This window comes from Paenibacillus silvestris (assembly GCF_009882985.1).
Lineage (GTDB): Bacteria > Bacillota > Bacilli > Paenibacillales > NBRC-103111 > Paenibacillus_E > Paenibacillus_E silvestris.
Window position 1 is genome coordinate 288,358 of sequence record NZ_WTUZ01000022.1, and the last position, 57,671, is coordinate 346,028.

Annotated in this window: 53 protein-coding genes (2 of these 53 only partly in view); 44 read left to right on the plus strand and 9 right to left on the minus strand. The window is 46.3% G+C overall.

Annotated features, from left to right (window positions below):
* From metA to mqnC, 4 genes are all read left to right on the plus strand, one after another.
* A protein-coding gene (gene metA, locus GQF01_RS21825) for a homoserine O-acetyltransferase MetA (RefSeq protein WP_161408796.1) crosses the window boundary here: on the plus strand, positions 1-245 show its final stretch. The gene continues 700 nt to the left of window position 1, outside the view; only the last 245 of its 945 coding nucleotides appear in the window; its start codon lies beyond the left edge, outside the window; the stop codon is at positions 243-245.
* A gap of 34 nt (positions 246-279) precedes the next feature.
* The gene (locus tag GQF01_RS21830) at positions 280-1,446 is read left to right on the plus strand and encodes an aminotransferase class I/II-fold pyridoxal phosphate-dependent enzyme (RefSeq protein WP_328803538.1); all 1,167 of its coding nucleotides are present in this window, start codon (positions 280-282) and stop codon (positions 1,444-1,446) included.
* A complete protein-coding gene (locus GQF01_RS21835) occupies positions 1,446-2,618 on the plus strand; it encodes a trans-sulfuration enzyme family protein (RefSeq protein WP_161408798.1) in 1,173 nt (390 codons plus the stop codon). Before GQF01_RS21830 ends, GQF01_RS21835 begins: the two co-directional genes overlap by 1 nt.
* 136 nt (positions 2,619-2,754) lie before the next feature.
* The gene (gene mqnC / locus GQF01_RS21840) at positions 2,755-3,891 is read left to right on the plus strand and encodes a cyclic dehypoxanthinyl futalosine synthase (protein WP_145659965.1); all 1,137 of its coding nucleotides are present in this window, start codon (positions 2,755-2,757) and stop codon (positions 3,889-3,891) included.
* Positions 3,892-3,959: 68 nt separating this feature from the next.
* Here mqnC and GQF01_RS21845 read toward each other — a convergent pair whose 3' ends face one another.
* The gene (locus GQF01_RS21845; protein ID WP_161408799.1) at positions 3,960-5,060 is read right to left on the minus strand and encodes a GGDEF domain-containing protein; all 1,101 of its coding nucleotides are present in this window, start codon (positions 5,058-5,060) and stop codon (positions 3,960-3,962) included.
* 194 nt (positions 5,061-5,254) lie between these two features.
* Here GQF01_RS21845 and ytxC point away from each other — a divergent pair, with 194 nt between their 5' ends.
* From ytxC to GQF01_RS21870, 5 genes are all read left to right on the plus strand, one after another.
* Positions 5,255-6,196: a putative sporulation protein YtxC gene (gene ytxC, locus GQF01_RS21850; protein ID WP_235960145.1), complete on the plus strand. Its 942-nt coding sequence runs from the start codon at positions 5,255-5,257 to the stop codon at positions 6,194-6,196.
* A 343-nt stretch (positions 6,197-6,539) separates the two neighbouring features.
* On the plus strand, positions 6,540-8,474 hold the full coding sequence (gene thrS, locus GQF01_RS21855) for a threonine--tRNA ligase (protein ID WP_161409888.1): 1,935 nt from the start codon (positions 6,540-6,542) through the stop codon (positions 8,472-8,474).
* 179 nt (positions 8,475-8,653) lie between these two features.
* Positions 8,654-9,289 carry a 3D domain-containing protein gene (locus GQF01_RS21860; protein ID WP_202556590.1) on the plus strand — a complete coding sequence of 212 codons (636 nt, stop codon included), beginning with the start codon at positions 8,654-8,656 and terminating at the stop codon, positions 9,287-9,289.
* 329 nt (positions 9,290-9,618) lie between these two features.
* Positions 9,619-11,139, plus strand: coding sequence for a methyl-accepting chemotaxis protein (locus GQF01_RS21865; RefSeq protein ID WP_235960361.1), 1,521 nt, complete (start codon positions 9,619-9,621; stop codon positions 11,137-11,139).
* 78 nt (positions 11,140-11,217) lie between these two features.
* Complete coding sequence (locus tag GQF01_RS21870) at positions 11,218-11,595, plus strand: hypothetical protein (RefSeq protein WP_235960147.1); 378 nt, start codon at positions 11,218-11,220, stop codon at positions 11,593-11,595.
* A 47-nt stretch (positions 11,596-11,642) separates the two neighbouring features.
* On the opposite strand, the gene GQF01_RS21875 is transcribed toward GQF01_RS21870, so the two are convergent.
* Positions 11,643-12,929 (minus strand): ammonium transporter, encoded by a 1,287-nt coding sequence (locus GQF01_RS21875; protein WP_161408801.1) that lies wholly within the window; start codon positions 12,927-12,929, stop codon positions 11,643-11,645.
* Positions 12,930-13,200: 271 nt separating this feature from the next.
* On the opposite strand from GQF01_RS21875, the gene liaF reads away from it, so the two are divergent.
* The 22 genes from liaF (at position 13,201) to GQF01_RS21985 (ending at position 35,777) form a co-directional block, all read left to right on the plus strand.
* Entirely contained in the window at positions 13,201-14,340 is a 1,140-nt protein-coding gene (liaF, locus tag GQF01_RS21880; protein ID WP_235960151.1) for a cell wall-active antibiotics response protein LiaF, read from the plus strand.
* A 9-nt stretch (positions 14,341-14,349) separates the two neighbouring features.
* Positions 14,350-15,414, plus strand: a complete 1,065-nt coding sequence (locus GQF01_RS21885; protein WP_161408802.1) for a sensor histidine kinase — start codon at positions 14,350-14,352, stop codon at positions 15,412-15,414.
* Complete coding sequence (locus GQF01_RS21890) at positions 15,407-16,054, plus strand: response regulator (RefSeq protein ID WP_161408803.1); 648 nt, start codon at positions 15,407-15,409, stop codon at positions 16,052-16,054. Before GQF01_RS21885 ends, GQF01_RS21890 begins: the two co-directional genes overlap by 8 nt.
* Before the next feature lie 88 nt (positions 16,055-16,142).
* Positions 16,143-16,556 carry a YugN family protein gene (locus GQF01_RS21895; RefSeq protein ID WP_161408804.1) on the plus strand — a complete coding sequence of 138 codons (414 nt, stop codon included), beginning with the start codon at positions 16,143-16,145 and terminating at the stop codon, positions 16,554-16,556.
* A 145-nt stretch (positions 16,557-16,701) separates the two neighbouring features.
* On the plus strand, positions 16,702-18,294 hold the full coding sequence (locus tag GQF01_RS21900) for a S1C family serine protease (RefSeq protein ID WP_161408805.1): 1,593 nt from the start codon (positions 16,702-16,704) through the stop codon (positions 18,292-18,294).
* A gap of 146 nt (positions 18,295-18,440) precedes the next feature.
* Positions 18,441-19,130 carry a response regulator transcription factor gene (locus GQF01_RS21905; RefSeq protein ID WP_161408806.1) on the plus strand — a complete coding sequence of 230 codons (690 nt, stop codon included), beginning with the start codon at positions 18,441-18,443 and terminating at the stop codon, positions 19,128-19,130.
* Position 19,131: 1 nt separating this feature from the next.
* Positions 19,132-20,601, plus strand: a complete 1,470-nt coding sequence (locus tag GQF01_RS21910; RefSeq protein ID WP_161408807.1) for a sensor histidine kinase — start codon at positions 19,132-19,134, stop codon at positions 20,599-20,601.
* A 46-nt stretch (positions 20,602-20,647) separates the two neighbouring features.
* Complete coding sequence (locus GQF01_RS21915) at positions 20,648-21,604, plus strand: 4-hydroxy-3-methylbut-2-enyl diphosphate reductase (protein WP_161408808.1); 957 nt, start codon at positions 20,648-20,650, stop codon at positions 21,602-21,604.
* A gap of 60 nt (positions 21,605-21,664) precedes the next feature.
* Positions 21,665-22,180 (plus strand): DUF2062 domain-containing protein, encoded by a 516-nt coding sequence (locus GQF01_RS21920; protein WP_235960364.1) that lies wholly within the window; start codon positions 21,665-21,667, stop codon positions 22,178-22,180.
* A 133-nt stretch (positions 22,181-22,313) separates the two neighbouring features.
* Positions 22,314-23,357, plus strand: a complete 1,044-nt coding sequence (gene aroF, locus GQF01_RS21925; RefSeq protein ID WP_145659934.1) for a 3-deoxy-7-phosphoheptulonate synthase — start codon at positions 22,314-22,316, stop codon at positions 23,355-23,357.
* A gap of 237 nt (positions 23,358-23,594) precedes the next feature.
* Positions 23,595-25,019 (plus strand): type I glutamate--ammonia ligase, encoded by a 1,425-nt coding sequence (gene glnA / locus GQF01_RS21930; RefSeq protein ID WP_161408810.1) that lies wholly within the window; start codon positions 23,595-23,597, stop codon positions 25,017-25,019.
* 194 nt (positions 25,020-25,213) lie between these two features.
* Positions 25,214-25,765, plus strand: coding sequence for an NADPH-dependent FMN reductase (locus tag GQF01_RS21935; RefSeq protein ID WP_161408811.1), 552 nt, complete (start codon positions 25,214-25,216; stop codon positions 25,763-25,765).
* Positions 25,766-25,976: 211 nt separating this feature from the next.
* Entirely contained in the window at positions 25,977-27,332 is a 1,356-nt protein-coding gene (gene bioA, locus GQF01_RS21940; RefSeq protein ID WP_328803539.1) for an adenosylmethionine--8-amino-7-oxononanoate transaminase, read from the plus strand.
* Between the two features lie 8 nt (positions 27,333-27,340).
* Positions 27,341-28,105 carry a dethiobiotin synthase gene (gene bioD / locus GQF01_RS21945; RefSeq protein ID WP_202556592.1) on the plus strand — a complete coding sequence of 255 codons (765 nt, stop codon included), beginning with the start codon at positions 27,341-27,343 and terminating at the stop codon, positions 28,103-28,105.
* The gene (gene bioB, locus GQF01_RS21950) at positions 28,098-29,096 is read left to right on the plus strand and encodes a biotin synthase BioB (protein WP_161408813.1); all 999 of its coding nucleotides are present in this window, start codon (positions 28,098-28,100) and stop codon (positions 29,094-29,096) included. The genes bioD and bioB overlap by 8 nt, the downstream gene beginning before the upstream one ends.
* Positions 29,097-29,105: 9 nt before the next feature.
* Complete coding sequence (gene bioF, locus GQF01_RS21955) at positions 29,106-30,323, plus strand: 8-amino-7-oxononanoate synthase (RefSeq protein WP_235960154.1); 1,218 nt, start codon at positions 29,106-29,108, stop codon at positions 30,321-30,323.
* The gene (locus GQF01_RS21960) at positions 30,320-31,066 is read left to right on the plus strand and encodes an alpha/beta hydrolase (protein WP_235960156.1); all 747 of its coding nucleotides are present in this window, start codon (positions 30,320-30,322) and stop codon (positions 31,064-31,066) included. Before bioF ends, GQF01_RS21960 begins: the two co-directional genes overlap by 4 nt.
* Positions 31,044-31,913 carry a malonyl-ACP O-methyltransferase BioC gene (bioC, locus tag GQF01_RS21965; RefSeq protein ID WP_161408815.1) on the plus strand — a complete coding sequence of 290 codons (870 nt, stop codon included), beginning with the start codon at positions 31,044-31,046 and terminating at the stop codon, positions 31,911-31,913. The genes GQF01_RS21960 and bioC overlap by 23 nt, the downstream gene beginning before the upstream one ends.
* An 81-nt stretch (positions 31,914-31,994) precedes the next feature.
* Positions 31,995-33,311 (plus strand): DUF1800 domain-containing protein, encoded by a 1,317-nt coding sequence (locus tag GQF01_RS21970; protein ID WP_161408816.1) that lies wholly within the window; start codon positions 31,995-31,997, stop codon positions 33,309-33,311.
* Positions 33,312-33,316: 5 nt separating this feature from the next.
* A complete protein-coding gene (locus GQF01_RS21975) occupies positions 33,317-34,558 on the plus strand; it encodes a DUF1501 domain-containing protein (protein ID WP_328803507.1) in 1,242 nt (413 codons plus the stop codon).
* 80 nt (positions 34,559-34,638) lie between these two features.
* Positions 34,639-35,160, plus strand: a complete 522-nt coding sequence (locus GQF01_RS21980) for a mismatch-specific DNA-glycosylase (RefSeq protein WP_161409893.1) — start codon at positions 34,639-34,641, stop codon at positions 35,158-35,160.
* On the plus strand, positions 35,157-35,777 hold the full coding sequence (locus tag GQF01_RS21985) for an NUDIX hydrolase (RefSeq protein ID WP_161408818.1): 621 nt from the start codon (positions 35,157-35,159) through the stop codon (positions 35,775-35,777). Before GQF01_RS21980 ends, GQF01_RS21985 begins: the two co-directional genes overlap by 4 nt.
* 49 nt (positions 35,778-35,826) lie before the next feature.
* Here GQF01_RS21985 and GQF01_RS21990 read toward each other — a convergent pair whose 3' ends face one another.
* The gene (locus GQF01_RS21990) at positions 35,827-36,687 is read right to left on the minus strand and encodes a DUF421 domain-containing protein (RefSeq protein WP_161408819.1); all 861 of its coding nucleotides are present in this window, start codon (positions 36,685-36,687) and stop codon (positions 35,827-35,829) included.
* Between the two features lie 340 nt (positions 36,688-37,027).
* On the opposite strand from GQF01_RS21990, the gene serC reads away from it, so the two are divergent.
* From serC to GQF01_RS22015, 5 genes are all read left to right on the plus strand, one after another.
* On the plus strand, positions 37,028-38,116 hold the full coding sequence (gene serC, locus GQF01_RS21995; RefSeq protein ID WP_161408820.1) for a 3-phosphoserine/phosphohydroxythreonine transaminase: 1,089 nt from the start codon (positions 37,028-37,030) through the stop codon (positions 38,114-38,116).
* Between the two features lie 628 nt (positions 38,117-38,744).
* Positions 38,745-39,104, plus strand: coding sequence for a class Ib ribonucleoside-diphosphate reductase assembly flavoprotein NrdI (gene nrdI, locus GQF01_RS22000; protein ID WP_161408821.1), 360 nt, complete (start codon positions 38,745-38,747; stop codon positions 39,102-39,104).
* The gene (nrdE, locus tag GQF01_RS22005; protein WP_161408822.1) at positions 39,091-41,175 is read left to right on the plus strand and encodes a class 1b ribonucleoside-diphosphate reductase subunit alpha; all 2,085 of its coding nucleotides are present in this window, start codon (positions 39,091-39,093) and stop codon (positions 41,173-41,175) included. Before nrdI ends, nrdE begins: the two co-directional genes overlap by 14 nt.
* Before the next feature lie 22 nt (positions 41,176-41,197).
* Positions 41,198-42,184 carry a class 1b ribonucleoside-diphosphate reductase subunit beta gene (gene nrdF / locus GQF01_RS22010; protein ID WP_235960158.1) on the plus strand — a complete coding sequence of 329 codons (987 nt, stop codon included), beginning with the start codon at positions 41,198-41,200 and terminating at the stop codon, positions 42,182-42,184.
* A gap of 226 nt (positions 42,185-42,410) precedes the next feature.
* Positions 42,411-43,490: a Gfo/Idh/MocA family oxidoreductase gene (locus GQF01_RS22015; protein WP_328803508.1), complete on the plus strand. Its 1,080-nt coding sequence runs from the start codon at positions 42,411-42,413 to the stop codon at positions 43,488-43,490.
* A gap of 69 nt (positions 43,491-43,559) precedes the next feature.
* On the opposite strand, the gene GQF01_RS22020 is transcribed toward GQF01_RS22015, so the two are convergent.
* Positions 43,560-44,276, minus strand: a complete 717-nt coding sequence (locus GQF01_RS22020) for a response regulator transcription factor (protein WP_127457576.1) — start codon at positions 44,274-44,276, stop codon at positions 43,560-43,562.
* A gap of 143 nt (positions 44,277-44,419) precedes the next feature.
* Between GQF01_RS22020 and trmL the strand changes: the two genes are divergently transcribed.
* Positions 44,420-44,884 (plus strand): tRNA (uridine(34)/cytosine(34)/5-carboxymethylaminomethyluridine(34)-2'-O)-methyltransferase TrmL, encoded by a 465-nt coding sequence (trmL, locus tag GQF01_RS22025; RefSeq protein WP_161408823.1) that lies wholly within the window; start codon positions 44,420-44,422, stop codon positions 44,882-44,884.
* Positions 44,885-45,067: 183 nt separating this feature from the next.
* The gene (locus tag GQF01_RS22030; RefSeq protein ID WP_145660039.1) at positions 45,068-45,322 is read left to right on the plus strand and encodes an AbrB/MazE/SpoVT family DNA-binding domain-containing protein; all 255 of its coding nucleotides are present in this window, start codon (positions 45,068-45,070) and stop codon (positions 45,320-45,322) included.
* A gap of 545 nt (positions 45,323-45,867) precedes the next feature.
* On the opposite strand, the gene GQF01_RS22035 is transcribed toward GQF01_RS22030, so the two are convergent.
* From GQF01_RS22035 to GQF01_RS22050, 4 genes are read right to left on the minus strand one after another with little or no spacing between them, the layout of a single operon-like run.
* On the minus strand, positions 45,868-46,935 hold the full coding sequence (locus GQF01_RS22035) for a phosphodiester glycosidase family protein (RefSeq protein WP_161408824.1): 1,068 nt from the start codon (positions 46,933-46,935) through the stop codon (positions 45,868-45,870).
* On the minus strand, positions 46,935-47,366 hold the full coding sequence (locus GQF01_RS22040; RefSeq protein ID WP_161408825.1) for a hypothetical protein: 432 nt from the start codon (positions 47,364-47,366) through the stop codon (positions 46,935-46,937). Before GQF01_RS22040 ends, GQF01_RS22035 begins: the two co-directional genes overlap by 1 nt.
* A 52-nt stretch (positions 47,367-47,418) precedes the next feature.
* The gene (locus GQF01_RS22045) at positions 47,419-49,047 is read right to left on the minus strand and encodes a response regulator (RefSeq protein ID WP_161408826.1); all 1,629 of its coding nucleotides are present in this window, start codon (positions 49,045-49,047) and stop codon (positions 47,419-47,421) included.
* Positions 49,047-50,870, minus strand: a complete 1,824-nt coding sequence (locus tag GQF01_RS22050) for a cache domain-containing sensor histidine kinase (RefSeq protein ID WP_161408827.1) — start codon at positions 50,868-50,870, stop codon at positions 49,047-49,049. Before GQF01_RS22050 ends, GQF01_RS22045 begins: the two co-directional genes overlap by 1 nt.
* Before the next feature lie 158 nt (positions 50,871-51,028).
* Here GQF01_RS22050 and GQF01_RS22055 point away from each other — a divergent pair, with 158 nt between their 5' ends.
* The 5 genes from GQF01_RS22055 (at position 51,029) to GQF01_RS22075 (ending at position 56,599) form a co-directional block, all read left to right on the plus strand.
* Positions 51,029-51,913 (plus strand): carbohydrate ABC transporter permease, encoded by an 885-nt coding sequence (locus GQF01_RS22055; RefSeq protein ID WP_161408828.1) that lies wholly within the window; start codon positions 51,029-51,031, stop codon positions 51,911-51,913.
* Entirely contained in the window at positions 51,913-52,749 is an 837-nt protein-coding gene (locus tag GQF01_RS22060; RefSeq protein ID WP_161408829.1) for a carbohydrate ABC transporter permease, read from the plus strand. The genes GQF01_RS22055 and GQF01_RS22060 overlap by 1 nt, the downstream gene beginning before the upstream one ends.
* Before the next feature lie 168 nt (positions 52,750-52,917).
* Positions 52,918-54,237: an ABC transporter substrate-binding protein gene (locus GQF01_RS22065; RefSeq protein WP_161408830.1), complete on the plus strand. Its 1,320-nt coding sequence runs from the start codon at positions 52,918-52,920 to the stop codon at positions 54,235-54,237.
* Between the two features lie 112 nt (positions 54,238-54,349).
* Positions 54,350-55,579: an MFS transporter gene (locus GQF01_RS22070; protein WP_161408831.1), complete on the plus strand. Its 1,230-nt coding sequence runs from the start codon at positions 54,350-54,352 to the stop codon at positions 55,577-55,579.
* A gap of 69 nt (positions 55,580-55,648) precedes the next feature.
* The gene (locus GQF01_RS22075) at positions 55,649-56,599 is read left to right on the plus strand and encodes an NAD(P)/FAD-dependent oxidoreductase (protein WP_161408832.1); all 951 of its coding nucleotides are present in this window, start codon (positions 55,649-55,651) and stop codon (positions 56,597-56,599) included.
* 7 nt (positions 56,600-56,606) lie between these two features.
* On the opposite strand, the gene GQF01_RS22080 is transcribed toward GQF01_RS22075, so the two are convergent.
* Positions 56,607-57,320, minus strand: a complete 714-nt coding sequence (locus GQF01_RS22080; protein WP_161408833.1) for a DUF2161 domain-containing phosphodiesterase — start codon at positions 57,318-57,320, stop codon at positions 56,607-56,609.
* A 264-nt stretch (positions 57,321-57,584) separates the two neighbouring features.
* On the opposite strand from GQF01_RS22080, the gene GQF01_RS22085 reads away from it, so the two are divergent.
* Positions 57,585-57,671: the beginning of a sn-glycerol-1-phosphate dehydrogenase gene (locus GQF01_RS22085; protein WP_235960160.1), read on the plus strand. Its footprint extends 1,230 nt past the window's final position; the window shows 87 of its 1,317 coding nt (coding positions 1-87); it begins with the start codon at positions 57,585-57,587; its stop codon lies beyond the right edge, outside the window.

Below are 57,671 nucleotides of genomic sequence, written 5' to 3' on the forward strand. Positions count from 1 at the left end.
GCCATTCCGAGTATGATGCGAATTCATTGAAATGGGAGTATGATCGGGATGTGAGCAAGGGACTTCCTATTGAAATCCCAAAAAATTATTACCCGAACAATGATCCTAGCAGACAACCTTATAACACTTGGAGAGCCCACGCTAACCTGCTGTTCTCTAATTGGTTGAACTATTATGTGTACCAAGCAACGCCTTTTGAGCTTAACGCCAATATCAATGAAAGCCTGGCAAGTGCGCAACTGTAATTCGAACCCAAATCATGAGGAGGAACTCCCTTTGTTGAAAATCGAAAGTCGTCTCGCCCAAATTGGCTCCATCGAAGAACCTGTAACAGGAGCTGTCAGTTTCCCTGTTTATCAGGCTACTGCTTTCCGTCACCCGAAGCTCGGTCAAAGCACTGGTTTTGACTATGCGCGTACCAAAAGCCCAACTCGTAAAGTGCTTGAGGATGCGATCGCTCAATTGGAGTCCGGAGATGCTGGTTTCGCGTGTTCATCCGGGATGGCCGCGCTGCAAACGGTGTTTGCCTACTTTAGTCAAGGAGATCACTTGATTGTTTCCTTGGACCTATATGGCGGTACGTACCGTCTGCTTGAGAAAATCATGTCTCGCTTCGGTGTAACGGCTACGTATGTAGATACGAACGATTTGGATGGTTTGGAATCTGCTTACCGTTCGAATACCAAAGGGCTGATCATTGAGACGCCGACGAATCCACTCATGATGATCACAGATATCGAGCTTGTATGTACATGGGCCCGTAGGAAAGGTATTGTATCCATCGTCGACAATACGCTCTTAACTCCCTATTTACAGCGCCCTCTAGAGCTGGGTGCAGACGTCGTTGTTCACAGCGCTACTAAATATTTGGGCGGACACAACGACGTGCTTGCCGGTCTGATTGTGACCAAAGGCAAAGAGCTTTCTGAGCAAATGGCGTTCCTGCACAATTCGATTGGCGCCGTGCTTGGTCCTCAAGACAGTTGGCTGTTGATGAGAGGCATGAAGACGCTGGCACTTCGTATGGAGCGTCACGAGCAGAATGCAACAGCTGTTGCGAACTTCCTGCTGGAGCACCCGCTGATCAGCGATGTGTATTATCCGGCACTGGAGTCTCATCCAGGTCATGCCATTCAAAACAAGCAATCCAGCGGAAACACAGGGATTTTCTCCTTTAAAGTGAAAGACGCCAGACTGATTGAGCCAATTCTGCGTCACATCCAGCTTATCGCCTTCGCAGAGAGCTTAGGCGGCGTTGAATCGCTGATGACATACCCGGCTGTACAAACGCATGCCGATATTCCGCTTGAAATTCGTCAACAAATCGGCGTGGATGATCGCCTTCTGCGCTTCTCAGTTGGGATTGAGCATCAAGATGATCTCATTGCAGATTTAGCGAATGCGCTTAGCCTGGCACAAGCTGAATTAGAAGGAGAATCCCTGTAATGAGCCATTCACCGAACGATAAACGCAAGCCTCACGGCAAATTCGCTACAAAACTCATACATTTCGGCGCGGCGATTGATGAAGCGACAGGCGCTTCCAGCGTGCCTTTATATCAGGCATCAACGTTCCATCAAGCCGACTTAGAGGTTTCCCCGGAGTATGATTACACGCGCTCCGGCAACCCTACCCGTCAAGCTCTGGAAGACTACATTACAGTGCTTGAAGGAGGAACGCGCGGCTTCGCCTTTGCTTCCGGGATGGCCGCGATTTCCTCGGCTTTCATGCTCCTTTCACAAGGAGATCATGTTATCGTGACGGAAGACGTGTATGGCGGTACATATCGCTTGCTTACAACGATCATGAATCGGATGGGGGTCGAGTCAACCTTCGTCGATATGACGGATATGGCCCAAGTTCGTGCAGCGCTGCGTTCTAACACAAGAGCAGTGTTCCTTGAAACACCTTCGAATCCGACTCTCAAAATCACCGACATCGCCGAAGTAGCTGCTTTTGCCAAAGAGCATGATCTGCTGACGATGCTGGATAATACATTCATGACGCCTTACCATCAACGTCCAATTGAGCTGGGGATTGATATTGTGCTGCACAGCGCAACCAAATTCCTGGGGGGACACAGCGATGTCCTGGCTGGACTTGCCGTAGTTGCCAATGATAGCCTGGGGCGCAGAATGAAGCAGATTCAGAACGGATTAGGTAATGTTCTTGGCATTCAGGATTCATGGCTGCTCATCCGCGGAATGAAAACTTTGAAAGCCCGTATGGAAGTTTCAGAGAAAAGCGCTCAAAGATTGGCACAATGGCTATCTGAGCAGCCTGACATTGAGGTCGTGTATTACCCGGGTCTTCCGAACCATCCTCGCAGGGAGATTCATGAGAAACAATCCCTTGGCTACGGGGCCGTAGTTTCGTTTGATGTAGGCTCCGGCGAGAAAGCCAAAAAGATGCTGAGCAAAGTGCGTATACCGCTTGTAGCCGTTTCCCTTGGCGCTGTTGAAAGTATTTTGTCCTATCCGGCTATGATGTCTCATGCCGCGATGCCGAAGGAAGTTCGCCTGCAGCGAGGCATTACTGACGGTCTTGTCCGTTATTCGGTTGGTCTTGAAGACATCGAAGACATAATTGAAGATTTAGAGCAAGCGCTTCGCGGATAGAGAATCCGGAATTCCCAAAATAGTCATATTTGAAAAAGGTTCCTACTGATGAAAAGCAGCAATTTGCTGCTTTTTTGGCATGAATATGGTACGATGAATGGATACGAGCCATCAGAAATTAAAGGAGTGAAGAGCTGTGAAACCGATCGATCGTATTTTAAATAAAGCACAATCAGGCGGCCGAATTGATGTAGAAGAATGCATTACACTGTTCGAATCCGATCAAATAGAGAAAATTGGCGATACTGCTAATCAAATTATGAAAAAATGGCATCCGGACCCGATTACCACGTTTGTTATTGGCCGGAATATCAACTATACAAATATTTGTGATGTATACTGCAGATTCTGTGCGTTCTATCGTGCACCAGGTTCAGCAGAAGGGTATGTACTACCGGACGAAACCATTTTCCAAAAGATTCAAGAGACACTGGATGTGAATGGTACGGAGATTCTGATGCAGGGCGGTACCAATCCGAACTTGCCATTCAGCTATTACACGAACATTCTGCGTGAGATCAAGAAGCGTTTTGACATTACGATGCACTCTTTCTCACCAGCTGAAATTATGAAAATGAAAGACGTTTCAGACGGTTTGTCTCTAGAAGAGGTTGTTCGCCAATTGCATGAAGCTGGACTAGATTCCCTGCCTGGCGGCGGCGCTGAAATTTTGGATGACCGGACTAGACGCAAAATCAGCAAGCTCAAAGGCTCATGGCGCGACTGGATGGACGTGATGCAAACCGCTCACAAAATTGGTATGCATACAACGGGCACCATGGTTATCGGTTTCGGCGAGTCGATGGAAGAGCGCGCGCTCCACATGCTGCGTATCCGTGATGCACAAGACGATGTATTGATGCAGAAGCTTAATACGCCTGGTTTCCTTGCGTTCATTCCGTGGACGTTCCAGCCGGATAATACGAACATGAAGGCGGAGAAAGTAACACCTGAAGAATATTTGAAAACACTGGCGATTAGTCGGATTATGCTCGACAATGTACCGAACTTCCAATCTTCATGGGTAACCATGGGACCTGAAGTGGGTAAACAGACTCTGAGCTACGGCTGCAACGACTTCGGTTCTACGATGATTGAAGAAAACGTGGTATCCGCGGCGGGTACGACGCACAAGGTCAACGTGACCTCAACGCTGGACATCATTCGCCAAGCAGGCAAAATTCCTGCGCAGCGGAACACGAAATACCAAATTTTGCGTGTTTTCGATGACGTGAATGTGAAAATTGACAAAGATTTTGTCATGCAGAATTAATCTTTCTAGCTTAAATTAAGCAGCCTCCATCCCACTTGTATTGTGGGTTGGAGGCTTTTCTGCATGATTTACCGTGCTTCCTGCACGGGAGCTGTGTGGATGATCGTTTTGTTTTTACCGGTTTTCTTGGCTGTGTACAAGGATTGATCAGCGCCAGCGAAAAGCAGCTCTTTGGAGGTCCCTGGTAGGTACTCACTGAGTCCGATGGAGATGGTGACAGCTTGTCCATTCAGCTCTTCTTGTTTCATTTGGGAAATTTGCCACCGGATTCTTTCGAGTAAATCAAACACCACATCCGTGTTCTTCTCCGTGAAAATAATAGCGAACTCCTCGCCGCCGTATCTGGCCACAAAATCATTGAGACCTACATGAATTTTCAAGGCACTGCTTACATTTTTCAAGACAGCATCCCCAGCTCTATGGCCGTAAGTGTCATTGACTTTCTTGAAATTGTCGATGTCGAGCACAGCGATATGAATGCAGAAGTGACCTTGCGCGTTTTGCATAATGAGCTCATCCAAGTATTCATGGAAGGTAATGTGGTTGTATAGATCGGTTAGCGCATCTGTTTTGGAGAGCTTGTCCATGATTATATTTTTGATCAATAGTTCCTGTTTCAATTCTGTTGTTATTTGCAAATTGTTCAGGATTTCGACGCCGCGCTTGATAATTCCGAATGTAATCATCGAAATAATGCTCAGCACCGGCAATATCGTTAGGAGATCTACAAATGTATAATCGGCGAGCAAACGTAATTTTAGAGTAAAAAGAAGAAAGAAGGAGACTAGTGACAAGGCTATGGAATAAATAATTTTGGAGAATTGCAGGTAGAAAATGGAAACGAAAATCGGGAGTAAAAGGTAAAGGATGACGATATTTATTTCGTAATTGAAGTAGATTATCGTGAATGACAAGACCGCGCCACCGCTAATGATTTGGTAATCGAGCAGCTTCCTGGAAAATTTATTGGTCGTTTCTAGCACGAGAAGGATAAGTACCATGGTGAAGACGGAGATAATGAGATGCCCTGACAGGTGGGCTGCATCCCTTTTTACGGTGAAAGAGTAGAGAAGTTCGAAAGGAAGTTGAAGCATGACAAGGAACCAGTAGATGTTCAGCAATTTGCGGTTCCAAGCGTGTCTGTGCAGTTGGTATGCGTCTATTTGCATGGATACTCACTCCAATATGAGACTAAAGCACTATAATGATTATCATAGCATGAAAATTTGCGTGATTGGAATACCTTTACTTAAAGATTTGATAAAGAATACTGAAAGGAAATGGCAATTTGTTCGTTGTATATCTCCTACCTATCGACCATATACTCTTAAGAGGAGGATGTATTGATGGAAGGAGTGAGGGTATGGAGCTGTTTACTATTGTGATCATGAAGGTTGATGAGTCCTATGTACGTTCGCTAAGCGCTCAAATAGAACGTGAGCTGCATCTTTTACATATTGTTGAAAGTGGATGGACAATTGCATACGAATGGACAGAAACACATGCATATATCCGCCTTGAATCGAAGCTAACGGATGAGGAAGTTTCAGCAGTACAAGGCCAAATGAGGCCGAATCTCGCTGGTGTTTTAGCAGATCACATCATCGCGGATAAGGAATCCAGCATTTTGCGTAACCTGCTTATAAAAGAATTTAAATATGAAGCTAAGGAAGACCTAGAAGCTATTGAAGGCTACTGTAAACCAGCGGTTTATGCAGACACAGGGATGGAGGATTCTCCTGTTCTCACCAACAGCTTTGGCATTCAGCGACGCAGACAAGTATTAGTCGACCAGCTTATGCTGGCCTTAGAAGAAACTTCGAGGCTCAGCTTGGACGGCTTCCTCCATTTCCGCTTGCAAGATTACACGGACGAGCTGCGGGAAATAGCAGAATATGCGATAGACGAGTACATGATGGATCGTCAGTACCAGGAATTTATTTCACTTTTGCAATATTTTGTGTACATTCAAGAGGCCAAAATCCCGATTGTTCATCTCATCCACAAAGGTGGCCATGAGTTTGTTATTCTGAATGATCGCATGGAGCTCATTGATGCCAATGAATTTGATGCCTCTTTCAAGATGGAAATGTTGGAAAAGGACATTAATTTCGAAGATATGATCGTAAGCACGCTGATCACAGTATCTCCTGCAAATATCTATATTCACACAAGAGATGCTGATATGACGATAATTAAAACGATTAGGCAAATCTTCGAGGATCGCACTACGGTGTGCTCATACTGCCGGACATGCGACATTTATTTAGGGGAAGCGAAAAAACAAGATCAACTATCCCCTTGACCTTGAACGAAGAGCCAATTATAATAGTGATCGAAGGCGTTAATCAAAGACAAGAACTTTCTGCAAGAACTGCACAGAGAGAGGAGACTAGGCTGCAATCTCCTTCAGTGAAACAGTTAGTTTACCCCTTTGTAGCCGTGTTGTGGAATTCGGTCTGATTAGCAGGCTGTTAGTATTCAACACCGGAATCATTCCCGTTACCGAATGCTGATGAGGATTCGCCATGCTCTGAGTAGACATGAAGCGAATCGAACTAGGGTGGAACCACGAGCTGAGCGCACTCGTCCCTTATGGGATGCAGTGTGCTTTTTTGCGTTCAATCACATATACAGGAGGAACGAAGATGGTTGTACAAGTGAAATTACCAGATGGCGCAGTGAGAGAGTACGCAGTTGGAACGACCATTGAGCAAGTGGCGGAATCCATTTCTTCCGGACTGAAGAAAAATGCGGTAGGCGGGAAAGTGAACGGAAAATCAGTTGATTTGTCGTTCGAATTGGAAAATGATGCAGACGTTGAGATTTTGACACTCGACAGTGAAGCAGGTTTGGAAATGTATCGTCACAGTACGGCTCATTTAATGGCTCAGGCTATTAAACGCATTTATGGCGAAAAAACTGTAAAATTAGGAATCGGACCTGTCATTGAAGACGGATTCTACTACGACATCGATTTGGATACTCCGCTGAATCCAGAGGATTTGGTGAAAATCGAGAAGGAAATGGAACGCATCTCCAATGAGAACCTGGCGATTACTCGCCGCGTGGTCTCTCGTGAGGAAGCGATTCGCATCTTCACTGAGATGGAAGATTCGTACAAACTTGAATTAATCCGTGATTTGCCGGAAGATTCCGTGCTTACGATTTATGATCAAGGTGAATTCTTTGATCTATGCCGCGGGCCACATTTGCCATCTACTGGAAAGATTAAAGCTTTTAAACTGTTGAGCGTAGCAGGCGCTTACTGGCGCGGAGACGCGAAAAACAAAATGCTGCAGCGTATTTACGGAACTGCGTTCCCTAAAAAAGCGCAGCTGGATGAGCATTTACATTTGCTCGAAGAAGCAAAAAAACGTGACCACCGCAAGCTTGGTAAAGAGCTGAAAATGTTCGCTTTCTCCCGTGAAGTGGGACAAGGTTTACCGCTTTGGCTGCCAAACGGTGCCAAATTGAGACGCACTATGGAGCGCTACATTGTAGACCTAGAAGAGCGTTTAGGCTACCAGCACGTTTACACACCGGTTCTTGCCAACGTTGAGTTGTACAAAACTTCCGGTCACTGGGATCACTATAGCGAGGATATGTTCCCCAAAATGGTCATGGACAATGAAGAACTTGTCCTTCGTCCGATGAACTGCCCGCATCATATGATGGTCTACAAAACGGATATGCGCAGCTATCGTGATCTGCCAATTCGTATCGCAGAGCTTGGAACTATGCACCGTTACGAAATGTCAGGCGCATTAACGGGTCTGCACCGTGTTCGCGCAATGACATTGAATGATGCTCATATCTTCTGTCGTTTGGATCAAATCAAAGAAGAGTTTTCACGTGTAGTTAACTTGATCCGTCAAGTTTATGCTGATTTCGGCATTACGGACTACCGTTTCCGCCTTTCTTACCGTGATCCTAAGGACACTGAGAAGTATTTCCAAGATGATCAAATGTGGGAAACTTCCCAACGCATGTTGCGTGAGGTTGTAGAAGAGTTAGGACTTCCGTTCTACGAAGCTGAAGGGGAAGCAGCATTCTACGGGCCTAAGCTTGATGTTCAAATCAAAACAGCGCTTAAGAAAGAGGAGACTCTTTCCACAGCTCAAATTGATTTCTTGCTGCCTGAGCGCTTCCAGCTTGAGTATACAGGTGAAGATGGTCAGAAGCATCGTCCGGTTGTTATTCATAGAGGGATCATCTCGACTATGGAACGGATGACAGCTTTCCTGCTTGAAAACTTCGCAGGTGCACTGCCAACTTGGTTAATGCCGGTGCAAGCCAAAGTTATCCCAGTATCTCCTGCATTTGAGGAATTCTCAAATAAAGTGACTGAGCGCCTATTAGCTGCAGGTATTCGTGTCGAAGCGGATAACCGCAATGAAAAGCTGGGTTACAAGATTCGTGAAGCGCAGCTGGAGAAAATTCCATTCATGCTCGTTGTCGGGGAAAATGAAGTAACGAACGAAAGTCTATCTGTCCGCAAACGCGGTCAAGGGGACTTGGGTACTCATCCGATTGAACAAGTTATCGGCATGATCAATGAGGAAATCAGCAAAAAACTATAATCGCATACAAAGGAAGCAGAGAAGAGTCATTCTTCTCTGCTTTTTTTGTTTTCAAAATTAGGCATTTTGGTATGTATAAGGGAACGCAAAGGGGGCATTTTAATCTGTGAGTCTGCATATGGAGGTTTAATTCTGGAATGAACTGGACAACCTGCAATAGTAGGGGAGGTATCAAAACGATGTTTACTGCGTTATTTACTAAGCCCAAGTGGCTTGGAACCTGGATGATCATGAATGTTTTGATTGCGCTTTTCGGACAAGAAACAAGAAATACGGCAGAAACCGTAAGCCATATACAAGCGCCGCATCAAATGGATAACCCGAGTAATTCGGAACCTGTTTCTGTACCTGTAACACAAGATAGTAAGCAACAAATCAATTATCGCTACGTGCCTAAACTGGACTCGGATCTGTCCAAGCTTAAGGCGGTTGAAGTGACGGCTACTGGGTATTATGCAGGTAAAGAATCCACGGGGAAAACGCCGGGTCATCCTGAGTACGGGATTACTTTCTCCGGGATCAAAGTAAAGCGAGACGACAAAGCCTTATCGACCATCGCTGCAGACACGAAGGTTTTTCCACTCGGCACGGTTTTGTTTATCCCGGGATATGGTTACGGGGTAGTTGCTGATACAGGAAGCGCGATTAAAGGGAAGAAAATCGACTTGTATTTTGACACGAAAGATCAGGTCTACAAAGAATGGGGCAAAAAAACCGTTAAAGTATTTATCGTCAAGCAGGGCAATGGCAAGGTGACTGAGCTCATATGGAATCAATTAAAGGATGAGATCATAGCTCCTACCAAATCGTTATAAAATTTGTTCTGGCTAAATTTTTCATCATAAAAAATCCTGTTTGGGAAATCATAAACATACAGGAGGTGATTGAACATGGCTAAGAACAAAAACAACAAGAAAGCAGCACAAGACGTAGAGTTCGCTACGGAAACTGCGGTACCTAACAAGCAGCAACAAACGAACACACAAAACCAAAACAAATAACGAATAACCATAACCATAGCAATGAATGAAAAGCAGGGGCCTGAAAGGGTCTCTGCTTTTTTATTTCTTTTCATAGTCGCCTATTTTCGATATAATGTAGCAAAATCTAACATTTGCCCTTCTGGGAGGAGTGCCAATTGCTTATGCAGGCAGAGACGAAACTGAAAGCTTGGATGTATGCTCTTATTCTCATCGGTATTGCCGTAAGTGTAGTTGCTTTATTCTCAACATCTATTTGGTACACGGCTGCAGGGTTGGCTGTTTTTTTGTTTCTAGGGATATTGACCATTGCAATGAGTAAAGGATCAAGCGATTCACACCATTCAGAAAAAGCGCAGCAGGAGCAGTTCCGGACGTTTATACAGGAATCGCAAGTAGTTGCGGACCGTTTGGCAGCAGCGGTGGAAGAAGTGAATCGTTCTATTAGCCAACTGCTGCATATTGCTGATGCTTCCATTCAAGAGGAAGAGCACTTGAAAGCTCGCAGCGATCAAGCGGTTGGACAACTGCAAGAAGCCTTCGCAGCGATTCAGCAGGTGGCGGCAGCAGCCGACCATATTTTAGATTCGTCCTTACATATGCACAAAGAGAGCGAACAGACCAAAGATACGGTTGTGGATGTGTGCCGCTCGCTGAATGCGACAGACGAAGTCATGAGTGATCTACATATTAATAATGATACGATGCAGCGCAAGATTCAGGATCTTACCAGCCATACTTCCAAAATCGAAGAAATCAATACGTTCATTGCTGAAGTGGTCTCTCAAACGTCATTGCTTGCCCTTAATGCTTCCATTGAGGCTGCTAGAGCGGGTGAGCAGGGGCGCGGGTTTTCGGTTGTCGCGCAGGAGATCAAGAAGCTGGCTGCACAAAGCCATGATGCGGTGACCAAATCCTCGGAAATTTTGACCTCGATTGAGAGTGGCGTTGCGCAAGTTGTAACAGCCGTTGCAGAAGAAAAGAAATCAGTTGCCCTAGGTATTAGCGAAATGAAAGTGATGAAAGAAAAGATCGATACGATTTTCTCTCTAATCCTGAATGTGAACAATCTCGTCGCAAGTACGACAAGCTCAACCAAGACGCAGTCCACCCTAGTAACAGGCACGAGGTCCTCGCTCGGACAAGTGGTAGATCTGATGAACGAAACCATGGACAGTGTGGAGAATACGCTTTTGCAAATGAAAAAGCAGCGCCAAGAAGTTTCGATGTTGCAGCACATCAACCATAATCTTGATCGCTCCTCAACAGAGCTTATCCAAGCCATTCAAGCGGTTGGTTTGCAAAATACAAAGGGGACTACAAACGTCAATATCCAAGAGATGAAGCAGTTGCTCAGCTCCCTTGTACTCAAACCTGACATCACATCCCTCGTGGATGCGAGTCATGCCGCTCAATTAAGCGCAGTTTTGAAGAAAACGGATGGTATTGAAGCTATCTGGTCGAACCGGGCAGACGGGACCTTCATCTTTTCACTGCCAGAAGCTGGTCTAGTAAGTGGGAAGGGGAGACAGTGGTGGAAGCGGGCGATGGCTGGTGAACTCTTCATTTCGGAGGAGTACGTGTCAGCTATTACGAAAAAACCGTGTATTACCTTATCAAAAGCAATAATAAGTGACACGGGAGTCCCTGTTGGTGTTGTAGGAATCGATCTAATATTGAAATAATGGTTCTCAAAACCATTGTTTTAGTGTAAAATAAGATTACTGTGATGAATGTTAACATGGAGAGATAGGTGAGTGACTATGCTGAATGCTATGCGATTCGACGGTAATTCTCAAAGGACATCTAGGAAAGCCGCGGAGGTATTTCCTTTCTTGGAAGCTTACATTGCCCGCAAGGAACAGCAGGCTTTAGAGATCGAGCAGGTAGTGGAGCGTTACGAAATGAAGAGAATGAAGGAAGAGCGGGCTTATCAAGCGATGTCTTCACTTCGTCGCATGTTTACGGGGAAGAAACCTGACCATCATCTGGCCGTTGAATATATCCATTATGTGAAGAAGCCGATGGAGCAAGTGAATAAGCTTCGATCGGAGATAGCACGTGCCAGACAGATTATGAACGAATCCAAGCCTGGCGAGGACATTACCATTCCCGATGATTTCGAAGAACTGCTTAACTAATATAAAGATTAAAACCCTTCTAGATAGAAGGGTTTTTTGCTGTCGTTTTATCCTTTTTTCAACTGTTCCAAATCCAGAAAACCGTCTTCTTGGCTATAAGCGGGAACCCCGTGAATCCCTACATCCAAGCCTACGAGTTCTTCATCACTGCTGACACGTATGGGTACGATAAGGTTAATGAGCTTCATGACGCCCCAGGTGATGGCGAAGCCCCAAATGCAAATCGTAACGAGACCTAGTGCTTGAACGCCTAGCAGGCCGAATCCGCCGCCATAAAATAAACCGGCTGTTCCTTCGCGGATCGTATCAGGCTGAGCGAATAAGCCTACAGCCAATGTTCCGATGCTGCCACTGATCCCATGCACAGGAAATGCTCCGACAGGGTCATCGATTTGTCTAGCTTCCAGCATTTCCGTTGCGTAGACCATTGCGATTCCGCAAATGGCTCCAATGAAGATGGCGGCCGCATCACTAACGAAAGCACAGCCAGCAGTGATGCCGACGAGTCCTGCGAGTGCGCCGTTGATGACCATTGGCGGGTCAGCCTTGCGATAGCGCATCATTGTGAACAGGATGCAGGTTGCACTGCCTGCTGCTGCAGCCAACATGGTTGTTACAGCGATATGGCCGATCGATGTATTGGTAGCGCTTAGAGTACTGCCGGAGTTGAAGCCGAACCAGCCGAACCATAGGATGAAGGCACCTACGGAAGCTAGAGGTAAATTGGAAGGCGGGACGATGTTGGCTGAGCCATCCGCAGAAAATTTGCCGATTCGGGGGCCGATAATCATAGCAGCTGCGAGTGCTGAGAAGCCGCCAAGCGCGTGGATAACAGCCGATCCAGCGAAATCAACCATCCCTAGCTTACCAAGCCAGCCGCCCACGGCCCATACCCAGTGACCGGCAATGGGATAAATTAAACCTGTCATGGCAATGGTGTAAAGGATGTAAGCTCGGAAGTTGATGCGTTCTGCGACAGCGCCCGACACGATGGAGATAACAGCAATTACGAAAGCACATTGGAATAGCCAGTAGGTCTCATGTGAGATGTTAAGCACGATGTGTGTTAAATCTCCTCCCATGAAGAAGCCGCTGGTTCCAATGATTCCGCTTGCATCTTTGCCATACATGAGTGCAAAACCGATGAAATAGAAAACAAGTGCTCCGAAAGCGATATCAACAAATACTTTCATAATGATGCTCACGGCATTTTTCTGCCTGACAAAGCCTGCTTCGAGTAACGCGAAGCCCCCTTCCATCAATAAAATCATGGCAGCAGTTAGTACCACCCATATGGTATCTAGACCGCTGGAAAGCTGTTGGATTTGATCCATTTGTAATCTCTCCCTTATATTCGAAGCGTTCTAATGGAACAATTATACGGTTCTCATGATAAGCATGTCAACGAAATACGTAAGAATACATAACATATGTGGCGCATTGTTCGTATCTTCCAAACTCATGTCAGTTATTTGTTGGTTGTGTTCGAAAAACTCAGTCTCTAGACCGAGGCGGCCTTCAATCCCTCGTCTCTTTTCAATCATGCTTGTATCTTATAGACTAGAAGTATCTTAACAACGATGTATACAAATGGAGGAAGAACGTATGAATCCGCATATGTTTCAACGCATGATTTGGGGGCTTGTCCTTGTGACGGCAGGTATCCTTTTTTTACTTAATCAACTGGGGTTCATTCATATTGACCTTGCTTATATGATTTCCACGTATTGGCCTGTCATTCTCATCTTGTATGGCCTCGTCGGATTCGTATGGCAGCGTAAGTATCATTGGGGTGGCTCAATTTGGAGCTTGCTCGTTTGCGGCGTAGGAACGATTTTCCTTCTTAAGAATCTGAATCTCACCGATCGCTCGCTTGGAGACATGTTCAAAACTTTGGCTCCTGTTGCTTTAATCTTATTCGGACTGAATGTCATCTTCCGCCCTGGTCGCAGAGAATCACCTGACTGGCTTTCAATGAAAGAAGCGAAAGAGCAAGCAAGAAGAGAGAGACGGGAGGCAAGGCGGAAGGAACACGCGAAGCATAGCAATCCGTGGGATTCCTCCAGTTGGAATCATCCTGCGGCGAAGGCGTCTAATAAGGATAAAGCAGAGCAAGACTCTTTCTTGGGAAATGAAACGAAGCATACACTAAGCGATGAGGAGAAAGAAGTTCTCAAGGATATTCATGGCGAATTTCATCAAAAGCATGCAGAAGAATGGCTTGGCTCTGGGGATCCAGCCGCGAAGAAGCCATCTATTCAACCTGAATCGCAGGCTCAGCCGAAAACACAAAATCTTCATGGCCACAGCCATAACCACCACCACCACCGCTACGATGACTTCGTACGCAACTTTGATTCTGGCGATGTTCTTCATCGTCATGGTTTCATCGGGGATGTGCATCTGGGGCAAGAGGCTTGGGAATTAAAGCCGATTCAAATCTCTCATTTCATTGGAGATTCTGTTATTGATTTGACTCGCGCCGCCATCCCACTTGGAGAAACAACGATTCATGTAACGGCTTTTATCGGCGATGTGAAAATATTTATTCCTAACGATCTGGATGTAGAAGTTCGGGTGATGGCAAGTTCTTTTATAGGGGATATGAAGGTTCTTGATCGTCGTGAGAGTGGATTCTTGCGCAGCGTGAGAACACAAACCTCCCACTATGAAGAAGCTGAGCGCAAGCTGATTGTCACGACAAGCATGTTTATTGGTGATATCACAATCAAAAAGATAGGTTAAGGATGGAGCATGTACAAATTGCGAATGTTCAATATGAAGTGGCAGCTGCTGAATTACTTTCTGATCTCGAGTCTTCTCACCGTCTCAAGTATTTTTATAGTGCTGGAATACTACAGCCGGGAGCTTGCGTCATGGGAGTTCCGGATGTGGTTTCTCATTGCCATTTTGGCGGTCTGTTTAACAGTTGGTTATATAGCAACCAAGAGATGGCAGCGTAAAGTTGATGAACTTCATGTGGCTATGCTCGAACTATCTAAAGGGAATTTCTCGAGCCGAGTTGAGCTGGAGCCTGTTGAACCGTTCATGTACTTATATGATGCTTTTAATAAAATGGCGGCTTCTGTAGAAGAACGTGTTCAGCTGCTGCAGAAACTTGGCGAGGCCGAAGCGATTCGTGATCAAGAACTTACAGAGAATGCCGTAATGGAAGAACGGCGCCGGCTTGCACGTGATTTGCACGACACGGTCAGCCAGGAGCTGTTCGCGATTCATATGTCGGCCTCCTCTTTGCCCAAAATATTGGAAAGAAACCCGGATGCTGCGGGAACGGTAATGGATCAACTTATTCAAATGTCGCATCATGCCCAGAAGCAGATGCGAGGCTTGATTTCACAGCTTAGACCCATTGAATTAAATGATAGGAGCCTTCAAGAAGCCCTGGAGAAGTGGTTTCCGGAATATTGCCGGAACCATGAGCTGCAGGGCCAGCTTGATGTTTCTTTGCGTGATCCGATTTCAGAAGCGATTGAGCATCAGTTTTTCCTGATTATCCAAGAGGGTCTTGCCAATGTCGTGAAGCACGCTTCTGCCAAAGGCGTTCGGCTGGCCATTTATGAAAGAGAGCATCAATATGTGCTTCAGCTGCAAGACGATGGCCAAGGGTTCGAACGGAAGGATATCTCTTCCGCTTCTCATGGTTTATCCACGATGAGGGAGCGAGCGCAGAAGCTGGGCGGAGATGTGGAAATCGACAGTAAATTAGGTTCAGGCACTCGTGTTAGAGTTCGCATTCCACGTTTTACAGGACAGACTGGCATTGTCACAAAGGAAAGAGAGGGAGAAGGGCATGAGTAACATTAAAGTCATGATTGTTGATGATCACGATATGGTTCGCGTAGGATTAAGGACTTATATTTCAATGGAACCGGGGCTGGAGGTTGTCGGGGAAGCGAGCAATGGCCAGGAGGCGTTCGATAAGCTGAGTGGCGAGCTGTCCCAAGGGCTCCCAGATGTTATCTTAATGGATCTCACGATGCCCGTGCTCGATGGGATTGGAGCAACGAAATTAATTTACGGCAAATACCCGCAAATCAGAATCATCATGCTAACCAGCTTTCTGGAGGAAGCCAAAGTACTTGAGGCAGTGGAGTCGGGAGCTATCAGCTATATGCTGAAAACCATCTCATCCGAACAATTGATTCATGCCATCCAGAGCGCATACCGCGGCATGCCTGTGATGAATTCGGAAGTTTCGATGGCGCTTACGAGAGGTGTCAGGCAGCGCAATGCCATGCCGGAGGAAGAAGGACTGACTTCACGCGAGAAGGAAGTGCTGTTATTGATTGCAGAAGGTAAAAGCAATAAAGACATCTCTGAGGAGCTTTTTATTAGTATAAAAACAGTCAAAACGCATGTCAGCAATCTGCTGATGAAGTGTGAATTAGATGATCGTACACAGTTGGCTATTTTTGCACACCGTAAAGGCTGGGTTTAATGAGGCAGGCATTTTTGACACATAAAAACTACATTTTGGAACACTCTATGCGTAAGGAAACTAATATGAACGCTTAAGGAGTGTCGGAATGAAAACAATATCATCATCATTAGAACAGGTCAAAGAGTCTTTCGACAGTGTGAGAGACCACCTGCATGAGTTTGACTTTGCGCTGGGTGGCAACTGGGATTATGACCATGGTTATTTTGACCGGTTTTTAGATGAAGCCCATAAAGTGTGGTTGCGCATTCCTTTTCAAGTGGTGACGGGTAGAATCGATGGCGATACGGAGGCGACAGATGCCATCGTAGAAATGGGAACCCCCTTTGTGCTGAAACATGTCTATAATGAAGGCCTAGATCAAGAGGCAGAAGCGGAAACCTATGGAGCTATGATTGATCAGTTTCAAGCGCCGCTAGATCCGGATGCTGAAGTAGATGACAAGTGGGTCAAAGAAGCTGCGGGACTGCTCAAAAAGGTTGAACAAGCTTGGCTGCAATAGAAGTGTCCTTTTTTTACCTCCATTTTATTGTTTTTTAATATTCGTTTAAGGTTGTGAGTGCATGATAGTACCATAGACAGCAAGACATAAATCAACTAACAAACATGCACTTTATAACTCATATAAACAAATGGAGGTAAGAAGTATGGAAGACAACAAAAAAGACTATAGCGATTTCTTCAAGTCGCAGAATAACAATAACGATTCGAATGACACAATGAACCGTAAAGAAACGAACCCTGAGGAACCGCATGACCCGAACAAAGAAAGACCTTCTTACTATTATTCTTATGGACCTTACAAGTCAGCTTTTAACGAGAATAACGAACAGGAAGCACTTACAACTTCCGCGTCAAGTACAGAGGGAACTTCCAGTGTTGAGGTTACTCCACCAAAGAACTTGCGCCCATTCAGTTTCGGCCCTGATGTAAGTTCTTCACAAGGACCTGGTCCTTGGGATCCTCATGCTAGAAAACGTTCATCTGTAAAAAGCGTTTTCGCAGCTTTCATGGCAGGCGCCTTGGTCGTTGGTGCACTCATGTTCAGTGCTGATAAGTTGAACTTGTTCACAGGCAACCAGCCGCTGGCTTCAGGCAGCACGACTACAGCAACGACGAAGAGCTCCAGCGATAACGGTGAAGTGAAGAATGTAGGGCTTGACGTTGTCCGCCCAGGCAATATTTCTGCAATTGCCCAGAATGCTGGGCCAGCTATCGTGAAGGTCGAATCTCTGGTGAAACCGAAGCAGTCGACGCGCGGCGGTGGTAACTCACTTTTCGATGATCCGTTCTTCCGCCAATTCTTCGGAGATAACGGCGGCGGTACTGCACCGAAGAGTGGTACGGAAGGATCAGCCAGCGGCGAGCTTCAGCCAGCAGGCATGGGAACAGGATTTATTTTCGAGAAAACGGGCTATATTCTAACGAATGAGCACGTAGTCGACGGAGCTGATGAGGTTCAAATTACGGTTGAGGGTTACGATAAGCCGTTCAAAGCCAAATTGCTTGGTAATAGCTACGATCTAGACTTGGCTGTCCTCAAAATTGAAGGCGACAAAGATTTCCCGATTCTCCCTCTTGGCAAAGCAGAAGATGTGAATGTTGGGGATTGGGTTGTTGCCATTGGTAACCCTTACGGCTTCGATCATACGGTAACCGTTGGTGTGCTGAGTGCGAAGGAACGTCCGATCAGCATTCCGGATACCAAAGGAACACGCGAATATAAGCATTTGCTTCAAACCGACGCTTCCATTAACCCTGGTAACTCCGGCGGACCTTTGCTCAATTTGAATGGTGAGGTTATCGGGATTAACACGGCTGTAAGCTCACAAGCTCAAGGGATTGGATTCGCGATTCCGACAAGCACAATCTCTTCGGTATTGGAGAACTTGAAAAACAACGTTCAAATTCCTAAAGAACCAGTTCCTTACTTAGGTGTAGGTTTGCAAGATATCGGTAAAGATTGGGTTAGTGAATTGAAGCTTTCAAATACGGATGGGGCATTGGTAGGCAGCGTTCAACGTAAAAGTCCTGCTTTCCAAGCTGGTCTTCGCCAATACGATGTAGTTGTTGATATTAACGGCGCGAAGATTAAGAACTCCCAGGAGCTGATTACGAAAGTTCAAGCAACAAAAGTCGGCGATAAAGTAACATTAGGTGTTATTCGTGACGGCAAACGCATGGATGTTCCGCTTACAATCGGAGACAAAAATACATTGGCTGAAACACCTGCTGAATAAAAGAAAGTATCCAATCTACAAAAAGAGATTCGTGCGTACGATAAAAAGGAAGTGGAGACCCGCGGGCCGGATGCTTGCAGGCTCTGCTTCTTTTTGCTTGTCAAGCGGATTTTGATACAATGAAAAGAAAGAAGGGGGGCCAACCGATGAGAGAAAATATTATGGTTATCGATGATGATGAGAAAATTACGTCTATGTTAAGACGTGGCCTGGCATTTGAAGGCTATTCCGTTGAAACGGCAAGCAATGGTGCTGAAGGACTTAAGCAAATGCTGAGAGCGGAGCCGAATTTACTGATCTTGGACGTGATGATGCCGCATATTGACGGTTGGGAGGTCGTGCGCCGTATCCGCGAAAGCGGCAGCGAGGTGCCAATCTTGATGTTAACAGCCAAAGATGAAATCAGCGATCGTGTGAAAGGCTTGGATCTTGGGGCTGATGATTATTTGGTCAAGCCCTTTGCGCTGGAGGAACTGCTCGCCAGGGTGAGAGTTCTTTTGCGTCGTAGAACGGAGCGCGCTGAGCAGCCTACGAACCGTTTGAACTATGAGGATACGATACTTGATTTGGATACACGTGAGGTTTTTCGTGGCGATAAATTGATTGAACTTACAACCAAGGAATTTGATTTGCTGCACTTGTTCATGCAGAATCCGAAGCGTGTTCTTTCGCGTGATATTATTATGGAAAAAATTTGGGGCTACGATTACAGTGGTGAGTCCAACGTGCTCGAGGTCTACATAGCGCTGCTTCGTCAAAAAACAGAAGAGTTCGGCCATAAACGATTGATTCAAACCGTCCGGGGAGCGGGGTACGTATTGAGAGGAGAATTCTGATATGTCGCTTCGTTTGCGGCTGACGCTTTGGTATTCAGGTGTTTTGGCATTGACGATGCTGCTTTTCGGGATTGTGCTGTATGTTTTCTTGAATTATTTTTTGTACGATCAGATTCGTCAGGATTTGAAACGTGAAGCAGGAAATTCCTCCCTGCGTATTCAGAAAAGCATTGCCCTTTCACAAAAAGGGCTTGTCGTCGAACTTGAGCTAGAGAACAGAGATATTTATTCAACGAATACATTCTTGCAATTATATAATGTGAACCTCAAAAGCTTTAATCGCTCGGCTAACCTGCAATATTATAATGTAGCTCTACCACTAGATGCTTCTAGTATCGATAAATTGAGAGGGGATGACGATGGTTTCTTTCAAAAAACCAAAGTTCTTGAACAGGATTTCCTTATCTATTATCAAGGTGTCTATGATCAATCCAGCAATTTGATTGGAATTCTCCAAGCGGCTGTCCCTATTGGCAGCTACGAGAGAACAGCTGTGACTCTTAAGTATACGCTGATGTTCTGGGCATTGCTGACGATCATCGTTGCTGCTTCGCTGGGGTGGTTTTTGTCGCGTAAGGCGCTACAGCCGATCGAACGCGTGATTGACGCTGCCAATCAAATTGGCAGCGGAGATGATTTGGAGAAACGAATTGAGTACTCGGGACCACTTGATGAAATCGGTCGGCTCACCCAAACAATTAACGGCATGCTCTCGCGGATCCAGATTACTTATCTGGAACTGGATGAAGCTTACCGCGCGCAGCGGAGATTCGTTTCGGATGCCTCACATGAGCTGCGCACGCCGCTGACGACGATTCGTGGGAATGTGGATCTTCTGGAGAAGATGTGGAAGAAGACGTCTGGGACGGAACTCGCCACACCCGAGCAGATGCAGATGTCGCTGGAAGCTATGCACGACATAGCTGGAGAAGCGCAGCGGATGAGCAGGCTCGTGAACGATCTTCTCGCGCTTGCTAGAGCAGATGCAGGGGTTGTCATGGAGAAGAATCCTGTCGAAATGCTGCCTCTCGTACAGGAGGTTGTGAGAAGGGCTCAATTATTGGAGCATACCGCGGATTGGCAGGTAGGCGATCTGGAAGCTCTAGAGGACGCTATCGTGCAAGGTAATCGTGATTATTTGCAGCAGCTGTTGTTCATTTTCATTGAGAATGCGTTCAAATATACACCAGTTGGGACCGTGTCGTTTCATGCTTCGCGGACGAACAATTTTATCGGTATTCAAATTATAGATACGGGCATCGGGATGGATAAAGAAGATATTCCCCATATATTCGACAGATTCTATCGTGCTGACTTATCTAGAGGGCTAACTACGGGTACAGGACTAGGTTTATCGATCGCCAAATGGATTATTGATGAGCATGGAGGATCCGTTGAAGTGACGACGCGCAAAGATGAGGGCAGTACATTTATGATATGGTTGCCGGCTAACTTTCCTCTACCTGTGTAATCCGTTATAATAAAAGGAAAACAGATGATGTGGGTAGGTGGAAGGCATGGAAGTCGTACGAATTTCTCCAAGAGGCTATTGTTATGGTGTCGTAGACGCGATGGCATTGGCTATGCAAACAGCAAAAAATTTAAATCTTCCAAGACCAATTTATATATTAGGCATGATTGTGCATAATGCGCACGTCACCGATTTCTTCAAAGAAGAAGGTGTCGTCACACTGGATGGCGAGAATCGTCTCGAAATTTTGGAGCAAATTGAAAAAGGTACTGTCATTTTCACGGCGCATGGCGTTTCTCCGGAGGTAAGAAGACGGGCTAGAGACAAAGGTTTGACGGTTGTCGACGCAACTTGCCCAGATGTGACAAAAACACACGATTTGATTCGCGAAAAAGTAGCAGACAATTACGAAGTTATTTATATTGGTAAAAAGGGGCATCCGGAGCCGGAAGGCGCTGTAGGGGTTGCTCCTGGCCTTGTTCACCTGATTGAGAAGCTGGAAGAGGCTGACCAGCTGAACATTAAGTCAGAGCGTATCATCATTACGAATCAAACAACGATGAGCCAGTGGGATATCAGGCACATCATGAATCGCCTCCTGGAGCTGTTCCCTAAAGCGGAAATTCATAATGAGATTTGTCTTGCAACACAAGTGAGGCAAGAAGCTGTGGCAGAACAAGCCAAAGAATCCGATCTTGTTATCGTTGTGGGAGATCCCAAAAGCAATAACTCTAACCGCTTAGCGCAAGTTTCAGAGGAAATTGCTGGCGTCAGGGCGTATAGAATAGCTGATATCACAGAATTGAATCGTGAATGGTTAACCCATGTCCGTAAAGTTGGGGTGACTTCAGGGGCATCGACACCGACACCGATTACCAAAGAAGTCATATCTTACCTAGAAAGCTACGATCCGAAAGATGAAACCACTTGGGCAGTTACACGTACTATTAATATGAAGAAGCTCATTCCGGCTATGAAGTCCAAAGCAGCCAGCAGTGAGTAATTCGTATTTATTCCACAGGGCGGGATTGTGACCAGCATGCAGAGCACTCAGAAGGTGAAAATGATGAAAACTCGCTACGATTGGAAAAGCAGCAAACGCTGGTTTCGGTACAAATATTTACTTCTCTTACGTGCCAAAGGCGGCCCTTCTAAGGTTGCACGCGGCTTTTCAATTGGTCTGGCTATAGAAATGTTCACCCTGCCTACAGCAGGATTTGCATTCGTTCTTATTTTTCCTTTGGTATATTTGTTAAGAGCTAATCTGCCTGCGGCATTAATTGGGTTTGTATTCGGTAAAATCATTTATATTCCGTTCTCAATTCTCAATAAGCAGGTTGGAGATTGGTTGGTACCGAAGCATGTTAAGGTTTATCTGATTCATCATTTACCGCATATCCTATCCAATATCATCAGAAGCGGTTTGGACTTGATTGTAGGTGGCATGGTGGTCGGAGCCATTCTCGGTCTTATCGCTTACTTCCCTGTAGTGCTCTTTCTCAAATACCATACTAATCGTCGCAAGGAAAAACGCAGAATCCGCAAGGATCAGCTCGCACCTTCTAAGCAAGAAGAATAATAGCAAATAAATTAACGCTTGACGAATCTTCGTCAAGCGTTGTATATTTACTTTAGTGATTAAAAGCGTAGAAGCGAACAAGCGTTGAAGTGATTAAGTGGAACAACCCATATAAATGAGGAGCGTGTATATCATGATCGCCATTACTTCCAACAAAACGTCTGATGAGCGTATTCAAGAAATCGTCCAATTTATCGAGAAGCAAGGTGTGCAAGCTCACGTCTCCAAAGGCGAAGATCGCACAGTTATCGGGATTATCGGTCAAGCAGATCCTAAATTAGCAGAACAACTGCGCCAAATGTCAGGAGTCGAACAAGTCGTGAAAATTTCGAAATCATACAAACTAGCAAGCCGTGACTTCCATCCGGCAGATACTGTTATCAATATTAAAGGCGTAGAAATTGGCGGCGAGCAGTTAGTCGTTATGGGCGGACCTTGCGCCGTAGAAACACCGGAGCAAATCGATGAAATCGCCCGTTTGGTGAAAGCGGCAGGGGGGCAAGTGTTGCGCGGCGGCGCGTTCAAGCCAAGAACAGGACCTTACAGCTTCCAAGGCGTTGGCGTAGAAGGTTTGATCATGATGGCTGAAGCGGGCAAGAAGCATGGACTTCTAACGATTACAGAAGTTATGACTCCTGAGTACGTAGATGTGTGCGCTCAGTATGCAGATATCCTGCAAGTTGGCACGCGCAATATGCAAAACTTTGATCTGCTTCGCAAGCTTGGCACGATTCAAACACCAGTCCTGCTGAAACGCGGATTCAGCTCCACCTATGACGAATTCCTGAATGCTGCAGAATACATTCTTGCCGGCGGTAACCCGAACGTGATGCTCTGTGAGCGCGGAATCCGAACATTCGAAACTTACACACGTAATACATTGGATTTATCTGCTATTCCAGTACTTAAACAGCTTAGCCATCTTCCTGTCATATCTGATCCAAGCCATGGTACGGGTCGCAGAGAACTTGTCGTTCCGATGACGAAAGCTTCCGTTGCTGCAGGCGCGGACGGTTTGATCATCGAAATGCATACAGATCCGGACAACTCCATGACTGGTGACGGCGTACAATCGCTGTTCCCGGACCAATTCGCAAACTTGCTTGTTGATTTAGAGAAGCTTGCTCCATTGCTTGGCAAAAAGTTCGATACGCAGAAAGAAGCTATTCTGGCATAAGATTATGTTCAAGGAAACGAGTTTCTTCTATTAGGAAGAAACTCGTTTCCTTTTTTTGTATATAAGAAAAGTCTGTGAAAGAGTGTGAGCATAGCTTACACATAAATAAAAAATACCTGACATAAGTATTGACTGTGAAAGCTTAATCGCTATATAATATGTGCAAGATAACAACAAAAAGTTGAACATTAATCATGTAAAGTACGTTGAATGTACGGAAATGGGAGGGTTTTTTAAATGTCAGTTCAAAACGTGTTGAACCTTATCAAGGAAAAAAATATTGAGTGGGTAGATTTTCGTTTCGTAGGTCTTTCCGGTAAAGCACAGCATATCTCTTTGCCAGCTACGGAAGTAGATGAAGAAACATTTGTAAACGGCGTAGCTTTTGACGGTTCGTCCATCCCAGGATTCCGTGGTATTGAACAATCCGACATGGTAATGATGCCAGATACGGAAACTGCTTATGTAGATCCTTTCACAGCTCACCCAACATTGATCATTATGAGCAACATCCATACGCCAGAAGGCGAGCGTTACGATCGTGATCCGCGCAGTATCGCACAAAAAGCTGAAGAGTATCTTCAAACTACAGGTGTTGGTACGACAGCATTTTTCGCACCAGAATCCGAATTCTTCATCTTTGATGATGTTCGTTTCGAAAATGGCATGAACAAGTCTTACTTCGAAGTTGACTCCGAAGAAGCAGGTTGGAACACTGGCCGTAAAGAAGAAGGCGGCAACCTTGGTTATAAAGTTCCAGTTAAAGGCGGCTACGTTCCAGTAGCTCCAATCGATTCCCAACAAGACATTCGTTCCGAAATGTGTAACAAGCTTGCTGACGCAGGTCTTCGCATCGAACGTCACCATCACGAAGTGGCAACAGCTGGTCAAGCTGAAATCAACTTCCGTTTTGACACTTTGACTAAAACAGCAGATAACCTGCTCAAATACAAGTACATCGTTGCTAACACTGCAAGAGAATATGGCAAAGTTGCTACATTCATGCCTAAGCCGCTGTTTGGCGACAATGGTAGCGGTATGCACGTTCACATGTCCATTTTCGACGGAACCGAGCCTTTGTTCTACGAAAAAGGAGCATATGCAAACTTAAGCGAAATGGCAATCAACTACATCGGTGGTATCCTGTACCACGCACCAGCTTTGATTGCTTTGACGAACCCAAGTACAAACTCCTTTAAACGTCTAGTTCCTGGTTACGAAGCACCGGTTAACCTTGTATTCTCCAAAGGAAACCGTTCCGCTGCAGTTCGTATTCCAATCGCGGCTGTGACACCTAAAGGCTGTCGTATCGAATTCCGTACACCAGACAGCACAGCTAACCCATACCTTGCTTTCGCAGCAATGTTGATGGCTGGACTTGACGGTATCAAAAAGAAAATCGATCCACGTGCACTTGGATACGGTCCTTTCGATACGAACATCTATGAAATGTCCGATGCTGAGAAAGCTGAAATCCGCAGCGTTCCTGGTACATTAGACGAAGCTCTTGATGCTCTTGCAGCTGACTCCGAATTCTTGACTGAAGGCGGCGTATTCACACAAGATTTCATCGATAACTACATCGATTTGAAACGTGGCGAAGCGAAACAAGTTGCAATCCGTATTCACCCGCACGAGTACAACCTGTACTTCGATTGCTAATTCCTTAGCCCTTATATACGTTACTAATATGAGCTGCTTCTATCATGGTTTTCCATGGTGGAGGCAGCTTTTTTAATTGATAATAATTTCTTTTTAATAATAATTCTAAATTAATGGAAATTTATTGAAAACAAGGTATAATGAAAACATCATTTCATATTCATTTATTCCAACGCAGGGAAGGAAGATATTTCATGAGAATCACCCTTATTGCAGGAAGCAACCATCAGGCAGCTACAAGTACAAGGCTCACGGAGTACATTCAGCACTTGGTACAATCACATGGGCATCAAGCAACACTTATTGATCTGAACAAAACGCCGATACCGTTCTACTCACCGGATGATGCTCATGGTGGTCATGAAGCACTTGAATTTCTGAAGCGTGCCATGCATGAAGCGGATAGCATTGTGCTCGCGACGCCCGAATATCATAGCGGAATCTCTGGTGTTCTGAAAAATGCGCTGGATCATCTCGGACAAGATCATTTCCATAATAAGGCTGTTCTTTCTGTTAGTTCATCAGGCGGCGCCGTAGCCGTTAGCTCGCTAACGCAGCTGCAAACAATTGTTCGCAATCTTCACGGTATTAACTGCCCGGAGTGGATTTCAATTGGCGGCGATCAGCGGAAAAGTTTCCAAACGGGAGTAGCTTACGCCGATATTCATCCGGATGTCGATAAACGTGTACGGCGTGTCGTAAATTCTTTCCTCGAGTTGACAAATGCATTGCATGTTCGACAATAGTTTGTTCGACAAGAAATGATTCTTATCGGCATTTTATTTATTAAGAGTAATACAAGGCGTCTCGACGCTGTGTATTGCTCTTTTTTCATTGTTAACCGGTGGAAAAATGAAAATGTATTTACAAGGTTGTTTTGATCTGCTAAACTGACCACTATCTATTGTTAACCTAAAACGATAGATATAAGTTGACAATTAAATCTGTTTAGGAGGGATTGTCGTGTCAAAGTCCTACGAACGGCTCGCGGCTCTAAACAAGTCGCACGTGTGGCATCCTTTTACACAAATGAAAGACTACAATAACGAGGATCCTCTCATCATTGAGCGTGGAGAAGGCGTTAGGCTCTATGATGTCCAAGGACGTGCCTATTATGATGGATTTTCGTCCGTTTGGCTTAATGTTCATGGACATCATGTCCCGGAGCTTAACCAAGCCATCTCGAACCAACTGGAGCTGGTTGCTCATTCAACTTTGTTAGGCATGGCGAATATCCCTTCAATTGAGTTGGCGGAGCAGTTGGTGAACATCTCACCACATGGATTAAACAAAGTGTTTTATTCAGATTCTGGTGCAACCGGCGTGGAAATCGCGATTAAAATGGCTTTCCAGTACTGGCATAACAAAGAAGGGCGCAATAAAAAGTCTTTCATCACAATGGGGCAGGCCTATCACGGAGATACAATTGGCGCTGTAAGTGTTGGAGCGATTCCGCTTTATCATGAGGTGTTTCGTCCCATGCTGTTCCAATCGCACGTCATTCCTTACCCCTATGCCTATCGGCATGAAGGAGGGGCAGAGGGAGCCAAAGAAGCGACGATAACTGCTTTGCGAAGCTTGCTAGAGGCGCAGGCAGATGAAATTGCGGCACTTATTGTGGAGCCTATTGTCCAAGGCGCCAGCGGAATTGTCGTGATGCCGGAGGGCTGCCTGCGCGAGATGGCTGACCTTTGCCGCAAGCACGACGTACTGTTCATTGCAGACGAGGTAGCAACTGGCTTCGGACGGACGGGTGAGATGTTCGCTTGTGATCTGGAAAACGTAACACCGGATCTGATGGTGGTTGGAAAGGGACTCACAGGCGGCTACTTGCCTGTAGCAGCGACGCTGGCGACAGATGAGATCTATAGTGCCTTTTATGCGGATTATCGCGAGCAGAAAACCTTTTTCCATGGACACTCTTACACGGGGAATCCGCTTGGTTGTGCTGTAGCTTTGGCCAGCCTAAAGCTTTTTAAGGAGAATAACCTATTGGAGGGAGTCCGTTCTAAGGCCGTACTTACGGCAAATAAGCTAGCTGCGCTTAAAGATAGACCGCACGTCGGTGAAATCCGGCAAAAAGGGCTGATGATCGGAATCGAGCTTGTTCGTGATAAAGGGTCACGAGAATCGTACGAATGGGAAGAGCGGATTGGCGTACGGACGAGTCAGAAAGCGAGAGAACTTGGCATGCTGACGCGGCCGCTTGGCAATGTGATTGTCTTCATCCCGCCATTAGCGAGCACAGAGGCTGAACTGGGCGAGATGACGGACATTTTGGCGGCATCCATTATTCAGGTCACAGAAGGATGAGGCGGGTTATGAACAAAGACAGTGAAGAGCCGATCCGGGGTTTGTTCATCACAGGTACGGATACTGGAGTTGGCAAAACGATGGTAACAGCAGCGATAGCGGCGGCGCTTCGTGCGGATGGTTGCCAGGCAGGCGTATGGAAGCCCGTACAGTCAGGCGCACGCCTGGGCAGTGGAGAAACCGATGCGGAACGATTGCTGCAGCTAACAGGCATCAATGAGCGGCCAGACGCAGTAGCGCCATACACCTTTGAAGCGCCACTGGCTCCTATGCTCGCTGCTAGATATGCTGGCGTGACCTTAACGGTGCAGGGGCTGATCGCCGCGGGCACACCGCTAATTGAGCGTTACGACGCCTTGCTAATTGAAGGCGCGGGAGGCGTGGCCGTTCCGCTGAACGATGATGCCTTGATGGCGGATCTGATCGCAGCGCTTCGAATTCCCGCACTCATTGTTGCCCGTTCCGGTTTGGGGACGATCAACCATACGCTATTAACGGCAGCTTTTCTATGCCACTACGGAATCCCTATCGTAGGTGTCATTTTAAATGATGGTGATGATACAGGAATTGCACACGATCCGAGCGTTGCTACGAACGCTGAGCTTATCGAACAGTACAGTGGTCTTCCCGTACTCGGCCGTTTTCCTTTTTTACCCGCTGATGCTGATACAGATCTTTTGATACATACGGCTAGGAATTCCATACAACTGGCACCGATCAAACAAGCGTTAAAGTTCTGCGATAATGAACGCCAAGGAGGAGACAATGAATAACATTTCAACTTGTAAGGATTGGTCTTTGCTCGCCCAAAAAGCTTTAAATGGCGAGTGTTTGACGGAAGAGGAAGGGCTCGCGGTGCTGGAGGCAGGCAATGATGAAGTTCTGCCGCTGCTGCAAGCCGCTTTTCAAGTAAGAAAGCACTATTACGGTAAAAAAGTTAAATTGAACATGATTATTAATGCCAAAAGCGGACTTTGCCCCGAGGACTGCGGCTATTGCTCGCAATCGATTGTTTCAACGGCGCCAGTAAGTAAATATACGTTGCTGGATAAAGATACGCTGCTTGCTGGTGCTCGTGAAGCTATGGCGCGTAAAGCTGGCACGTACTGCATCGTAGCGGCAGGAAAAGGTCCGACAGACAAGGAATTAGCGCAAGTTGTAGATGCTGTCAAAGAAATCCGTGAAACGATGCCGCTCAAAATTTGCGCTTGCCTAGGCATTCTGAAGGACGAGCAAGCACAGCGACTGGCTGAAGCAGGTGTACATCGATACAACCACAATCTCAATACGAGCAAAGCGAACTACCCGTCGATTACAACGACCCATACATACGATCAGCGTGTTGAAACGGTGGAAAAAGTAAAAACATACGGCATGTCCCCATGCTCCGGTGTCATTATCGGAATGGGTGAAACTCATCAAGAAATTGTGGAAATGGCCTATGCGCTGCGTGAACTGGATAGCGATTCGATTCCGATTAATTTCCTGAATGCCATTCCTGGAACACCTTTGGAGCATGCAGGCCGTACTCCGGCGATGAAAGCTTTGAAAGTGCTGGCCTTATTCCGTTTCATCTGCCCATCCAAAGAAATTCGTGTAGCGGGAGGCCGTGAAGTGAATCTGCGTACGTTGCAGCCTATGTCACTGTACGCAGCGAATTCGCTTTTTGTTGGTGATTATTTAACAACAGCAGGTCAATCGATTGGCGTGGATCACCAAATGATCGAGGATTTGGGCTTTGAGATTGAACTCAATGCTTTGTAGGGGGCCGCAATGAATCCGATATCCTCTTTGAAATGGATGGAACAGGAGCTTGCTTCTCTGGATGACGCCTCATTGAAACGATCCTTACGGGGAAGTTCAGCAGTTCCATCGTCTCCAGGGCGGCTGTTCCGGGGGACAGGACCGCAGAACATGCACAACAGGCACAATTTGCTCAACCTGTCAGGCAATGACTATCTTGGACTAGCCCAGCATCCTGCGATGATCGAAGTGATGCGGGAGGTGCTGCTCAAGGAAGGTGTTGGCGCGGGGGCTTCCAGGCTGGTCACCGGCAATCGGCTGGCTTATACGGAACTCGAAGAAGGAATCTCCGAATGGCAGAGCTGTGAAGCCGCCCTTGTATTTGCCAATGGTTATATGGCGAATACAGGAGTTATCCGTGCTGTAGTCGGCAGGGATGATGTGGTGTTCAGCGATCAGCTGAATCATGCCAGTATTGTTGATGGTATTTTGATGAGCCGAGCGGAGATGGCACGTTATCGGCATAACGATATGGAGCATTTGGGAGCGCTGCTGCATAAGCACCGCGATCGGAAACGAAAGCTGATCGTTACCGACGCTGTCTTCTCCATGGATGGAGATCAGGCTCCCCTGAAAGAGCTCATCCTGCTCAAGCATGAGTATGGAGCAATGCTGATGGTGGACGAAGCACACAGCGGCGGCGTATATGGGAGGTGTGGCGAGGGATTATGCCATGCGCTCGGGGTTAAAGACGAGGTGGACATTCATATGGGAACGTTCAGCAAAGCCTTCGGCGCCTATGGAGCTTATGTGTGCGGCAGCCGCACGCTCATCGATTACCTCGTGAATAAGGCGCGCACGCTTATCTATTCCACAGCAATGCCCCCTGCGCTGCTCGCAGGTATTGCTCAAGCATTAGTGCTGGTGCAGCAAGAGCACTGGCGGCGTGAACGGCTGCACACAGGTATTCGTGCCTTCCGATCCTCGCTTCAAAAGTCAGGCTTCTTGCTCGGAATAGGCGACTCTCCTATCGTGCCAATCATCATCGGCGATAATGAGACTGCCTTGCGCTTCAGCGCTGCGCTGGAAGACAAAGGCATCGCAGCGGTTGCGATTAGGCCGCCGACGGTTCCAGAGGGGACAGCTCGCATCCGCTTCTCTTTATCTGCAGCACATACAGATAAAGAGCTGCGGTATGCAGCAGTAAGCATTCGCGAAGTAGGATTGCAGCTTGGCGTTTTGGGATGATGACACAAGGAAAGAAAGCGACGATTGTCTGGTTGCCTGGATGGAGCATGCCGTCCGAGGTTTTTGAGCAGCTATGTAAGTCGCTGCCTGACTATCAACACGTGCATGTCAATATTAGCGAGGCTGAAACGCCTGAGGAGATGCTTTCGATCACAGAAGATGCGGCAGCAAAATGGCAAGCTTCGGAAATCCATAAACCTCTATTTATTGGCGGATGGTCGCTTGGCGGATTGCTGGCGCTTAGATTAGCAGCTCAAGGTAAGGCGAATGGCCTCCTTCTATTTGCGGCTACGGCTCAATTCGTTCGCTCGAAGAGCGAAGCCCATCTAGGCCAGCCGGATGCTTATGTCAGGCAGATGATCAAGGGTGCCGCGCAAGATGCGCTTGCGGTAGAATCCAAATTTCGTCAAATGCTGTGGACAGAAACAGAGCGAGAGACAGGAATAGCCGAAGGGCTGCCTCCAATAGGCAGCTGGACAGTTCCCGCTCTGACGGCAGGCCTTCAGATTTTAAGGAAGGTGGAAGTTAGCGCTGTACGCTCAGAAATTATGTGCCCAGTGCTGCTGTTTCATGGCAGGGAGGACCGGATATGCCCTTATGAAGGGGCAGAAGAACTTGCTGCTGGACTGCCGTACGCAAAGTTACATGCCATACCCGATTGCGGTCATGTACCGTTTGTAGGAAGGGAAGAGGAAATTGCAGCGGAAATGAGGCGGTGGCTTGAACAACAGCACGGAAATTGAGCGTCAATTCAATCGGAGTTCAGCAGGTTCCTATGATCAGCATGCCCATGTGCAGAGGATGATGGCGGAGCAGCTTGCTGCAGCTCTTAAGGGGTTGGACGGTGCGCGCGAGAATGCGCCAATACGCAGCATTCTGGAGATTGGCTGCGGCACAGGCGTTGTGACGAGTGGACTAGTTGATACATGGCCAACAGCCGTGATTACCGCATTGGACATCGCACCTGGCATGCTTCGGGCGGCTGAGCAGCGTGTAGGGTGCAGTCATCCAGCTGCCAGAGACCTACACTTTATTCACGCTGATGTGGAAAAGTGGTCGTTGGCTGCATTGTCGGCTTCGTTCGATTTAATCGTCTCTGGCGCCTGCTTTCAGTGGTTGAAAGAACCGAAGCAGACACTCAAGCATCTTCGGCGTCTTCTTCGCCCAGGCGGCAAGTTGGTGTTCACGACATTCGGGCCGGCAACCTTCTATGAGCTGCATGAGTCATTCATGGCCATGTATCGTGAGGAGGGGCTGAAGCCGCAGCGGCATGGGCTAACTTTTAAGTCCAGCGCTGGGTGGAGAGACATGCTTGTGGACAGTGGCTTCTCGCACATTCAAGAACATGGCCTGCTCCAGGTGGAAACGTACCCGACGCCAAGGGATTTTTTGCATACAGTTAAAGCAATGGGAGCTAGCACGTCAGAGGCAGCTGTTACGCCAGGCGTCAGCACGCGTCGTTTGTTTGCAGGCATGTACAAAATGTATGAGTCGAAGTTTAGCGTACCTGGAGGCGTTACAGCCACCTATGAGCTTTTGATGATGCAAGCGATGGTTCCTAATCAAGATAGAGACTCAGACAGGTTCTGAAGTCTCTATCTTTTTTGTTTTATACATCGTTTTGACACATTTATGTGCTACAGTATGGAAAATTAGGCGTGGAGGGAAATCATGGGTGTAACTTGGACGAACGCGGAAGTTGTTCATTTATTGCTTCGTGCCGGATTTGGAGGGGCAGAGGACGAAGTTAAGGCCTGTTTGGCGCTGGGTCGCGAGGAGACGGTGCGACGGCTTATCGCAGGTGAAGCATTGACCGAAACGGCTGCGCTGACACCTTTTGATCAACTTAACGCAGAGGGTAAGAAAGCTCTGGATCCGGTGCAGCTTGGCGATCAGCAGATGTACTGGTTATACCGAATGGTGAATTCAAACGCACCATTAATTGAGAAAATGACGTTGTTCTGGCACGGACATTTTGCAACAGCAAATTACAAGGTCAAGAATGTCACACTGATGGTTCAGCAAAATACGCTGTTCCGCAAGTATGCTTTAGGCAACTATAAGGAGCTCGTGCTCGCTACCGGCAAAGATCCGGCTATGATGATTTGGCTGGATGTGAATCGCAATAAGAAGAACAAACCGAATGAGAACTACGCGCGTGAAGTGATGGAGCTTTTTACACTTGGCATTGGTCACTATACCGAAACAGATGTGAAGGAAGCGGCTAGAGCTTTCACGGGCTGGACGTACAGCGAGAAGGAAAATAAAGTAGCGTTTAATCCCAAACAGCATGATAATGATCCGAAAACGCTGCTTGGTGAGAAGGGGAATCTGGACGGCGACGAGGCCGTTGATATTATTTTTCATCAAAAGTCGTTATCTACCTTTCTAGCTTTGAAATTGCTCAAATATTTTGTGACAGATAATCCGCCAGACAGCTGGGTACAGCAAGTGGCGAAGCACATTGTAGAGAAGGCGACCATCGGCGAAGTACTTCATGAGCTGTTCTTGTCGGACGATTTCTATCATCCCAATTTACGGCTAGCCCTCATTAAAACACCGGCTGATTATGTTGCTGGTATTCTCAAAACGCTGCAGCTGCCTGCTGCTAGAGGGCATGCGCAAGCGATGAGAAAGATGGGCCAGGAGCTCTTTTCTCCGCCTGATGTTGCAGGCTGGAGAGGCGGCGCTTCATGGCTGAATACCAACTTGCTGCTCGCGAGGTATCAATTCGCCGAGTCCATTGCCATGCAAATGAACAATAAGAAGTTGATGCCGGCTGATGCAACGCCGAAGCAAGCGGAGCTGCCAGAGGAATGGGTGAAGCTGTGGAGTCAGCGTCTCGGGATCACGCAATTATCGGATAAGACGTTGAAAGGCTTAAGCGCTTATGTGGAAGATACGATTGTACATACAAAACAGAAAAACGCCGGTTTACGGGGCTTGCTGCAGCTGATCTTAATTAGTCCGGAAGCACAAATGAAATAGGGGAGGTGAAAGCATTGAAATTAACAAGAAGAGAATTTCTGCTGAAGGGTACGGCGATGTTTGCTACTTTAAGCCTCGGCGGCTTTCTGTTCACAGAAACTGGCAAATCGATATTCGCTGGGGGAGTCAGTGACGATGTCGAGGAGCCGGTGCTGGTTGTTGTGCAGCTTAGCGGAGGCAATGATGGTATAAATACGCTTATTCCTTATGGGCAAGGCGTTTATTATGATGCAAGGCCGACGCTGGCCTATCAGCAAAAGGACGTGCTTGCCCTTGATAATCAAGTGGGCTTGCATCCTAGCCTGGCGGGGCTCGCAGCCCTATTCAAGAGTGGGAACATGGCGGTCATCCAAGGTGTTGGTTACCCGGAGCCGGATCATTCCCATTTCCGGTCTATGGAAATTTGGCAGACTGCCGAGCCGGCGAAAATTAGCCGGAGCGGCTGGTTAGCCCGCTATGTAGAGTCTTCGCTGCGCGATAACACGAACCCGCTCAAAGCGGTTCAGGTTGGTGCAGCGGGCAGCAAAGCTTTTGCCTCGGAAAAGATGAGCTTTCCTGTTGTTCAATCGCTGGAATCGTACCATGTGATCGATCCGAAGACGGCGATGATGGACAAAAATCGGATAACCAAAGCTTTTTTGGACATGTATGGTGATCAGAACCAGATGGAACAGCTGCGAGTCGTTGCGGGGCGCGGATATGAGGCTTATAAAAGTGTTGAAGCCATACAATCGTTAACAGCTGCTTATGTCAATAAAGTGGAGTACCCGAAAACGAATTTTGCCAGTGATCTTCAACTCGTAGCGAAGCTGCTTGCAGGAAAGTCGGGAACGCGGGTATTCAATGTCCAAATTGGCGGATTCGATGATCATGCCGATGAAAAGGAGCAGCATGCAAGGGTTTTGACACAGGTTGATCAGGGGCTGACGGCTTTCTATAAGGATTTGGAAGCGCAAGGTCTGCAGGATCGGGTTGCCATCATGATGTTTTCCGAATTTGGGCGTCGTGTGAAGGAAAATGGGAGCGGTGGCACGGATCACGGCACGGCAGCACCGATGTTTGTGATTGGCGGGAAAGTGAAAGGCGGTCTCTATGGCGCTTACCCGAGTCTAAGTAATTTGGATAATGGGGATTTGAAATATGAGGTTGATTTCCGCTCCGTGTACAGCACTCTGGTGGATAGTTGGTTAAAAGGTGATGCTGCGACTGTGCTTGGAAAACCCTATGAGTCGTTGAAGTTTATATAGGGATAGTGGTAATCTATTTGAAGGAGTGAAGATTTCTAGCATTTGATGGATGCATGGAAGGTGGGCTAAGCACGGTGGGAATAAAACCGATTTCGGATCATTTGAAGGAGCAATTAAACATCCTTTTCGTGGGATATAACCCAAGTATTCGATCGGGTGAAACCGGCCATCACTATGCGAATCCGAACAATCGGTTTTACCGCATATTAGTTCAAGCGGGCTTAACGCCTCGGCTGTATAAGCCTCAAGAAGATCAGGATCTGCTTGAACTCGGTTATGGATTCACGAATATTGTGGCGAGGCCCTCGCTGACGGCAGCTGAAATAACACCTGAGGAGTATAGGGAAGGCCGCATCATTCTCAAGGAGAAGATCCAAAACATAAGACCAAGGGTTGTATGTTTTGTAGGCAAAGGGGTCTACGAACAATATAGCGGCCGTAGAGGCATGACATGGGGCAGCCAGCCAGAGCCCGTCGTACCTGGTGTGGTTGAGTATGTATGTCCCTCCTCCAGCGGGTTAGTTCGAATGAAGCTGGAAGAGATGGTCGCTATTTATAGCGGAATTAAGACATTTATCGGGATGGAGTTGGGTAATGAATGAATATTCCATGGCTGAATTGGGCGAAAGAAATTCAAGCGATTAGTCAAGCTGGGCTTACATATGGTGAGAACGGCTATGATTTGGAGCGCTACGAGGCGCTGCGCAAGATCAGCGTGGAGATGATGAGTCATTTCACGGACACCCCGATTGACAAAGTGACGGAATTATTCGCCAGTGACACGGGGTACCAGACACCGAAGGTTGATATTCGGGCGGTTGTTCTGAAAGAGAACAAGGTGCTGCTTGTGAAGGAAAGAGCCGACGGCGCTTGGGCTTTGCCCGGCGGTTGGGCGGATATCGGCTTCACGCCGAGCGAAGTCGCTGTCAAAGAAACACGCGAGGAAGCGGGTTACGAGGTCAAGCCTGTGCGCTTGCTGGCGGTTCTAGATAAGAAGTGCCATTCACACCCTCCTGCTCCCAACTATGTATACAAGATATTTATCTTGTGCGAGTTGGTCGGCGGAGAGGCGCTCGAGGTCAGCTTGGAGACGACCGAAGTCGGCTTTTTTGGTGAAAATGAACTGCCGCCACTGTCGTTAGAACGGAATACAGTTGAGCAGGTAAAACGGATGCTTGAGCTTGCTAACGGGCCAGCGTCGCAGGTCCTGCTGGATTAACAAGAAGAATGCTCCCCAGTCGTATAGCCACGGCGGGGAGCATTAAGATTTATCGCGTCAATATTGGCTTAAGTTGATTGATCATATCCTCCATTTGATGGGAGCATTGCTCGTACATCGCTTTTGCTTGTTTATTGTTGGTCGTCAGTCCATACAACATAAGGTCTGCTTCGCACTGTTTCAGGGTCGCGAAGAGCGTAGCTTTTTCCTGCGGTACGGGAACATTGATTTTATCATCGAATAAATCAAGATACAGCTGACCGTACGAATCGACTTGCCCCAGAAACACATTTTCAACCGTAACCCCAACTTTGTCCAACTCCGCTTTTAGCCATCCCCGGTTAAATGCAAGGGAAGCTAGCCCTTCATCCATAATCTCACCGTCCATGATGACCGCTTGCGGCTCTTTCTCCGGTGCCACCTTGATGCCCAAATGTTTGGCCGTGAGCGGCAGGTTTTCACGATGCAGCAAGACGTTAATCTCACCGCTGGGCTCCATAATGGCAAATTCAACGTCCGCTACTTTGAAAACGGAGCGCTTGCGCAGTTGTTCCATAAGTTCGTCCGTGGTGAGCCGTTCTTTTTTTAAATTATCCTCCAGCACTCTTCCGTCCTTAATGAGGATCGTCGCTTTACTGTCAATAAAATCGCGCATTTTTTTACTTTTTAGCTGTAAAAGCTCAATGCCTAAAGAACACACAATCCAAACGGTTAACGAGATCAGGCCAAGGTACCATTTCGATTCGAGGTCCAGTGATATCGCTCCAGCCAGGTTTCCGATGGTAATGCCGGTGATGTACTCGAACAGGGATAGTTGAGATACTTGTCTTTTTCCGAGCAGTTTGGTCATGATGAACAAGACGATTACAGCTAAAAAGGTGCGTACGATGACTTCATACACATTTGGCAAGTGATTTCCTCCTTACTTTGCAAAAAAGAAATGAGAAGCAGCATTAGGCGGCGGCTTGAATGTCAGTAGGCAAGTTTCTACATTATTTGTGAAAATAATGGAAGTTATACGCCGGAGCTAAAAGTAAAAAAGCCGATATGTGTCGGGCGGTGTTGAAAGCGCTTTTGTCGAATGAGCAGAAGGATGCATGCAACTGTGGACTCCTATTCAGCTTTTTATGGCGCGTACATGGGTTCGGATTTCCTGCTTCATCTAGCATTGCCAACTAAGGTTTTACTTGATGCATGAGGAGAATATTGCTATCATAGCCATAATACAAAAAGCAAAGGTGTGGTCATTCATGGGAAATCGGGCCTATAACTTTAACGCAGGGCCTGCGGCATTACCGCTCGAAGTTTTGCAGAAAGCGCAAGAGGAACTTGTCGAATTCAAGGGTATCGGCATGTCGATCATGGAAATTTCGCATCGCAGCGCGGAGTACGAGCAAGTACATACGGAAACTCAGCAATTATTGAAGCAAATTTTTGCGATTCCTGACGGGTATCAAGTACAGTTCCTGCAAGGCGGAGCAAGTACGCAATTCGCTATGATTCCTTTGAATTTCTTAAAGCCAGGCAAAGTGGGCAGCTATGTGCTGACAGGCGCTTGGGCGGAGAAAGCGGTACAGGAAGCAGGCCTTTTTGGAGAAGTAGCTATTGCAGCTAGCTCCAAGGAGAGCAAATTCATGAAAATTCCGGATCTTAGCGAAATCAACATTCACCCGGATTCTGCTTACCTGCACTTGACGTCCAACGAAACGATTGAAGGCGCTCAGTTCCAAAGCTACCCGGACACAGGCAATGTGCCGCTTATCGGGGACATGTCCAGCGATATCTTGAGCCGTCCAGTGGATGTATCGAAATTCGGTATGATTTATGCCGGTGCCCAAAAAAATCTAGGTCCATCAGGCGTGACGGTTGTCATTGTCAAAGAAGATCTTCTGCAAGATCTGCCGAAAACAATCCCGACCATGCTGCGTTACGAAATTCACGGCAAAAACAATTCCCTCTATAACACACCGCCGGTGTATTCCATCTACATGGTGAACCTCGTGCTGAAATGGATTCAGGAGCAAGGCGGACTTGCTGCTATCGAGAAAAACAACCTAGAGAAGTCAGGTTTGATCTACAGCGCAATTGATCAAAGTGGTGGTTTCTACCGTGGTCCTGTCGATAAGGGCAGTCGTTCAGCAATGAACATCACGTTCCGTTTGCAGGATGAAGAGCTGGAGAAGAAATTCATCAAGGAAACCGAGCAGAACGGGTTTGTTGGGTTGAAAGGGCATCGCAGTGTAGGCGGCTTGAGAGCATCTACTTACAATGCAGTTCCTTATTCATCTTGCAAAGCACTCGCAGATTTCATGATTGATTTCCAGAAACGCAACGGTTAATAACGGACGAAGTCATACATGAGCTATTCATGGCACCCTCGTGTGCGCGTGAATGGCTTTTTTTTGTCTCGGGATAGAATGGTCAGTTCATCCTTTACAATGTCTTAAGATGGCCTCTGAGACGGTTTGAGAGGCATTTATTGAGAGGGTAGCGGAACTAGATCTAGTAGGGTGAAAGAGAAGATTCCGGGCGATGTTCCTTTCGACATTTGTGAAAATTTCAAGTCTAAAATGAAAATATTTTTTCAAATCCTCTGGAGCCACGTCCTGTCTGGGTTTGGCTATTTTAGGGTCAGAAATGTGGGATAATACACGTTGACAAACACAATATATTGATATAAATTTGAATCTATCAACTAGATGTCGTGGGAAAATGCGAATTGGACATCACCTGAATTCGCAGCGGAAATACCGCGTAATACCGGGGAAAAGCCCGATTTACCGCCAATTTCAGCCCTTTTCCTGCTTGCGGAAATTCGCTAATTTTGTCGAGTAGACAGAAGACAATACTAGATATGGATGGACGGTAAGATTTATATTACTAACTAGATATAGGTTATCTACATAAGTTAGACACAAGACGCGAGAATGCTTGAAACCATGATAGAGATGTTAGGAGACGGAGCCCATGCTGATTGCTTACGATTCGAAAACGGGGAATGTTCGCCGATTTATTAACAAACTTCAAATGCCGGCGATCCAAATCGAGGAAGCGATGAAAGTGGACGAGCCTTTCGTGCTCGTTACCTACACAACCGGATTTGGCCAAGTTCCTGAGAGGGTCAGTTCCTTCCTGGAATCGAACGCCTCGAATATGATCGGAGTAGCAGCAAGCGGTAACCGTAACTGGGGAGACGGGTTTGCCAAGAGTGCAGACACGATCTCACAGCTGTATGATGTGCCAGTGTTAACGAAGTTCGAGTTATCCGGCACCAAAAATGATGTAGAACGATTTGTTCAGGGGGTACATGCAATTGCGGCACATTGAGCTGAATAATTTATTGATGCAACGCGGAGCGGATGGTTTTTTTCAACTAGAGAAGGATAAAGAAGCTGTTGAAGTTTTTATGCAGGATGTTCATAGTAAAAGTCTCACTTTCCCTGATACAACGACAAAAGTTCGTTATATGATTGATAACAACTATTATGAGAACGTATATGAGCACTACACGTTAGAGGAAGTAAATCAAGTTTATCAAGTGGCTCACGACAATCAATTCGAGTTCGCCTCGTATATGGCAGCTTCGAAATTTTATACAGATTATGCCTTGCGCAGTGACGATAAATCCTTGTATCTAGAGCATTTCCCCGATCGCGTTGCGATTGTAGCGCTTTACTTGGGGCGCGGCAATGTGGAGACGGCAAGCACACTTGCTGTATCGATGATGGAGCAGCGCTTGCAGCCGGCAACGCCGACATTCCTTAACGCTGGGAAAAGCCGTCGTGGCGAGATGGTCTCTTGTTTCCTTCTAGAGATGGATGACTCGCTCAACTCGATTAACTACGTGCTTGCTACATGCATGCAGCTTTCCAAAATTGGCGGCGGCGTAGCCGTTAACTTATCCAAGCTTCGTGGGCGCGGTGAGTCCATCAAAGGGGTAGAACGCGCAGCCAAAGGGATTATGCCTGTTCTTAAGCTGATGGAGGATGCCTTCTCCTATGCGGACCAAATGGGACAACGCAAAGGTTCTGGCGCAGCTTATTACAACATTTTCGGCTGGGATCTTATGGAGTTCCTGGATAGCAAGAAAATTAATGCAGATGAGAAATCACGTCTAAAAACACTTTCCATCGGTCTTATCGTACCGAATAAGTTCTACAAGTTGGCAGAAGAGAACCAACCTCTTCACGTTTTTGCGCCTTATACGGTTTTACAAGCCTATGGCAAGCATTTGGATGATTTAGATATTGATGACATGTATGATGAGCTTCTGGCGAACCCGAAAGTGAAGAAAAAAGTAGTGATGAGCGCGCGTGACATGCTGATCAAAATTGCGACAACCCAACTGGAATCCGGTTATCCATATATGATGAATCGAACGAATGCCAATAAGGATCATGCCCTGAAAGGGATTGGAATGATCAAAATGTCTAATCTCTGTACAGAGATCTTCCAATTGCAAGAAACATCGGAAATCAATGATTACGGTCAAGATGACGTGATTCTGCGTGATATCAGCTGTAACTTGGCTTCCATGAATATTGCGAATGTGATGGGTCACAAGAAACTTCGTGAAACGGTTCATGAAGGCATGACAGCTCTGACAGCAGTCAGCGATATGACGACGATCAGCAATGCACCAGGTGTGGCAAAAGCAAACCGTGAGCTGCATTCCGTTGGACTCGGAGTCATGAATCTGCACGGCTATTTATCCAAGAACAAAATTAGCTATGAGAGTGATGAAGCGAAGGATTTCGTCCGCACATTCTTCATGGCGATGAACTATTATTCGATCGAGAAAAGCATGGAAATTGCCAAAGCGAAAGGCCAGGTTTTTGCAGGCTTTGAGCTGTCAGAATACGCGAATGGCGCTTATTTTAACCGTTATACAGAGACAGATTACCGTCCGGTTACGGATAAAGTGAAGGAACTGTTTGCAGGTATGGAGATCCCATCGCGGGATGATTGGAGCAAGCTGAAAGAAGAAGTCCAGAAGCACGGTTTGTATCATGCTTATCGTCTGGCTGTTGCTCCAACACAAAGTATTTCGTACATCCAAAACTCGACTTCGAGCGTTATGCCGATTGTTGAGCCAATCGAGACTCGTACATATGCAAACTCAACGACTTATTACCCGATGCCATTCATGGCACGCGACAATTATTTTTACTATAAATCCGCCTATCAGATGGATCAATTCAAAATTCTCGATCTGATTGCTGAAATTCAAACGCATGTGGATCAAGGCATTTCGACTATTTTGCATGTGAATAGTGATGTGTCTACGAGACAACTTGCTAGATTGTATCTATATGCGGCACACAAAGGACTTAAATCGCTCTACTACACACGAACCAATCAACTATCTGTTGAGGAATGCGTAAGCTGTTCGGTGTAATTGGGAAGGGGACCAAACATAGATGAGCATGGCAACTACCATTAATCAGCCAATCGTCAAAAAAGCGGTGAACTGGAACCGGCCAGATGATGATTTCACGATAACATTCTGGAATCAGAACATTATGCAGTTCTGGACGGACGAGGAAATTCCGCTGTCTGACGATAAAATGTCCTGGATTACGCTCAGCGGGGCTGAGCGTGAGCTCTACATGAAGGTGCTTGGCGGCCTTACGCTGCTTGATACAATGCAAGGCGGCGTTGGCATGCCGAAGATTCTTGAGCACGTCGACGGGCTGCAGCGCAAAGCGGTGCTAAGCTTCATGGGCATGATGGAGCAAATTCATGCGAAGTCATACAGCTCTATTTTCACGACACTGTCTACGACAGAAGAGATCAATGAGCTATTCGCATGGGTAGAGCGCAATCCTCATCTGCAGTTCAAAGCGAATAAAATTTCTCACTATTACGAAAATATCACGACGACGAAAGAGCTGTACTTAGCGATGGCAGCGTCGGTTCTGCTGGAGAGTTACCTGTTCTACAGCGGCTTCTATTACCCGCTTTATTTGGCCGGACAGGGTAAAATGACAAGCAGCGGAGAAATCATTGATTTGATTTTGCGTGACGAGAGTATTCATGGTCTGTACATTGGTGTATTGGCTCAGGAAGTATATGCAGAGCTTAGCCCTGCTGAGCAAGATGAGGCTTACGAGACGTTGTCTGCGCTGCTGAAAGAGCTTCATGCCAATGAGGAAGGCTATACAGATAGCCTGTACGGACCACTTGGGCTAGCGGATGACGTGAAAGCATTCCTGCGTTACAACGCGAACAAAGCGTTCATGAATTTAGGGGTAGAGCCGTTGTTCCCCGAAGAGGAAATTAATCCGATTGTTCTGAACGGTTTGAGCACGAAGACGAAGCAGCATGACTTTTTCTCTAAAAAAGGGAATGGGTATGTGCGTACGATTCACGTTGAAGCTTTGACAGATGATGATTTTGTATTTTAATATGTTGATAAAGGGTGCCTTTGGGCGCCTTTTTTAATTGGGTTGGATAGGGGGAGAGGCGGCTGGGAATTAGCTGGAATTTGTAATCTTAGATCTTGGAAACGGAAACATGTATGAAGTTGTCCTAGTCAGCGTAAATATGGGGAGAGATACTACCTGCGTCTGTAGCTGCAATTGCGAGCGGACCGGCAACAATGCTGGTCGTTTGAAAAAGGGAGAGATTTCTGTGTCCAAAATAAAATTAGGTATTATCGGTCTTGGCGAGGTCGCTCAAATTATCCATTTCCCAGTATTGGAAGCGCTTTCTGATAAATATGAGATCATCGCTATCTGCGATATTTCCCCTAAGTTATTGGAGGTTGTCGGGGACAGGTATCACATTCGGAATCGTTATGTAGATGCGGCTGAAATAGTGAGCCTTCCCGAGCTGGATGCCGTTCTCATCTGTAATAGTGATGAATATCATACGGATTGTGTGATTGCTGCCCTGAAAAACAGAAAGCATGTGTTAATCGAAAAACCGATGTGCTTAACCTTGCAAGAAGCTGATGACATCATACGTGTTCGCGATGAAATGGGCGTGAAGGTTATGGTAGGCTATATGAGAAGGTACGCCCCGGCCTTTGTGCAAATGGTTGAAGAAGTGAAGAAGCTGGATACAATCAATTACGTGAGGGTTCGCGACATTATTGGGGGAAATCATTTGTTTATCGACCAGTCCAGTAAAGTCCACCGTTTCGATGATATCAGTGAGCATGCCAAAAAAGACCGTGCCGATCGGGCAGCCAAATTGGTGAAGGATGCTATCGGCGAAGCCCCTGCGGACTTGCGTTCTGCCTATCGGCTGCTTTGCGGACTAGGCAGCCATGATTTATCCGCGATGCGGGAACTGATCGGATTCCCCAAAAGGGTTGTTTCCGCTCGGCAATGGAATAACGGCAGATTTATGAGTGCAATTCTGGAATATGATGGATTTCATGTTACTTATGAAACGGGGATAGACAATATACGTCGGTTTGACGCGCACATTGAGGTATACGGCAACGACAAATCGCTGAAGGTCCAGTACAATACACCGTACATGCGACATCTTCCTACAACGTTGCAGGTGACTGAAACAAATGAAGAAGCGTATAACGAAACGGTAGTTCGTCCTACCTTTAAGGATGCTTACACTTGCCAATTTGAATATTTTTACGATGTGGTTGTTAACGATATGACTCCGAAAACGACGCCGGAGGATGCCATAGAGGACTTGCAGTTGTTCCGAATGCTGATTGAAGCTATGAAGGAGCAAGAGAAATGAGCTGGAAAATGGATGAATGACAAAATCGCCGTCCCTGATGATTTGAGCGGACGGCGATTTTGTCATTCATTAAGCTAGTGATTCTTTTACGACTGGTTCTGTCAGCTTGTAACCAACATTGCGAATCGTCATGATATATTCCGGATTACGAGCATTTTGTTCAATTTTGTCGCGCAGATGGGAGATATGCACATCCACGATTCGGGTATCGCCAAGGAAGTGATAATCCCACACACCATGAAGCAGCTGTTGTCTGCTTAGGACTTTCCCGCGGTGTTTGCATAAGAATAGCAGTAGTTCAAACTCTTTTGGCGTAAGTTCGATCGGTGCGCCGTTCATTGTAACTTCTCGTTGGTCAGCTTTAATCGAGATCTGGCCAATTGTAATCGGCGTGTTCTCTGACGCGGACGGCAAGGTTTGAATACGACGATGAATAGCATGAATACGGGAAATAAGTTCTTGCGGCGAAAACGGCTTCGTCATATAATCGTCAGCACCGTTATCTAATCCCGCAATTTTGTCGGTAAGGTCCTGCATGGCAGTCAGCATAATAATAGGTACAAGGTTATTCTGATTTCTAAGCTTGCGGCATACTTGAAAGCCGTCCATTTTCGGCAGCATAAGGTCTAGAACAATGAGGTCAGGTCGAAAAGTTTGAATCGCATCAAATACAGCTTCACCATCGAATACACAATATACTTCGAAGCCCACGAGCTTCAGGTTGAACTCTATAAGCATGGAGATTGAAGGTTCGTCATCGACAACGAGGATCTTTTTCTTTAGCATTAGGTTGACTCCTTTTATCGAGAAGGATAACTCTATTATGCGGGAGCTCTATCATCGACATATTAAGATAAAGTTAACGCTGTGTAAAATTGCAATCCTTGGGCGCATATAATAGGATAGAAGATGAGGTGAATTTGACAGAGATGGCTTTTCATATTGTATTAGTAGAACCCGAAATTCCTGCAAACACAGGAAACATATCTAGGACATGCGCTGCAACAGGCACGCATCTCCATTTGGTTAGGCCGCTGGGCTTCCAGACGGACGACAAGACGCTGAAGCGTGCAGGCTTGGACTATTGGCACTCCGTTAAGCTCGAGTATCACGATTCGTTTGACGAGGTGCTGGAGATGTATAAAGAGCATCGCTTCTTTTTTGCAACGACGAAGGCGAAGAAGCGTTACACAGAATTTACATTTCAGGATGGCGACTTTTTTGTATTTGGTAAAGAGACGAAAGGTCTCCCGGAAGAACTTCTGCGTCAGCATCCGGAGACGTTGCTTCGACTTCCGATGTCGGATAACGTCCGATCGCTCAATTTATCCAATTCAGCAGCTATTATGCTGTATGAGGGATTGCGGCAGACAGGCTTCGAAGGCCTTGACTAGGTTGAAGGTTGGGCATTATTTAGGTCTGTGTCGACAAAATTGACAATAAAAGAAATTTCGGCTTTTAATTAGAAGGAGTTTCTTGACCAATGGCGAATAGTATTCCCTATCAGTCCGTATAGATATGCTAAGCCGAAACGCTGAGCATAGAAAATGAGAGCGGAAGAGAGGTGAAGTCCTATGATGAAACCAGCCGGAGTCGTTCGTAAAGTCGATCAATTGGGACGTATTGTTCTGCCTAAATCGTTACGTAAACGATATCAGATGAATGAAGGAGATCCTGTCGAGATTTTGGTACAGGGTGATCATATCATTTTGGAAAGATACCGCCCGAAATGTGTATTTTGCGGCAGTATGGAAAGCGTAAGTGAATTCAAAGAACGTTACATATGCGGAACTTGTGTAACTGAAATGAATGCTCTTAAAGTAAGAGCATAATGACGAAAAAGCATCTCTTTCCTTCTTGGAAAGCGGTGCTTTTTTGTTTGCGCTTGTTTTAGGGGAACTATGGGACGCTAAATGTGAGAAAAGGGCTGATTACACAGTTTTGCGGAACTACAGGGTCTTATTTGCTTTGAAATGATGGATGAGTAGTGCTACTGGGCTAAATAGAGGATCGTAGTTCCCTTGGATGGGCTGGAATGCCGTTCTTCGAGGAAATAGAGAACCATAGTTCCCTCTGAGCATTCTTCCCTGCTCAGGTGGACTTGGGGTTTCGCTGAGCAACGTAAAAAGACCACCAGAATGAAACATTCCGATGGTCTTTGGAAACTTACAGGCCTTTAGTTTTGTCCTCGTTATAGGAAGCCGTCATCATAGCGACGAGAAATAATACGAAAACGGAATTAACGAGCCAAAATGTTGCTGATAAGCCAAACATTGCTGCACCCCCTATAGGTTAAAGAACGTAAAAGCAGATAGTTAAAGATTATTATACCCAACCATCCTAAAAAAAGAAACGAATAAAGTGTGAATAATTTCGGTTATTTGAAAAATAAAAAGTTCGTAGCCAGCGGTCGTAGCTTTCCATCGGATGGGCGGTTAATGACGCTGCCTCCCATGACTAGTGTAGTTGAACCGCCTCCATCCAGGTTATAGGCATCAACAATACCCAACTGCAGCATCTTATCCTGCAGCTCAGCGAGCGTGGCTCCCGAGTTGCCGCTCTCATCATAACCATCGGTTACGATAAACAATAGCTGATCGTTTTTGTAATCGGCCATCACGGTTCTGGCTGCACGCGCCGGCGAGCTCTGCCACTGATAAGGGATGGTCGTCTTGGCTCCGTTCTTGAGGAGCGTAGGAACGAAGGTCGAACCCATCAGCGGATTAAGCTTGTCCAGGTCAGCCTGGGAGCTGAACTTGCCGCCAATGAGCTGGCGATCTTTATTCAAACCGATGAAGGTTGTATCGTTTTTCGTCGGGAAGAAGCCGTTCAAGTATTTGCCGTTCATCACCGTCGTGTCGAGCGGGTAGCGTTTGCCTTTGCTGTCATCGGCGAAGCCTCCGGCATTCACGCCGGCAATAGCACCGTAGCGTGACGCAGCCTCCAAGGTGGTCTCGCTGGAGCCCATTTTATCTTTGCCCAAGACGAGCTTAATGGCTTTATCACTCTTGAGGTTTACTTTAAGCGCATATCCTTTGTAGTTACTTTCATTCAAAGCAAACAGTTTCAAGTCGATATTCCCAGATGAAGCTTGTCGAATAGGGCTGCCGAGCTTCGCCGTAATCCGTGCATCATAGATGATGCCAGGCTTCGCTATCTGGGCTGTGGCACTCTGAAGAGCCGCCGTTACTTCTGCTGTGCTCTTCTCGTACAGCTCAAAATATTGCTGAATAATGGTCTTGGTTTGCGCTGCATCATTCGTTGCTTTGGTCAGCAGGCTGTCTAAGGTACTCGTTTCTTGTTGAAAGGAAACGGGGGTCGGCGCAGCTGTTGACCATGGATGAATGGGAATATTCGCGGTAACGAATAGCAGCCAAATTAACATGCCCACAAACGGTGCGCAAGCAAGGAGAAAGACGCGATTAACACCTTGAATCGTGGTCATTATTTTAACACATCCAAGTTCTTCTGCAGCTCATCCAGCTTCTTCTTCACATCAGCAAGCTGCGTGTAGAGCTGGTTGCTGTTATCGGTCTTGCTGTTGGCGCTGTCCTTCGTGAAGGCGAGCAGTTCATTCAAAGAGTCTACTTTGGTTTGCAATGCTTTCATGTCTGTTGAAACGCTGTCTTTCAATTGGGTAACTTGCTTCTGATAATCTTCTTGTACGACTTGCAATTGCTGTTGGGTTTGCTGTGCGATATCGGTTGTTATTTGTTGTCTCAAATGCTCTGTATACAGCATGGCTGCTGCCACTCCGATTGCGATCAGCATGACCCAACCTAGAAACAAGTAAACGTACGTTTTTCTTCCAGCCTTAGTGGCTTTTGCAGCCCGAGGGAAGGAATTCGCCGTCGTTGTCTCGATTTGCATGCTCATGATAATCACCTCTGTCTCCTAGTATAGCATATTCCCTTATTTATACAGAAATTTAGATAGAATTCGATGTTTTTCGATATTCATTGGGGGTAATCCCCTCTAATTTCTTGAAAACTTTGCTGAAATATTTCTCGTCCTGATAACCGACCATTTCGGCAACTTGAGATATCCGAAGATGCGGATTGCGCAGCAGAACCTTCGCTTTGCTCATGCGGATCTGACCCAAATAATCCGAAAGGTTAACCTCGAATTCCTGTTTAAATTTGCGGGAGATATATTCGCGGCTTAGAAAGAAGCGGCTAGCGATTTCCTGCAGGGTCACATCTTCGTGATAGTGATTCTGAAGGTATTCGGAGATTTCAAAAATAACATTTTTGTCCTTGTGTTGATTCTCAAGCAGCATCTTGGACATGTGCACGATACTCCGAGTAAGCTCTTGCTGCCACTGGGAAAGGGAAAGAATCCCCTGCTCGTCAAGCGGTACGATAACGCTGGTTGGATCATCCGTGAGCATCTCCTTGACTTTGTCCTCGCTAATGCCGGAGAAGAACTGCTGTACCCAGCGGCGTTTCATGACGGTATATTCCCGCCACCAAAGATCTAGCTGCTCGAGCGTAATGACCTCGCTTTGCTTGACATTGTCCATCCACATCTGGATAACTTCCTCGATTTGCTGGGTGCTGCCGCTGCGGATAGCCAGATTCATTTTCTCCTCATACTGCGTGAAGGTAAGTGCAGGTTGAGGAGACTTGGCAGGGTTCAACATGCTATGAATCCAGGTATCCCTGGCTTTGAGGTTGCGTTTGCGAAGTGCATCGCGTGCTTCTTGATAAGATAAGGTCACATCAGCAGGGAAGGCATGTAAACGACCTATCCCAAAATCAACACGCGTGTGCAAGGCAGTACGCATGCCTTCATTAATTTTTTCAAGAAAAGCCTCAGCGCCGAGGAGATCCTTCCATAATAGCAGTACAATTTCTGTTTCACTGTGCCAGTGGCGGAAAGCGTAGCCGCGTCCATCCGTGGTGAGAAATTCATTGCAAATGTTAGTGAGCGAAAATAATAATAGATCCATGTTCTGGCTGAATTTATTTTTCACGCTGCGTTCCATGGTATCTAGCGATAAAATGGCAACCCGGCATTCGTTAATGCTCCGGGTCAAGTGAAGCTCTTTATCTAGCTGCTCAGCGGCACTCTCATAAGTGGAGGGCTCAGCGATGATGCCAGATAGAAGCTTGTCCCAATACATCGGTTTAATCGTATTCATTTCAATATTCAGCTCGCGATTGGTTTGACGAAGCTCTTCATCCTTGGTCCAAGCTTGGATCGCTTTATCGAGCGCTTCATTCAGCTGACCTGGATCAATAGGTTTCAGGATATAGTCGGTTCCTCCATACTTCAAGGTATGGCGCAGTAATGAGAAATCGTCATGACCGCTGATAACGATTGTTTTGGCGTCTGGGGCATTCGCATGCAGCCACTCCAGGAGCTTCACGCCATTCATAATGGGCATCATCATGTCTGTCATAATAATTTCGGGATGGTGCTGTGCAATGAGCGCGGTGGCAGACTCGCCATCCGGCGCTTCAAGTATGGTATCGATTCCGTGCTGCTGCCAGTTCACAAGCAGTCGGATGGCGTCACGTACATGTTTCTCATCATCGACAAGTAAGACTTTCATTAGTTAGCTCCCTTATTCATCGGGATATGGATGACGATTCGTAAACCCCGGGGTTCAGCATGTTCAATGTCAAGAGCAGCATCATCGGTGAAGTACAATTTCACCCTAGTTAACACATTGCTTAGCCCAATACAAGCCTCATCGCCCGTGGAAGGCGCATGTAGTCTGTTTCTAATTTCGCGCAAACGCTCCTCGGTAACGCCAATTCCATTATCCTCAACAACCAGTTGTAAATAGTCATAATCCTCTTCTGTATGCTTGGAGGCTTGAATGCGCAAGAGCCCGTCTTCGGCCGCACTTGGGTTAAAGCCATGTTTGAAATAGTTCTCGACGAGCGGCTGAATGATCATTTTGGGCACGGAGATGACTTTGGTATCCTCCTCGATCTCATAGACGATCTGGAATTGATGCTCGAAGCGCTGTTTTTGCAGCTCCAGATAAGCTTTGATATGTTCAAGCTCTTTGCCCAGAGGGACGACGGATTCATTCGTATTCATGCTGTAATGCATCATTTTGGCAAGGGAAGCGATTAAGGCATATACTTTGGGCGCATCATGCTGCAGAGCCAGCGTACCGATAGATTGCAGGGCATTATTCAAAAAATGCGGATTAATCTGGGCTTGCAGCGCCATAAGCTGATTGGACTTGTTCGCAAGCTCCAGACGATATTCGCGCATGACCATTTGATTCAAATCCTGCATAAGGCCATGGAAACGATTGGCTAGAATGCCCATTTCATCTGTTCGTGTCAGTTCAATATCTTTGTGCACCTGGCCTAGTTGAACCTGACCAGCTTGAATGCGTGTGATATATCGGATCAATTGCTTGATCGGTTCAGTAAATCGAATGGAGATATAGATCGTTCCACCGATGACGATTAGCATGAAAAAAGTCAGAACAAGCGAGTTAATCAAAGTTAATTGCTTGGCATTTTTGGTTAATTGATCATAAGGAAGACGTTTCACAATGGTCCAGTCGACATAGTCCGTTTTCATCTTTTCATAAACATTAATGCCGGCGAAAGGGCCTTTGCTCCATTCATACGAGCCCCTATCTAGTGGGCTGTGTATGGCTTCATTTCCCCAGCTATCTTCAAGCCGCTGCCCCCATTTGGAAGAATCCGGACCGAAAACAATATAGCCTTCATTATCCAGTATGTACAGTTCTTCGGTGTCATGTGTGTACAAGCTCTGTGAAATTTCCGATATCAGGTCTAAATGAAGATCAATAATAAGTTCTCCAATAGAGGTGTTATTAGGTGAGTACAGCAGTTTGCGATGCATAGACAGGACAGGTGTTGGTGCAGAATACACGTTAATTGCAATATTGTAACTGTGGCTCAAATGAGTGGTTTCAAAATAAACCGTTTTGTCTTCCGGAAAAGGACGTAATGACGTATATTTGCCAGTAGTGCTTCCTGTAAAATCGTTAATCGACAAAAAAGAGCGGTCACTTACTGAAGCGTACAAGTAAACTTGTTTGAACTCCTTAATGGCATGCGACATGACCTGCAGCCCGCTTTTGATCACTTTATCACTCATATAGTCGATATCCTGCTTACGCTCCAGAATTTCGTATAATTGTCCGAGCTCTGACAAATGCTGACCTGTATAGATCGTCGTGGACGCTTGAACAACTCCATTTAAATAGTTTAATATATTCAATTTCGCTTGGGAGATGAGGGCCGAATTGTTGGTGACAGTGTCTTCGGTGACTTTTTCCTTGGTGAATATATAGGAGACTACAATGGAGGTAATGAATGGAACGAGTGTGGCGATCAGTAAAAAAAGGATCAGCTTGTTGCGTATGCTATGACGAAACATGTCGAATCAACTCGGTTTCTTCGTGGACTTTTCACCCTATATTGTAGCAGTAGAGGTCAACAAATTCCACCTAATGCATCACGATTATCTGTGTTTCAGAAGGGTAAAGGTATTTATACTAAAGGTTATAGTTACCTAATCGTAAGGGGGAAATTCCCATGAAACAGAGCAAGGGGTTATCAGGACTATTACAGCAATGGGTGTTTATCGGGCCTGCGTTCCTATTTTTCGCGCTCATTGTAGTGATTCCTTTTCTCATGAGCATTTATTATTCATTTACAGAGTGGAATGGTGTAACGACAACCGTCAAGTTTAACGGCTTGGACAATTTCAAGCACCTTCTTTTTGATGACAAGGATTACCGCAACGCCTTCTGGTTCACAACGCGGATTACCGTAACAGACGTAATTCTTACGAACCTCGTCGGCTTCCTTCTGGCTCTGCTGCTCACACAAGCGCTGAAAACCAGAAATGTACTGCGTACCATTTTCTTCATGCCGAACGTCATCGGCGGACTGCTGCTTGGGTTCATCTGGCAGTTCATCTTCGTCAAAGGTTTCGGGACACTGGGCGAGTTGACGAATTGGAGCTTTTTCCAACTGCCTTGGCTTGGCGACGCGCCTACGGCCTTCTGGGCGATTGCGATCGTAAGTATTTGGCAAGGTGCAGGCTACTTAATGATCATCTATATTGCGGCGCTTTCCAATGTGCCCAAAGATATGGTCGAAGCAGCTTATATTGATGGAGCAACCCGTTTCCAAGTGCTCAAAAGCATTATTATTCCGCTCATCATGCCAGCGGTCACAGTGTGTCTGTTCCTGACGATTTCGTGGAACTTCAAAATGTTCGACCTGAACTTCTCCTTAACCAAAGGCGGACCGTTCAACTCTACAGAATCCGTATCGATCAATATTTATCAAGAAGCGTTCCGCAATAACAACTATGGCTTAGGAACAGCGAAAGCATTAGTGTTCTTCATCGTAGTGGCCATTATTTCGACCATCCAAGTCATGTATACGAAACGCAAGGAGGTTGAAGTGTAATGGAAACAGTCAAAAAATATTCCGGACGGCTATTCACGCTTGAAGTGCTGGGTATCCTGATCGCTCTGCTATTTCTAGTCCCATTCTACTTTGTTATTGTCAACTCACTCAAAACCTTCCCGGAGCTCGCTGCTAGTACAGCAAAGCTTCCGCAAACGTTATATTTAGATAATTACAAAAAAGTATGGACGATCATGAAATTCCCTAGTGCTTTCATGAACTCGTTGATCATTACAGTTTTCAGTAATATTGGGCTTGTCATCATTAGTTCTATGGCGTCTTACCGCATGGTGCGGAAGCCAAGCAAGTTCAACAATCTTGTCTTCTTGGCTTTCGTTGCAGCGATGGTCATTCCGTTTCAATCGATTATGATTCCGCTTGTCCGTGTAGCAAGCCAAGTAGGACTGATGGACAGCAAGTTGGGATTGATTATTTGTTACTTTGGCTTTGGTGTATCACTTAACGTTTTCTTGTTCCATGGATTTATTAAATCAATTCCGCTCGAAATCGAAGAATCCGCTACGGTGGACGGTTGTTCGCCCTATGGGGTGTTCTGGCGTATCGTTTTCCCGTTGTTAAAACCGATGTCTACGACGGTCGTTATTTTGAACAGTTTATGGATTTGGAACGATTATTTGCTGCCTTCTCTCGTGTTAAACAGTCCTGAACTGCGAACAATACCTTTAGCGACGTTCTCTTTCTTTGGACAATATACGAAGCAATGGGATTTGGCTTTGGCTGGTCTGACACTAGGTGTTCTACCGATCGTTATTTTCTTCCTCGCCATGCAGAAGCATATTGTTGAAGGAATCACAGCAGGTTCCGTAAAAGGGTGACATATTTGTTAGGAAGTTCAAAATCTTCCACCTTTATGTTCAATATCCTCTGTGTTAAGGGCTCAAGAAAGTGTTTACAATAAACCATGTAAGCTGATGGCGAGGGAATGAATGGCCTGTCATCATCAGGGTAAGCTGAGTAAACAAAAAAAGGGAGGCATTACCTCAATGAAAAAATTAACAATGATCAGTATGGCTGCTTTACTCACACTTTCTGTGGTTGCAGCTGGCTGCGGTAAAAAAGAAGAGACACCTGCGCCTGCTGCATCAGCTGGGGCAACAACATCAGCAACACCTGCTGCGGCTGGTAAACCGGTAACGATTAAAATGTTCCAATTCAAAGTAGAAATCGCGGATCAATTGGGTAAATTGGTTGCTGAATATCAAAAGCTGAATCCAAACGTGAAAATTCAAATTGATACGGTAGGCGGCGGCGCGGATTACGGCGCAGCTTTGCTGGCGAAGTTCAACTCCGGCGACAAACCGGACATTTTCAACAACGGCGGCTTCTCGGATCTTGATAAATGGATCGAAAACTTGGAAGACCTCTCCGATCAACCTTGGGTTAAAGATCTGGTAGACGTAGCGAAAGAGCCAATGACCAAAAATGGTAAACTATACGGCCAACCGCTGAACCTTGAAGGCTACGGCTTCCAATACAACAAAGATCTGTTCACCAAAGCTGGCATTACTGAGCTGCCAAAAACAATCACACAACTGGAAGATGCTGCTAAAAAGCTGCAAGCTTCAGGGATTACACCTTTTGAAACCGGATATGGCGAATGGTGGGTACTAGGTAACCACTTCGTAAACCTTCCTTTTGCGTATCAGAAAGATCCGAATGCTTTCATTGATGGTTTGAACAAAGGAACAGCAAAAATTCCAGGTAATGAACAATTTAATCAATGGGTAAAATTATTCGATCTTCAATTGAAATATGGTAACAAAAACCCGCTGCAAACAGACTACAACACACAAGTAACTGATTTTGCAACAGGCAAAGCGGCTATGACGCAGCAAGGTAACTGGACACAAGTCCAAATTTCCAAAACAAATCCGGATATCAAAGTTGGCTTCTTGCCAATGCCGATCAGCGATGACGCTGCGGCAAACGACAAATTGTTTGTCGGTGTTCCGAACAACTGGGTAATTAACAAAAACTCCGCTGTGAAAGACGAAGCGAAGAAATTCTTGAACTGGATGGTAACATCCGATGTGGGTAAAAAATATATCACTGACGAGTTCAAGTTCATCCCGGCTTTCAAATCCATTCCTGCTGACGAAAAAGTACTTGGACCATTAGCAGCAGACATTATTGCTTACAGCAAAGCTGGTAAAACACTGAGCTGGAACTGGTTCAAATTCCCTGGCGGCGAAGCATCCAGTAAAAAATTCGGCGATATTATGCAAGGGTATGTCGCGAAGAAGTATACGAAGGATCAAATGCTTGATGAATTCCAGAAAACATGGGATAGCCTGAAGAAGTAATACGATAATGGTTGGAAACAGAGCCTCAGCGCCAAATGCTGGGGCTTTTTGCCGTTTAACAGAAGGATTTCGGGCTGTTACAATAAGGAAGACTGGGAAGCGGGGGGCTACGATGTATTTAAGAATCAGGACTTGGTTACAAAGCAGGGGCAACACGCTGCCGCAAGAGAAAAGATTAACTCGTGAAGCGGTCATTTCGCTTATTATTCATTCTACTTTTCAATTCGGCGCTTCGATGTCGGGTGTGTTTCTGAACTTATATCTCTGGCGTTTGACACACAGCGTAGCCGTAAATGGAACTTACAGTATCATCGTGTACATTCTGACACCGATTGGTTTCGCGATTGGCGGCTGGATGATCAAAAAGAAAGACAGAATGGTCTCGTACCGCTTAGGCATCATGCTGATCGGTTTATTTTACTTGAGTGTAATTATCGCGCAAGAAGCTCTAGTGGAATATTACATAGCGTTCGCTATTTTCAATGGGCTCGCTGGCGCATTTTACTGGGTGGGTTATTTAACGCTGATGTACGATGTATCAACCGAGCAGAATCGGATTCGATACCTCGCTTATAATATGATTTTCTTTACGCTGGCTTCATTGGCAGGACCAGCGCTTGCCGGGTTTATTATCCGTTTGAGAGAGGGACTTAGCGGGTATACGATCGTTTTTGGTATAGCCTTTTGTATGTTTCTTCTAGCAGCCTTAATATCTTTGAAAATAAAAGCTTCCAGCGGACATCATCGAGTTTATTACTTAAAGTGGACTGGGCTCATTATGAAAAAAAACCGAGATTGGCTAAAAGCGTTGCTTGGTTTTTTTGGGATGGGCTTGCTTCAAGGCACAATGTTATTTCTTCCGAATATTCTCTTGTTTCAAGTCATGCCGCGGGAAGATATCGTGGGCTATCTAGGCGTGCTATACTCCAGCCTCAGCATAGCCATGGGCATGTTTATTTCTAAATATGCTCAGGGCAGCAAATCTCGGATGTATCTGGCGATATCCACGATTGGCTATCTGGTGGGTGTATCGCTTTTATTAGGAAGTATCACGCTTTGGACTGTTGTAGGTTTTATGATCCTGTATTCGGTCTTCTCGCCACTGCAAGGCAATACGATGACAGGTTACTATTACGGGCTTATCGCCAAATTGCCGCTCAAGGGCGAATTGAAAGTGGAAAGTGTTGTCGTACGCGAGCTTTTTCTAAATGTCGGGCGTGTGATTTCCATTTTTTGCTTCATTACATTTGGAAGTGATTTGGAAGGCGGGATGATTCCATGGATTCTCATGATCGCTGCTCTCACGCAATTTACTTTGGTTTGGTCTATTAAGAATCGTTAGCAGGAGCATGAAAGCGCCCTTACAGGGTTATCCTAGGGATAGCTGATAGGAGAAGAGGGACTTCAGGTTATGGAACAGTATGACAGTATAATTGTTGGCGGGGGCATTGCCGGACTTCAGGCGGCTATTCAGCTTGGGAGATATGAGCATCGTGCTCTCGTCATTGATGCCGGCTATGGCAGGTCGACCTTGTGCAAAAGCTATCACAACCTTCTAGGTTGGCCAGATGGCGTTTCGGGTGAAGAACTTCGGAGGCTGGGGAGGCTGCAGGCCGAGAAGCTTGGGGTTGCTTTTGCCCATGATGAAGTTGTACAGGCCGTAAATAAAGGAAAGCCAGGAGATGGCTTTGAGTTATGGGGGAAGTCTGGCAAAGGGTACGAAGCACCGACGCTGCTGCTAGCGACAGGATTAATGGATCGTATCCCCGACATTCCAGGGTTAAAGCCGTGTCTGGGATTAACGATCTATGTATGTCCAGATTGCGATGGCTATGAAATTAGAAATAAAGCGACCATTGTGATGGGGTCGGGTGATGTCGGGGCAGCCATGGCTCTGAAGCTGAGCCTTCGGACGGATAAGCTGACTTACGTGAACCATGGATTGTGCGCCGTGAAAGGCAGCCATGTGGAAGAACTCAAGAAAAAAGGGATCACCTACATAGCGGATGATATTCAAGAGGTAATTGCGAGCGAGAGCGGCCTTTTTGGGGGGCTCGTGACGGTTAATGGGAACCGGCTGGAAGCGGAACGAGGCTTCATTGCTTTCGGAGGGAATGAAGTGAAATCGGATCTAGCCCGCCAGCTAGGTGCGGAACGATTGGAAAATCGGCATATCATGACAGATGCACGTTCCAAAATGACAAGCGTGCCGTTCCTCTGGGCCGCCGGCGATGTTGGTGTCCATGCAGAGCAGGTAACGATTGCGATGGGTGAAGGCGCGCAAGCTGCGATTTGGATGAACAAGGTGCTGCTCATGTTAAAAGAAGAAGCGAACGCCAATAAAGTGGTCGTTCGCTCTTAAGGTGTTCTTAGGGCGCTTCCGCGGGAGAAAAAGCAGTGGTAACGTGAACGTAGTCCGCCAAAGCTTGCTCACCAAGCGGGGTGATGTGATAGATGCCGCGACTTTGGCGAACGAACCAGCGGTAGTAGTTTTTCTGAAGCAGGGAGCTGACGGCTTTGTTATTCGTCAGGTCACGAAGCTTCCGCGGACTAAGAGGTCCATGTTCACGCATCAAATAAGCGCAATGCAGCGATTTCTCACGGTAAGCGGTCATCAGCTTTTGCTGAGAGCTGCCACCTACGTTGTAGTCACCGCTTCGTTCATGAAACTCATTGACGACTCGCAAAGCTGCTCTTTTATTGTGGCGCAGCATATAAGGTGTAGGCTCGCAGACGAGATCGACTGCGGGTTTTTTGCGTTTGTAGAATTGAACGGTCAAGACGCCTAGTCCGAGCATGCGGCAGAGTCGCCGAATATCTTCCCACTGCAAGCGATGCGGAGCTTTCCCTTTATTAGGCAGTTCGAAAGCAACATACACTTGCTCCGTCAGACGAAGGCGATCGATGCCTTGCACAAGGAGCGGGATGTTAAAGCTTTTCTTGAGCTCTACGACGACAGGGGGCTCATCCCCGCGAATAGCGACTAAGTCACAATGTTTCACTTCTCCGCGAACGGCATAGCCGCGTTCTTCAAAATATTGTTTCACCGGAGCGTACAGCTCCGTCTCGGTTTGAATGGGCATGATGGATATTCTCCTCCTACTTGCGATGAAGGCAATGTGTATCATTATAGCATAGGTTTTGTTAAAATAGGGGAAGAAGAACTTGTACGTACATCTTGGTAAGGTGGCGTGCGGGGAATGATTTTTGAGTGATGGAGTAGGGATTTGAGGAAGCTGAAGTTGGAGTGATGGAGTAGGGATTTGAGGAAGCTGAAGTTCGAGTGATCGAATAGGGATTCAAGGAAGCTGAAATTTGGTTTTGGAGATGGAGAGGGGATGTTGGGAATGAGTGAGGTTTTGAATACATGGCTTGGTCGTACGATTGATTGCGCATGTGGGCAGAGGCATGAAATTCCGATTCGTCGTATCGTT

Bases quoted from the DNA above. Each gene is read 5' to 3' on its own strand.
- GQF01_RS21845 (WP_161408799.1), bottom strand. From the start codon at position 5,060: ATGCAAATAGACGCATACCAACTGCACAGACACGCTTGGAACCGCAAA.
- GQF01_RS22055 (WP_161408828.1), top strand. From the start codon at position 51,029: ATGAAACAGAGCAAGGGGTTATCAGGACTATTACAGCAATGGGTGTTT.
- GQF01_RS21970 (WP_161408816.1), top strand. From the start codon at position 31,995: ATGGGTGTAACTTGGACGAACGCGGAAGTTGTTCATTTATTGCTTCGT.
- GQF01_RS21900 (WP_161408805.1), top strand. From the start codon at position 16,702: ATGGAAGACAACAAAAAAGACTATAGCGATTTCTTCAAGTCGCAGAAT.
- GQF01_RS22040 (WP_161408825.1), bottom strand. From the start codon at position 47,366: ATGAGCATGCAAATCGAGACAACGACGGCGAATTCCTTCCCTCGGGCT.
- GQF01_RS22035 (WP_161408824.1), bottom strand. From the start codon at position 46,935: ATGACCACGATTCAAGGTGTTAATCGCGTCTTTCTCCTTGCTTGCGCA.
- GQF01_RS21960 (WP_235960156.1), top strand. From the start codon at position 30,320: ATGATGACACAAGGAAAGAAAGCGACGATTGTCTGGTTGCCTGGATGG.
- aroF (WP_145659934.1), top strand. From the start codon at position 22,314: ATGATCGCCATTACTTCCAACAAAACGTCTGATGAGCGTATTCAAGAA.
- nrdF (WP_235960158.1), top strand. From the start codon at position 41,198: ATGAGCATGGCAACTACCATTAATCAGCCAATCGTCAAAAAAGCGGTG.
- GQF01_RS21905 (WP_161408806.1), top strand. From the start codon at position 18,441: ATGAGAGAAAATATTATGGTTATCGATGATGATGAGAAAATTACGTCT.
- GQF01_RS21935 (WP_161408811.1), top strand. From the start codon at position 25,214: ATGAGAATCACCCTTATTGCAGGAAGCAACCATCAGGCAGCTACAAGT.
- trmL (WP_161408823.1), top strand. From the start codon at position 44,420: ATGGCTTTTCATATTGTATTAGTAGAACCCGAAATTCCTGCAAACACA.
- GQF01_RS21915 (WP_161408808.1), top strand. From the start codon at position 20,648: ATGGAAGTCGTACGAATTTCTCCAAGAGGCTATTGTTATGGTGTCGTA.
- liaF (WP_235960151.1), top strand. From the start codon at position 13,201: ATGAATCCGCATATGTTTCAACGCATGATTTGGGGGCTTGTCCTTGTG.
- glnA (WP_161408810.1), top strand. From the start codon at position 23,595: ATGTCAGTTCAAAACGTGTTGAACCTTATCAAGGAAAAAAATATTGAG.
- GQF01_RS21860 (WP_202556590.1), top strand. From the start codon at position 8,654: ATGTTTACTGCGTTATTTACTAAGCCCAAGTGGCTTGGAACCTGGATG.
- GQF01_RS22065 (WP_161408830.1), top strand. From the start codon at position 52,918: ATGAAAAAATTAACAATGATCAGTATGGCTGCTTTACTCACACTTTCT.
- GQF01_RS21875 (WP_161408801.1), bottom strand. From the start codon at position 12,929: ATGGATCAAATCCAACAGCTTTCCAGCGGTCTAGATACCATATGGGTG.
- GQF01_RS22045 (WP_161408826.1), bottom strand. From the start codon at position 49,047: ATGAAAGTCTTACTTGTCGATGATGAGAAACATGTACGTGACGCCATC.
- GQF01_RS22030 (WP_145660039.1), top strand. From the start codon at position 45,068: ATGAAACCAGCCGGAGTCGTTCGTAAAGTCGATCAATTGGGACGTATT.
- thrS (WP_161409888.1), top strand. From the start codon at position 6,540: ATGGTTGTACAAGTGAAATTACCAGATGGCGCAGTGAGAGAGTACGCA.
- GQF01_RS21895 (WP_161408804.1), top strand. From the start codon at position 16,143: ATGAAAACAATATCATCATCATTAGAACAGGTCAAAGAGTCTTTCGAC.
- GQF01_RS22070 (WP_161408831.1), top strand. From the start codon at position 54,350: ATGTATTTAAGAATCAGGACTTGGTTACAAAGCAGGGGCAACACGCTG.
- GQF01_RS21985 (WP_161408818.1), top strand. From the start codon at position 35,157: ATGAATATTCCATGGCTGAATTGGGCGAAAGAAATTCAAGCGATTAGT.
- GQF01_RS21865 (WP_235960361.1), top strand. From the start codon at position 9,619: ATGCAGGCAGAGACGAAACTGAAAGCTTGGATGTATGCTCTTATTCTC.
- GQF01_RS21885 (WP_161408802.1), top strand. From the start codon at position 14,350: ATGTACAAATTGCGAATGTTCAATATGAAGTGGCAGCTGCTGAATTAC.
- GQF01_RS22075 (WP_161408832.1), top strand. From the start codon at position 55,649: ATGGAACAGTATGACAGTATAATTGTTGGCGGGGGCATTGCCGGACTT.
- GQF01_RS22050 (WP_161408827.1), bottom strand. From the start codon at position 50,870: ATGTTTCGTCATAGCATACGCAACAAGCTGATCCTTTTTTTACTGATC.
- GQF01_RS21890 (WP_161408803.1), top strand. From the start codon at position 15,407: ATGAGTAACATTAAAGTCATGATTGTTGATGATCACGATATGGTTCGC.
- GQF01_RS22060 (WP_161408829.1), top strand. From the start codon at position 51,913: ATGGAAACAGTCAAAAAATATTCCGGACGGCTATTCACGCTTGAAGTG.
- ytxC (WP_235960145.1), top strand. From the start codon at position 5,255: ATGGAGCTGTTTACTATTGTGATCATGAAGGTTGATGAGTCCTATGTA.
- nrdI (WP_161408821.1), top strand. From the start codon at position 38,745: ATGCTGATTGCTTACGATTCGAAAACGGGGAATGTTCGCCGATTTATT.
- GQF01_RS21910 (WP_161408807.1), top strand. From the start codon at position 19,132: ATGTCGCTTCGTTTGCGGCTGACGCTTTGGTATTCAGGTGTTTTGGCA.
- bioB (WP_161408813.1), top strand. From the start codon at position 28,098: ATGAATAACATTTCAACTTGTAAGGATTGGTCTTTGCTCGCCCAAAAA.
- GQF01_RS22020 (WP_127457576.1), bottom strand. From the start codon at position 44,276: ATGCTAAAGAAAAAGATCCTCGTTGTCGATGACGAACCTTCAATCTCC.
- GQF01_RS21920 (WP_235960364.1), top strand. From the start codon at position 21,665: ATGATGAAAACTCGCTACGATTGGAAAAGCAGCAAACGCTGGTTTCGG.
- GQF01_RS21870 (WP_235960147.1), top strand. From the start codon at position 11,218: ATGCTGAATGCTATGCGATTCGACGGTAATTCTCAAAGGACATCTAGG.
- serC (WP_161408820.1), top strand. From the start codon at position 37,028: ATGGGAAATCGGGCCTATAACTTTAACGCAGGGCCTGCGGCATTACCG.
- GQF01_RS21835 (WP_161408798.1), top strand. From the start codon at position 1,446: ATGAGCCATTCACCGAACGATAAACGCAAGCCTCACGGCAAATTCGCT.
- GQF01_RS22080 (WP_161408833.1), bottom strand. From the start codon at position 57,320: ATGCCCATTCAAACCGAGACGGAGCTGTACGCTCCGGTGAAACAATAT.
- bioD (WP_202556592.1), top strand. From the start codon at position 27,341: ATGAACAAAGACAGTGAAGAGCCGATCCGGGGTTTGTTCATCACAGGT.
- bioF (WP_235960154.1), top strand. From the start codon at position 29,106: ATGAATCCGATATCCTCTTTGAAATGGATGGAACAGGAGCTTGCTTCT.